The organism is Imperialibacter sp. (assembly GCF_048007035.1).
Classification (GTDB): domain Bacteria; phylum Bacteroidota; class Bacteroidia; order Cytophagales; family Cyclobacteriaceae; genus Imperialibacter.
This window is the reverse complement of record NZ_CP180355.1, coordinates 6,476,762-6,534,432: the sequence shown is the minus strand read 5'-3', so window position 1 is coordinate 6,534,432 and position 57,671 is coordinate 6,476,762. Positions and strand designations below refer to the sequence as shown.

The 57,671-nt window shown below is 47.5% G+C and carries 44 protein-coding genes (2 of these 44 running past the window's edge); 20 read left to right on the top strand and 24 right to left on the bottom strand.

What is annotated here, in order from left to right:
* From ACMVP2_RS27670 to ACMVP2_RS27645, 6 genes are all read right to left on the bottom strand, one after another.
* Positions 1 to 849 carry the 5' portion of a 2-hydroxyacid dehydrogenase gene (locus tag ACMVP2_RS27670; RefSeq protein WP_416866019.1) on the bottom strand. It extends 114 nt beyond the left edge of the window, so 849 of the gene's 963 nt are visible here — the first part of the coding sequence; it begins with the start codon at positions 847 to 849; the stop codon falls past the left edge of the window.
* Between the two features lie 4 nt (positions 850 to 853).
* Complete coding sequence (locus tag ACMVP2_RS27665; RefSeq protein ID WP_416866018.1) at positions 854 to 1,339, bottom strand: VOC family protein; 486 nt, start codon at positions 1,337 to 1,339, stop codon at positions 854 to 856.
* Positions 1,340 to 1,341: 2 nt separating this feature from the next.
* Positions 1,342 to 2,511, bottom strand: coding sequence for a mandelate racemase/muconate lactonizing enzyme family protein (locus ACMVP2_RS27660; protein ID WP_339792273.1), 1,170 nt, complete (start codon positions 2,509 to 2,511; stop codon positions 1,342 to 1,344).
* Between the two features lie 111 nt (positions 2,512 to 2,622).
* Positions 2,623 to 3,507 carry a sugar phosphate isomerase/epimerase gene (locus ACMVP2_RS27655; RefSeq protein WP_339792271.1) on the bottom strand — a complete coding sequence of 295 codons (885 nt, stop codon included), beginning with the start codon at positions 3,505 to 3,507 and terminating at the stop codon, positions 2,623 to 2,625.
* A 95-nt stretch (positions 3,508 to 3,602) separates the two neighbouring features.
* Positions 3,603 to 6,764, bottom strand: coding sequence for a PVC-type heme-binding CxxCH protein (locus ACMVP2_RS27650; RefSeq protein WP_416866017.1), 3,162 nt, complete (start codon positions 6,762 to 6,764; stop codon positions 3,603 to 3,605).
* A 285-nt stretch (positions 6,765 to 7,049) separates the two neighbouring features.
* The gene (locus tag ACMVP2_RS27645) at positions 7,050 to 7,304 is read right to left on the bottom strand and encodes a YtxH domain-containing protein (RefSeq protein WP_416866016.1); all 255 of its coding nucleotides are present in this window, start codon (positions 7,302 to 7,304) and stop codon (positions 7,050 to 7,052) included.
* A gap of 271 nt (positions 7,305 to 7,575) precedes the next feature.
* On the opposite strand from ACMVP2_RS27645, the gene ACMVP2_RS27640 reads away from it, so the two are divergent.
* The 3 genes from ACMVP2_RS27640 to arfB all read left to right on the top strand — a co-directional run bounded on the left by ACMVP2_RS27640 (position 7,576) and on the right by arfB (position 9,113).
* Positions 7,576 to 7,863, top strand: a complete 288-nt coding sequence (locus ACMVP2_RS27640) for an HPF/RaiA family ribosome-associated protein (protein ID WP_339792266.1) — start codon at positions 7,576 to 7,578, stop codon at positions 7,861 to 7,863.
* Positions 7,864 to 8,001: 138 nt separating this feature from the next.
* Entirely contained in the window at positions 8,002 to 8,691 is a 690-nt protein-coding gene (locus ACMVP2_RS27635) for a 3-keto-disaccharide hydrolase (protein WP_416866015.1), read from the top strand.
* 11 nt (positions 8,692 to 8,702) lie between these two features.
* Positions 8,703 to 9,113, top strand: a complete 411-nt coding sequence (gene arfB, locus ACMVP2_RS27630; RefSeq protein WP_416866014.1) for an alternative ribosome rescue aminoacyl-tRNA hydrolase ArfB — start codon at positions 8,703 to 8,705, stop codon at positions 9,111 to 9,113.
* A 31-nt stretch (positions 9,114 to 9,144) separates the two neighbouring features.
* On the opposite strand, the gene ACMVP2_RS27625 is transcribed toward arfB, so the two are convergent.
* The 5 genes from ACMVP2_RS27625 to ACMVP2_RS27605 all read right to left on the bottom strand — a co-directional run bounded on the left by ACMVP2_RS27625 (position 9,145) and on the right by ACMVP2_RS27605 (position 14,000).
* Entirely contained in the window at positions 9,145 to 9,354 is a 210-nt protein-coding gene (locus tag ACMVP2_RS27625) for a hypothetical protein (protein WP_416866013.1), read from the bottom strand.
* 86 nt (positions 9,355 to 9,440) lie between these two features.
* Positions 9,441 to 10,286, bottom strand: coding sequence for a fumarylacetoacetate hydrolase family protein (locus ACMVP2_RS27620; RefSeq protein ID WP_339792262.1), 846 nt, complete (start codon positions 10,284 to 10,286; stop codon positions 9,441 to 9,443).
* A 12-nt stretch (positions 10,287 to 10,298) separates the two neighbouring features.
* Positions 10,299 to 11,519: a DUF6786 family protein gene (locus ACMVP2_RS27615; protein ID WP_416866012.1), complete on the bottom strand. Its 1,221-nt coding sequence runs from the start codon at positions 11,517 to 11,519 to the stop codon at positions 10,299 to 10,301.
* A complete protein-coding gene (locus ACMVP2_RS27610; protein ID WP_416866011.1) occupies positions 11,516 to 13,090 on the bottom strand; it encodes an aldehyde dehydrogenase (NADP(+)) in 1,575 nt (524 codons plus the stop codon). Before ACMVP2_RS27610 ends, ACMVP2_RS27615 begins: the two co-directional genes overlap by 4 nt.
* A gap of 64 nt (positions 13,091 to 13,154) precedes the next feature.
* A complete protein-coding gene (locus tag ACMVP2_RS27605) occupies positions 13,155 to 14,000 on the bottom strand; it encodes a polysaccharide deacetylase family protein (RefSeq protein WP_416866010.1) in 846 nt (281 codons plus the stop codon).
* Between the two features lie 149 nt (positions 14,001 to 14,149).
* Between ACMVP2_RS27605 and ACMVP2_RS27600 the strand changes: the two genes are divergently transcribed.
* The 4 genes from ACMVP2_RS27600 (at position 14,150) to ACMVP2_RS27585 (ending at position 22,971) form a co-directional block, all read left to right on the top strand.
* On the top strand, positions 14,150 to 15,061 hold the full coding sequence (locus tag ACMVP2_RS27600) for a sugar phosphate isomerase/epimerase family protein (RefSeq protein WP_416866009.1): 912 nt from the start codon (positions 14,150 to 14,152) through the stop codon (positions 15,059 to 15,061).
* Positions 15,062 to 15,672: 611 nt separating this feature from the next.
* A complete protein-coding gene (locus tag ACMVP2_RS27595; RefSeq protein WP_416866008.1) occupies positions 15,673 to 17,196 on the top strand; it encodes a TolB family protein in 1,524 nt (507 codons plus the stop codon).
* Between the two features lie 342 nt (positions 17,197 to 17,538).
* Positions 17,539 to 21,783: a two-component regulator propeller domain-containing protein gene (locus ACMVP2_RS27590; RefSeq protein WP_416866007.1), complete on the top strand. Its 4,245-nt coding sequence runs from the start codon at positions 17,539 to 17,541 to the stop codon at positions 21,781 to 21,783.
* A gap of 171 nt (positions 21,784 to 21,954) precedes the next feature.
* Positions 21,955 to 22,971: an aldo/keto reductase gene (locus ACMVP2_RS27585; protein WP_339794023.1), complete on the top strand. Its 1,017-nt coding sequence runs from the start codon at positions 21,955 to 21,957 to the stop codon at positions 22,969 to 22,971.
* A gap of 75 nt (positions 22,972 to 23,046) precedes the next feature.
* On the opposite strand, the gene ACMVP2_RS27580 is transcribed toward ACMVP2_RS27585, so the two are convergent.
* The 3 genes from ACMVP2_RS27580 to sigZ form a co-directional block, all read right to left on the bottom strand.
* A complete protein-coding gene (locus ACMVP2_RS27580) occupies positions 23,047 to 24,021 on the bottom strand; it encodes a sugar phosphate isomerase/epimerase family protein (protein ID WP_416866006.1) in 975 nt (324 codons plus the stop codon).
* A 73-nt stretch (positions 24,022 to 24,094) separates the two neighbouring features.
* Positions 24,095 to 24,607: a hypothetical protein gene (locus ACMVP2_RS27575; protein ID WP_416866005.1), complete on the bottom strand. Its 513-nt coding sequence runs from the start codon at positions 24,605 to 24,607 to the stop codon at positions 24,095 to 24,097.
* 264 nt (positions 24,608 to 24,871) lie between these two features.
* Complete coding sequence (gene sigZ, locus ACMVP2_RS27570; protein ID WP_416866004.1) at positions 24,872 to 25,447, bottom strand: RNA polymerase sigma factor SigZ; 576 nt, start codon at positions 25,445 to 25,447, stop codon at positions 24,872 to 24,874.
* Positions 25,448 to 25,567: 120 nt separating this feature from the next.
* On the opposite strand from sigZ, the gene ACMVP2_RS27565 reads away from it, so the two are divergent.
* Positions 25,568 to 25,729 carry a hypothetical protein gene (locus ACMVP2_RS27565; protein WP_416866003.1) on the top strand — a complete coding sequence of 54 codons (162 nt, stop codon included), beginning with the start codon at positions 25,568 to 25,570 and terminating at the stop codon, positions 25,727 to 25,729.
* A gap of 457 nt (positions 25,730 to 26,186) precedes the next feature.
* On the opposite strand, the gene ACMVP2_RS27560 is transcribed toward ACMVP2_RS27565, so the two are convergent.
* Positions 26,187 to 28,649 carry an ABC transporter permease gene (locus tag ACMVP2_RS27560; protein ID WP_416866002.1) on the bottom strand — a complete coding sequence of 821 codons (2,463 nt, stop codon included), beginning with the start codon at positions 28,647 to 28,649 and terminating at the stop codon, positions 26,187 to 26,189.
* Between the two features lie 131 nt (positions 28,650 to 28,780).
* Here ACMVP2_RS27560 and ACMVP2_RS27555 point away from each other — a divergent pair, with 131 nt between their 5' ends.
* A complete protein-coding gene (locus ACMVP2_RS27555) occupies positions 28,781 to 29,305 on the top strand; it encodes a DinB family protein (RefSeq protein ID WP_416866001.1) in 525 nt (174 codons plus the stop codon).
* A 103-nt stretch (positions 29,306 to 29,408) separates the two neighbouring features.
* Positions 29,409 to 29,843 carry a YybH family protein gene (locus ACMVP2_RS27550; RefSeq protein ID WP_416866000.1) on the top strand — a complete coding sequence of 145 codons (435 nt, stop codon included), beginning with the start codon at positions 29,409 to 29,411 and terminating at the stop codon, positions 29,841 to 29,843.
* Positions 29,844 to 30,059: 216 nt separating this feature from the next.
* Here the strand turns inward: ACMVP2_RS27550 and ACMVP2_RS27545 are convergent, their stop codons facing one another.
* The 3 genes from ACMVP2_RS27545 to ACMVP2_RS27535 form a co-directional block, all read right to left on the bottom strand.
* Complete coding sequence (locus ACMVP2_RS27545) at positions 30,060 to 30,947, bottom strand: dienelactone hydrolase family protein (RefSeq protein ID WP_416865999.1); 888 nt, start codon at positions 30,945 to 30,947, stop codon at positions 30,060 to 30,062.
* A 271-nt stretch (positions 30,948 to 31,218) separates the two neighbouring features.
* Entirely contained in the window at positions 31,219 to 33,651 is a 2,433-nt protein-coding gene (locus ACMVP2_RS27540) for a TonB-dependent receptor domain-containing protein (RefSeq protein ID WP_416865998.1), read from the bottom strand.
* Between the two features lie 113 nt (positions 33,652 to 33,764).
* Positions 33,765 to 34,634, bottom strand: coding sequence for a dienelactone hydrolase family protein (locus ACMVP2_RS27535; protein WP_416865997.1), 870 nt, complete (start codon positions 34,632 to 34,634; stop codon positions 33,765 to 33,767).
* Between the two features lie 396 nt (positions 34,635 to 35,030).
* Here ACMVP2_RS27535 and ACMVP2_RS27530 point away from each other — a divergent pair, with 396 nt between their 5' ends.
* The 7 genes from ACMVP2_RS27530 (at position 35,031) to ACMVP2_RS27500 (ending at position 46,283) form a co-directional block, all read left to right on the top strand.
* Positions 35,031 to 37,868, top strand: a complete 2,838-nt coding sequence (locus tag ACMVP2_RS27530; RefSeq protein WP_416865996.1) for a PQQ-dependent sugar dehydrogenase — start codon at positions 35,031 to 35,033, stop codon at positions 37,866 to 37,868.
* 227 nt (positions 37,869 to 38,095) lie between these two features.
* Positions 38,096 to 39,565, top strand: coding sequence for a carboxylesterase/lipase family protein (locus ACMVP2_RS27525; RefSeq protein WP_416865995.1), 1,470 nt, complete (start codon positions 38,096 to 38,098; stop codon positions 39,563 to 39,565).
* A gap of 3 nt (positions 39,566 to 39,568) precedes the next feature.
* The gene (locus ACMVP2_RS27520) at positions 39,569 to 40,858 is read left to right on the top strand and encodes a CitMHS family transporter (RefSeq protein WP_416865994.1); all 1,290 of its coding nucleotides are present in this window, start codon (positions 39,569 to 39,571) and stop codon (positions 40,856 to 40,858) included.
* Positions 40,859 to 40,861: 3 nt separating this feature from the next.
* Positions 40,862 to 42,184 carry an acyclic terpene utilization AtuA family protein gene (locus ACMVP2_RS27515; protein ID WP_416865993.1) on the top strand — a complete coding sequence of 441 codons (1,323 nt, stop codon included), beginning with the start codon at positions 40,862 to 40,864 and terminating at the stop codon, positions 42,182 to 42,184.
* A complete protein-coding gene (locus tag ACMVP2_RS27510; protein ID WP_339794709.1) occupies positions 42,181 to 42,480 on the top strand; it encodes a hypothetical protein in 300 nt (99 codons plus the stop codon). The genes ACMVP2_RS27515 and ACMVP2_RS27510 overlap by 4 nt, the downstream gene beginning before the upstream one ends.
* A gap of 368 nt (positions 42,481 to 42,848) precedes the next feature.
* Positions 42,849 to 43,829 carry a hypothetical protein gene (locus ACMVP2_RS27505; protein ID WP_416865992.1) on the top strand — a complete coding sequence of 327 codons (981 nt, stop codon included), beginning with the start codon at positions 42,849 to 42,851 and terminating at the stop codon, positions 43,827 to 43,829.
* Between the two features lie 279 nt (positions 43,830 to 44,108).
* Entirely contained in the window at positions 44,109 to 46,283 is a 2,175-nt protein-coding gene (locus tag ACMVP2_RS27500) for a hypothetical protein (protein WP_416865991.1), read from the top strand.
* A gap of 275 nt (positions 46,284 to 46,558) precedes the next feature.
* On the opposite strand, the gene ACMVP2_RS27495 is transcribed toward ACMVP2_RS27500, so the two are convergent.
* On the bottom strand, positions 46,559 to 47,755 hold the full coding sequence (locus ACMVP2_RS27495) for a fibronectin type III domain-containing protein (RefSeq protein ID WP_416865990.1): 1,197 nt from the start codon (positions 47,753 to 47,755) through the stop codon (positions 46,559 to 46,561).
* A gap of 334 nt (positions 47,756 to 48,089) precedes the next feature.
* Here ACMVP2_RS27495 and ACMVP2_RS27490 point away from each other — a divergent pair, with 334 nt between their 5' ends.
* Positions 48,090 to 49,766 carry a carboxylesterase/lipase family protein gene (locus ACMVP2_RS27490; RefSeq protein ID WP_416865989.1) on the top strand — a complete coding sequence of 559 codons (1,677 nt, stop codon included), beginning with the start codon at positions 48,090 to 48,092 and terminating at the stop codon, positions 49,764 to 49,766.
* Between the two features lie 74 nt (positions 49,767 to 49,840).
* Here ACMVP2_RS27490 and ACMVP2_RS27485 read toward each other — a convergent pair whose 3' ends face one another.
* Both ACMVP2_RS27485 and ACMVP2_RS27480 read right to left on the bottom strand, forming a co-directional pair.
* Positions 49,841 to 52,720, bottom strand: a complete 2,880-nt coding sequence (locus tag ACMVP2_RS27485; RefSeq protein ID WP_416865988.1) for a calcium-translocating P-type ATPase, PMCA-type — start codon at positions 52,718 to 52,720, stop codon at positions 49,841 to 49,843.
* A 195-nt stretch (positions 52,721 to 52,915) separates the two neighbouring features.
* Positions 52,916 to 53,749, bottom strand: coding sequence for an aldo/keto reductase (locus ACMVP2_RS27480; RefSeq protein WP_416865987.1), 834 nt, complete (start codon positions 53,747 to 53,749; stop codon positions 52,916 to 52,918).
* A 365-nt stretch (positions 53,750 to 54,114) separates the two neighbouring features.
* On the opposite strand from ACMVP2_RS27480, the gene ACMVP2_RS27475 reads away from it, so the two are divergent.
* Positions 54,115 to 54,984, top strand: coding sequence for a DUF72 domain-containing protein (locus ACMVP2_RS27475; RefSeq protein WP_416865986.1), 870 nt, complete (start codon positions 54,115 to 54,117; stop codon positions 54,982 to 54,984).
* 403 nt (positions 54,985 to 55,387) lie between these two features.
* Here the strand turns inward: ACMVP2_RS27475 and ACMVP2_RS27470 are convergent, their stop codons facing one another.
* The 3 genes from ACMVP2_RS27470 to ACMVP2_RS27460 form a co-directional block, all read right to left on the bottom strand.
* Positions 55,388 to 55,795, bottom strand: coding sequence for a GNAT family N-acetyltransferase (locus ACMVP2_RS27470; RefSeq protein ID WP_416865985.1), 408 nt, complete (start codon positions 55,793 to 55,795; stop codon positions 55,388 to 55,390).
* 1 nt (position 55,796) lies between these two features.
* Positions 55,797 to 56,102: a hypothetical protein gene (locus ACMVP2_RS27465; protein WP_339792468.1), complete on the bottom strand. Its 306-nt coding sequence runs from the start codon at positions 56,100 to 56,102 to the stop codon at positions 55,797 to 55,799.
* A gap of 108 nt (positions 56,103 to 56,210) precedes the next feature.
* Positions 56,211 to 57,032: a DUF2911 domain-containing protein gene (locus ACMVP2_RS27460; RefSeq protein ID WP_416865984.1), complete on the bottom strand. Its 822-nt coding sequence runs from the start codon at positions 57,030 to 57,032 to the stop codon at positions 56,211 to 56,213.
* Between the two features lie 89 nt (positions 57,033 to 57,121).
* On the opposite strand from ACMVP2_RS27460, the gene ACMVP2_RS27455 reads away from it, so the two are divergent.
* Positions 57,122 to 57,671, top strand: partial view of a DNA-3-methyladenine glycosylase gene (locus ACMVP2_RS27455; protein ID WP_416865983.1) — the 5' portion only. It continues 53 nt past the right edge of the window; 550 of the gene's 603 nt are visible here — the first part of the coding sequence; its start codon is at positions 57,122 to 57,124; its stop codon lies off the right edge, out of view.

Genomic DNA, 57,671 nt, shown 5'->3' with positions numbered 1-57,671 from the left:
GCTGGTGAGGCTACCAACATGAGCTGTAATAAGCGTATTAGGTAGTGTGAGCAAAGGCTCATCTTTGGCCGGTGGTTCTTCTGCTAGCACGTCAGCAGCAAAGCCAGCAATAGTGCCGTTCTTTAGGGCCTCGTATAAGGCCTGCTGATCGATAATCGGCCCACGGGCTGTGTTGATCAGTAACGCACTTTTTTTCATCCTGCTAAAAGTTGCCCCATTGATAAGCTCCTTTGTCGCAGGCAAAAGAGGCACATGGAGGGTAATGACATCCGCTTCGCTGATTACCTCTTCAAATGATTTGAAGGTGTAGGGCACGTTAGGAGCTTCAGCTTGATCCCAGTAAATCACCTTCATGCCAAAAGCAGTGCCCATGGCAGCCACTTTCTTGCCGATATTGCCCAGGCCGAGGATGCCCAGGGTTTTGCCATAGATTTCGTCACCTTCAAACTGGTTGCGCCACGCCCAGTTGCCGGCTTTTACTTCCGCCACTGACCTGTAAAGGTTTCGTTGGAGCATCATCATCAGCGATAGGGTATGCTCGGCAATTGTTTGGGCGTTGGAGCCAGGTGCATTCACGATTTTGATGCCTTTGGAGGTGGCATAGGCGACGTCCAGATTATCGAGTCCCACACCACAGCGACCAGCCACCTGTAAGGTTGGGCAAGCATCCATCAAGGCTTGATTGACCTGACCTTTTCCCCGGGTGACAATGCCATCTACCTTTTTGTTATAGATACCCGATAAATCAAAACCAGGTTCGTAAGCTGCCAGGATATTGACGTCAGCTGCTTTTTCAAGAATCTCCAGGGCTTCATCGGCCACGGTTTCCAGTAGAAGGATATTGTACATGCGGTTACTTATGGTAAAGTGTGGCGTCTTTTGATTTATAGCCTCTGAAGTCGTTTCTGCCTGAGACATAAATACCTTCCTGGAACAACTCGTCCTCAAAAATTTTCGGATCAACGGCAAAGCCGGGAGGTGAAGAAAGCTCTACAAGGTTGCCCGATGGGTCACGAACAAACATCTGAATAGGGCCGTCGGGTAGCTGGCGCACTTTCCCCCAGGGAGAAGTATCAATTACGCCAAGCTCTTTCATGCGCCAGAAGATTTTGTTGATGTCGTCCACTTGCATACAAACGTGCCCTCTGAACGAATGCTCATCTTCCCATTCAGTGAGGTGAAGCTGCTGCGTGGCGTTGATTTTGAAAAAGGCGGTAGGGTAGTCGAACAAGAAAGCCGGAATGACTTCCAGCCCCAACTCTTCTTCGTAGAATTTACTGGTCTCTTCCAGGTTTTTCACGATCAGGGCTACGTGGTTAATTCCAATTGCTTTTGCCATAGTTATCGAACGGTTTGTTTAAACTCTTTTACAAAATTCCAGTTGGGAGTGAGGCCAAGGCCAGGGGCTGTTGGGGCCGCTATTTGGCCATCAATGGCCTCAATATTTTCTTCTACCAGGTCATACATCATTGGGTTGCCTCCAAGGGAGAACTCGATGATGGTTGCCGCAGGGGCTGCAAATGCCACATTTACACCAGCCATAAAGGAAAATGCTGATCCCCAGCAGTGAGGTGCCAGCTCAAGCTGATAGGTATTGGCCAAGTGAGCGGTTCTCATGGCCTCGGTAATGCCACCAATGATGGCAGAGTCGGGCTGCACTACATCCAGCGCTCTGAGGTCGATCAGGTCACGCACGTCAAACACGGTGTATTCGCTTTCTCCGGCGGCTATTGGAATGGCCGTGGAAGCTCTCACTTCAGCAGTTCCCACTTTGTTGTCCGGGCTGATGGGTTCTTCGAACCAGTAAAGATTGCAGTCTTCCACGCCCCGGCAGAACTGCTTGGCTTCAGGCACGCTAAAGGTGCCATGGGCGTCTGTCATCAGTTTGATGTTGTCGCCGAGTGCTTCTCTGGCGGCTTTTACCCGTTTGATACTTTCCTGCACGGTATCGTCCATAATCCCCACCCGCATTTTTACGCCTTTGAAGCCTTTTGCAGTATAGCTCAATAGTTGCTCACCAATTTTATCGGCACCTGCCCAACCACCGCTGGCGTAAGCAGGCATGCTGCCACGGCAGGCTCCGCCCAGCAGCTCAACAACTGGTACGCCCAGCATTTTACCCTTGATGTCCCACAAGGCGGTGTCCACACCGCTCATGGCCGAGACAGTCAGGCCACGCCGGCCAAGGATAGGGAATTTACGGCCTCTGTTGAGTGCATAATGGTCACGGGTACCGTTATAGATCATTTCCCACAGCCTGGAGATATTGCGCACGTCCTGTCCAACTAAGATAGGTTTCAGCTCATTTTCTACGCAGCTCACTATGGAGGCGCAGGAGCCCGACGAGCCCACGGCAGCTTTTGCTTCGCCGAAGCCTTGCAAACCGTTTTCTGTTGTGACAACCACGAGGGTCATGTCAAATTCAGTGAGCAGACCATAGTCTGAACGGTGCTGCTTTGCTGGTGGTATTGGGCAACGAAGCCAGAAGGCTTCAACGTTTTTTATTTTCATAGTTTTATTTCTCTTTTACTGGCCATTAAGCCGGGCTGTTTTTCAGCACCCCGTCTTTGTGAGTGCCAGGCAGTAGCTAACACATCTTGATTTTACAGTTATTGATCTTATTTAAATCAGAGGCCTTAGCGTCTCAATGGATTTTCTGGTGAGCATGGTGTAGAATTCGTCCGTGACGGCTGAGCTGCCATGGTCTTCCAGAAACTTCTTTTGCTCGGGGCTCAATCCTTTAGGAGACTCGTCAATGGAATTAGGGTAGGGGTTGGCCGGTGTCCTGTCGAGTGGTGAGCAAAACTCAACCGACAACACATCATCGTACCCAATTTCACCCAACGTTTTTACGATGCTCGCCCAATCCAGCTTGCCCATGCCAGGAGCCATTCGGTTGTTGTCGGCAACGTGGAATCCAATCAGTTTACCCTTGGCTCGTCTTATGGCGGGCAAAATCTCGTCTTCCTCAATGTTCATATGGAAGGTGTCGAGGCAAACCCCACACTTAGGGCCGACTTCTTTTGCCAGCGCCAGTGCCTGGTCGCCACGGTTGATGAAATAGGTCTCAAAACGGTTGATAGGCTCAATGCCAAGCAGAATGCCAACGCTTTCTGCATACTCATACACCTGCTTCATGCTATCAACGGCGTATTTCCAGTCTTCTGCGGGTTTGCCTTCGGGCAATATTTTCCCCACCGTAGACGGCACCACAGACACCATGTGGCCATCGAGCTCCGCCACCATTCTCACGACGTCTTTCACATACTGCACAGAGTCGGCCCGTTGCTTGTTGTCTTTAGCCAGCAGGTTGCGAAGCTCCAGCATCAGGGTAACGGAACCCCAGCAACTGATGCCTGCATCATCCAGCAGCCGTTTTACCTTTTTTGTGTCGTAAAGCTCGGGGCTTCCCTGAATTTCAAGGCTGTCGTAGCCCAGTTTGGCAATCCGGTTGACGGTTTCCTCAATGGTTTCTGCCCGCATCCAGTTGTGTATCGAAATCTTCATTGCAAGTCGGTATTGATTAAAAATGTATATCTAACAGTAGTTTCAGTAAAATTATAGTCAATTATGAAATATCCACCGGCTTTAGCCGAAATCAGTTACTTGTCATTTTCGTGTGGATGCTCTTTCAGTAATTCTTCAGGCGTGTAGAAACCAGTTTTTCCGCTTGAAGACTCACGCACTTCTTTTACTTTTTCAGGAGTAACGGCATCGGCCAAATTGCCAAATGAGCTTCGCACGTAGGTGAGCACAGCGGCTATTTCCTGGTCGTTCAGTAGCCCGCCGAACGGGGTCATTGGCACCTGACCCGGATAGTCTTTTCCGGCCACCGTTATCGGGCCATATAAGCCCTTCAAAGTAATTTTGATCAGCCGCTCCTCGCTGCCCTGCACCCATTCGTTACCCGACAATGGAGGAAATCCAGCAGCATCCAAACCTTTTCCGTCAGGCTGATGGCAGGTGTTGCAGTAGCCATCCCTCATGTAAATTTCCTTTCCGGCAAGGAACAACTGCTGTTCTTCCTTCGACAACATTGGCGGCACCAGCTCGTTGCCAGCCACTTCAGGCTTGTAGGGAACCATGTGATCCAATATGGCCTGGTACGGCTTTTCCATCCAATCATCCAGGGGTTTCTCGGCTGCAACTGCCAAAATCTCTTTGGCGGCATCGTCATCCAGCCACGAAGCGGCTACAATGGCTTCGATGCGAACCCTGCTGTTTTCGTCAGCGGCAGCCATTTTCAGCAAGCCAGCCTGCTCAGACACCTGGTGCCCAGTGTAACGAAGCACCCGAACGGTTGCCGTTCTTACTTTATAGTCATCAGCTTTGAGCAACGTTCTCAGTAGCTTGAGGTCGATGGCATTCATTCCCCACGATGCCCACAACCCCTCAAGCATGAATCGTTCGTAATTGGGATCTGCCTTATCCAACTCATTTGTCCATTTTTCGATGGCTGCCAGTACCTTGTCAGTTTCTCTTTCTCTCAACTCTCTTCTGCTTCTGTAGCGGGTGCGGTATTCAGGCAGCTTCAGGTTGTCAAGTAGCTCTTCAATGCTTGCTCCATCTACTTTCGCTGGTGTTACTAGTGGCCTGGAAGGGTAGGTGATGCGGTAAATTTTGCCATGCACATGGTCACGCAGGGGATCACGGGCATTGTGCTGCATGTGGCCTACAAGCACATTGTGCCAGTCGGCCAGGTAGAGGGAGCCATCTGGCGCAAATTCCATATCCACCGGGCGGAAATTAGGGTCGTCGCTCACCACAAGATCAAGTCTGTGTTTGGTCTTGAAACCTGTGCCGTCGTCGATTACCTGGTGCATTTTGGTGCCCAGAAAGCCAATGGTATTATTGATCAGCATGTCGCCTTGCACCTCGTCCGGGAAATGCCTGCTGTAAACAAATTCCAACCCTGATGTAGGGCGCACCCTGTGTTTTTCTTCGATAAGGTTTCTGGAGCCCGGATTGGCAAGTCCATATTTTGACTTGATCGAGCCAGGCATCATCCAGTTGACATCGGGGCCGGAAGTGTGAGCGAAGAAGTTCTGTCCCCACTCATCAAAAGCGATGCCCCATGGATTGGGAATCGAAAGCTGAGCAGTTCTTTCCAGGCGCTTTCTCTGCGGGTTGTAGCGATAGAAACCACCATTGGTCGCCCGCACAGTACCATAAGGTGTTTCTACGTTGGTATGCAAGAAAACACCTTCGCCCATGTAAATGGCTCCGGAAGGGTCGGCACTAAAGGCGCTGATGACGTGGTGAGTATCATGGTCGTCGAAGCCACTCAGGATAATCTCTGATTTGTCGGCTTTGTCGTCGCCATCTGTATCGGTATAAAGCTTCAGATTAGTACCCTGCGAAATATAGACACCTTCCGGGGCGAATTCGAAGCCAGCCGGAATATGAAGTTTGTCGGCAAACACAGTCTGCTTGTCAGCTTTAAAATCACCATCTGTGTCTTCGAGGATGATGAGCTTGTCGTCAGGCCTTGCGTCGCCAGGCTTGTAGTGCGGATAGGTGGGCATTACTGCCACCCAAAGCCTGCCTTTATTGTCAAACGCAATTTGTGAAGGATTGGCCAGCTCGGGAAAGTCTTCTTCGGAGGCAAACAGCTCAATTTTGTAGCCCGGTGCCATTTTGAAATGACTCATGAGCTCCTCGCCATACATATACCTCACATTGTCTGTGAGGGTGTAGTTCGTTTCAATCGGCGTTAGCTTTTGGGTTTTTGCGTCTACAGCCGCCAGGTCATATTTTTCACCTTTGACAGTCTTCCAAATAGCCGTATCCCTGATAGCAGTCATTTGGCGTACCTTGATGAGCTCCTCTGGATAATTTTCATTGCCGAACGGACGGTACCTTCTGCCAAACACATGGACGCCGTTGGGGATTTTGTAATCGTTGTGCCAAAACCAGTTTTTTTCAAGTACAGCTTCCTTTACTGAGGCTCTCAGGTCTTCGTTTTTTACTTCCTTTTTACCGAAGGTTTCATCTGCCAATAGCTTCGAGAATTTTTGATAGCCTTCATCATTGAGCTGTAGCCCATCAATCGTCAATTGTTCTTCAGCAAACCACTGTTGCGTAGGCCCAAAAGCGTCGACAAATAGCACCTGATATTGCAGGGCTACTTCCTTGATGGCGTTTGCATAGAGACTCAGGTTTCTGTTTTCCTGATCTCCGTTGGGGAGGTCATATTTGTCGGAAAGATCCTGAAAGGCAATTGGCGACACGAGAACCAGCTGAGGCGGGATCGAGTCGTTATATTTTTGGGAGAATGTGTGCTCTATGAAAGCAGAAAGCTCGGCCTTGAAATTATCCAGACCTTCGGGGCCTGCGTAGGATTCAGAAAAACCAAAGCAGGCAATGATGATATCCGTTTTGTGTCTGGCAAGCCATTCATCGGGGGTTTCAAAATGTCCTTCGCTGCCGGAGTTTTGCGCCAAATCAGTTTGGAATTTCTCAGCACCGGGAAATGCCCATGGAGAGACACGGCCGGAGTGAGGTCGGAACCCGGGTGTGTCGCCACCGTCGCACATGTTTCTGATGTACAACTCTGAGTCGGGGTACCTGAGCTGCATTTCTGTTTCAAAGTATCCGTAGTTCATCATTCGGGAGCAGAGGTTGTTCCCAATAAGGCTGATATGTGCTCCTTGTGAAATCTTGAGATAAGGCTTCTCGGGCTGGCAGCCAAAACTAAACAGCAGGACAAACGACAGAGGTGCGATGATAGCTTTCAGGAATGCTATTGCCGGCTTGTAGGTCATAGTTTAAGAGTATAGTATGCAATGAAATCGTCAAATACCCAGCGAGGGTATGTCCGGCTAAATTAACCGAATTTACTAAAGCACATTACTTTTCAGCCAACTTATTGAGGGCAATTTACAGGAGGGGCATTTTGGCGTGAAAGGCTGCTGAAGTTCATAAAGCCTGGTAGCAGAGGAAATCAAAAAAAGGGACATCAGATCAACCAATCGTGGCTAACCTAACGCCCCTCTTTTTTTCAAACGGCCCCTTTGCTTAGGAATAATTTGAAACCTCGGATGCGTCTCCTAGTTGACGTTTTCATGCTCCAGTGGTGCAGAGCTGTTGACCAGCTTGCCTTTACCAAGTTTGGCGTTGACCGAATCCATTAGCTCATTGAATTTTCGTTCAATTTTGTGATTGAGTGTCCCTGCCAAATCTTCGCCTTTATCAACAATGATTTTCCTTGTCTTTTCGCCTTTTTCCGGAGCAAAAAGCAACCCTAAAGCAGCACCGGCAGCCATCCCGGCTACCACGCCCAATAATGCTTTTCCTGTTGTCATAGCCTTCGTCATTTAGTTACCCAACTAAGGTACTACACGACTACTTCAAAGGCACTGACTTCGGTCAGCAGGGAGAGATGAGCTTTGTCGTGCCGGAGAGAGGCAAGTAGCCGGAAGAATTTTTGTACCCAAAAATTAATTCCGAAAACCAGGTGACAATAATCATCAGTCTCGTTAAATCGTGTCATATTTGAACCGGGAAGCCTCTGATATCTTAGCTTGTGAACGGAGAGATAAAGGCTCCGGAAATGTCCCTTAAAATAGTTATACTATGAAAACGATCATTGAAACCCCTAATTTTAACGCAAAAGACTCACTGACAGATTTTGTGAAGTTGCATGTCGAAAAGCTTGAAACCCTTAGCGATCAGATCGTTGAAAGCCGGGTGTTTCTTAAACTTGACAAGTTTGATAACAAGGAAAATAAGGTTTGCGAAATCAAGGTTTCTTTACCTGGAAATGATCTTTTTGCCTCTAAGCACGCCGATTCATTCGAAGAAGCAGTGGCTCAGTGTGTAGATGCGCTCAAACATCAGCTGAAACGCTGGAAACATGCATAAGAAGCATTTCTAATAGTTAGGACGTAAAAAAAGCAGGGTTGAGGAAGCCTTGCTTTTATTTTTTGCCCAAAAAATGGCTTTCCTTTTATATTTTTGAATGTGCCTGAAATGGGGCTACTTTGAAAAAAAAATGCAAGCATGAAGCAAACCTTAATCCTGTTAGCCCTTGTTTTCTTTTTAGCGTGTTCCAAAAAAGAGAATGAACCTGTTAGCCTTTTCAACGGCACGGACTTTACTGGCTGGCATATCGATGTGCCGGCCATGGACAACAACGACACGGTGCCCAGCCCGTTCATTGTTAGAAACGGCATGCTGGTGAGCCTCGCAGCACCGCAGGGACATATTATCACTGATAAGGTTTATTCCAACTACCGGTTGGAAGTGCAGTACCGATTTGCAGGCGAGCCAGGCAATTGCGGAGTGATTTTGCATGCTTCTACGCCACGCCTGCTCTACGATATGTTCCCAAAATCGATCGAAGCGCAGCTGATGCATGAAAATGCCGGCGACTTCTGGTGCATCAGAGAGGACATTAAGGTAGACGATATGGAGGCAAGGAGGGGAGACCCAGCCAAGTGGGGTACTTCGGAAGGCATGCTGCGCCGCATAGTTAATTTGACCGACGGCTCAGAAAATGCGGTGGGTGAATGGAACAAAATGGTCGTTGAATGCCTTGACAGAGAAATCAAAGTGTGGGTGAATGATGACCTGGTGAACCATGGCTACGACTGCACGGCAAATGAAGGCCAGATTGCGTTACAGGCCGAAGGCTCAGAGGTAGAGTTCCGAAAAGTGACACTTCAGCCCATTGAAAAGCTAAGCGAGTAATCTATAGTGCAATGAGTTACCCTATTTCTCCGGCTATATCAGATATTTTTTCGGAACTGGTTTTCTCTGCCACTACTGGTGGCGGCCCGGGTGGTCAGCATGTGAACAAGGTGAGCACGAAGGTAACCCTGCGGTGGAGCATCCAGGAGTCGGCAATAATCAGCGACGAACAAAAGGCCATTCTTCTTAGCAAGCTGGCCAACAAGCTAACAAAGGAAGGTGAACTATTGCTTAGCTCGCATGAGAGTCGCTCCCAACTGAAAAACAAAGAGGAGGTAATAAGGAAACTTTCTTCGCTGATACAGCAGGTGTTTGAGCGGAAGAAGGCCCGTAAGCCAACAAAACCCGGTAAGGCGGCGGTGCAGAGGCGCATCGATGCCAAGAAAAAGCTAAGTGAGAAGAAGAAGTGGAGGAGGGAGTAAGGAGTAGGTTATTTTTTAGAGGGTTGACGGTCTATTTCACCTTCTTTTCAAGCGCAGAAAGACGCTTTTCATGATCTGCATACTTTTCAGCCGAAAAGGCCATGTATTCAGTTATGTCTTCGTGAAATTCCTTAAAAGAATCCTGAAGCCCTCTCATGCCCTCATGTAAATAGGAAATTTTAGCTTCCATAGTATTGAGGCTTCTATTGATTTTTCTCTCAAAATCTTCATGTCTGCTCATGTTCCAATTTACTTTTTGTTTGTGAAATAATTCTATCTCAAAGAGAAAAGTTTCATCTTAAGATGAGCAGACTTAAGTTGTGGTTATCAAATCACCCCAACCACATTTTCCAGCGTCCCAATGCCATCAATGCTGATGCTCACCATATCTTTCGGCTCCAGCGTAAACTCATTCGGAGGGATAATGCCCGTGCCAGTCATCAGGTAGGCCCCCTGATTAAAGTGGCAAGCCCTGTATAGGTATTCTACCAACTCGTCAAACTTGCGCTTCATTCTGTTGAGCTGAATTTCTTCGTGAAAAACCTCATTGCCATTTCTTTTGATAGAAATCACAATATTGGTGTCCAGCGAAATAGGCTCTTTAGGCACATAAAGACAAGGCCCAAGTGCGCAGGCTTTTTCGTACGACTTGGCTTGAGGTAAATAAAGTGGATTTTCACCTTCGATGCTGCGGCTGCTCATGTCGTTGCCAACGGTGTAGCCCTGAATTTCGCCCTTGGAATTGATAAACAGCGTGAGCTCAGGCTCCGGCACATTCCATGTGGAATCCTTTCTGATGTACACTTCTCCTCCATGCCCAACTACCCTGTGAGCCAACGCCTTGAAAAAGAGTTCCGGCCGGTCGGCATCGTATACTTTCTGATAGAAATCAGATCCACCACCAGTTTTACTTTCTTCCATTCTGGCATCTCTGCTTCTAAGGTAGGTAACCCCGGAGGCCCACACCTCCTGACTGCCAATGGGAGCGCTCAGGCCATCCTTGAGCCAGTCTTTTTTTATGCCTGAGTCAAGTGGTTTGGCAGATTTAACCAGTTTCACCAAATGATCATGGAGCTTGCTGTGATTTACAGCATGGTCCCAGCTATCGGAGATTTGGTAAGATTGGCCTTCGTATTCAGCAATTATTCGATTGGAGGTTTTATAAAGTTTCATAGGGTTGTTTTCTTATTTTTTAATTTTAGTTAAGTCAACGCCCAAAAGGCGTTTAGATAGTTGATTGAGGCTTTCGAATTCTCCTTCGAAGTGGCAGGTCAGTTGCTTGTGTTCTTGTGCCTCGCCTGGCATCAGTTCTTTGGCTGGAGCCGAAGATTCAATTTCGTAAAAAGGCCCCATTTGAGAGCCATCTGCCATTGGGCCATCATTGTAAGAGTTTACGACGTCGCCACTAAAGGGCTCGTCCTGCAATTCCCATTTAGAGTTCACATAGTCACCTTTTGGCTCGACGGGAAACTTGATGATGGTTAGAATATTCTTTGCAAAGTCGAAACTGGCAGCTATTGGCTTGGCAATGGCGGGCGACAACCCAAGTTTACTCCGGTAAAGACCGTCGCACTGGAAATAGATCACGCTGTCCGTTACCGTTAGCCTTTCCGCCGGTATTTCTCCGAAATAGTCATCAGTGATATAGAGTTTGGCGCCATCAGTTGGCCTGAAAGGAATAATCACCATTGTTTCAGGTGATGGTGTCATCATGCCCAGCAGCCAGATGGATAGCAGACCTGAGCCCTTTGTCCATTGTTCAGTTCCTCTGTTGACAATACGATTGGTTGTTTCATAGCCAACCCACTTCAGGCTTTCTTCCCAGGTGACCCCCAGGCTGGTGGCAAGCGCCTCTTTGGATAACAACCGAACACTTCGCTCGATGGCCAGGTCAAATACGGTTCCGCTATAGTTGGTGACGCTCGCTTCAATTCCGAAGATTACTTCACCTTTCGCCGCCGAAACAACAGGGTAGGCCACCGTGTCAATAATAGCGGGCACCTGCCAGTTGCCGATTTCGAAGGAATCTCCATCTTTAAAGTACACCGAGAACTGACCACCTTCCGGCCCCAGCCAAAAACGTTCTTCACCACCGACAGGATTGAACTGCTCTTTCCAGTCGGCTGCTTCAATCAGGTCGTAGTTGAGCCAGCCATAACTGTTACCAGAAGCGCCTGTGGCAGTGCTGGTCATTACCCGACCCTGATAGTCAGCAGAAAGCAGTACCCTGGCTTGGCCGTCTGATGAAATTAGTTCATAAACGGAAGACGTGTTGGCCTTCAGGAAAGCAGAATCATAAGCATAGGTACCCTTAGCTGGCATCGCTTTTTCCTTGTTTTCATTAGTTGTTTGGCTGCACCCCGCCAGGGCCCAGAGACCGAAGAGGCAGGGAAGGAGCTTTTTCATAGCGCTTTATCGGTAAACTGCCCGTTTACCTTTCTTGTGATGGACAATGGATTTGCATCCTGCAGCGCTTCAGGTAGCAGTGCCTGATGATAGCCCTGATAGCACACTGCTCTTGTGAAACGATAAATGGCGTTGGTGCCTACTGAAGTAGACCTGCTGTCGGTGGTAGCCGGGTAGGGGCCACCATGCACCATGGCATAGGTTACTTCCACACCTGTGGGAGGTGCGTTAAAGATTACCCTGCCAGCCTTACCTTCAAGGGTGCCTATCAGCTCCGAATGCCCCTTCATGTCTTTTTCTGTGCCCCAAACACTGGCAGTGAGCTGTCCGTGAAGGATATCAGCCACTTGCTGCATTTGTGCTTCGCTGTCAGCCACCACATGTAATGAACTCGGGCCAAAAACTTCTTCCTGAAGTGCAAGGTTGTTGATAAAAGCACTTGCTTCTACCTGAAACATGTGCGGGATAGCAGCTACACCTTCTTTTGCCGTTAAGTCGCCGACGAGCTGGGTAACGCCCCGTAGCGAAGCCATTTTGCCGATGTTGCTGCAGTAGCCACTAAATACCTTTTCTGTGAGCATATTGTCGGCAGAGGCGGCCTCAAGGGCTGTTTTGAAGGCTTCAGTAAATTGCTCCTGTGCCTTCGACTTTACGGCGACAATCACACCAGGGTTGGTGCAGAATTGCCCGGCACCCATGAGGTTAGAGCCAGCCAGCTTCTGCCCAAGTGCAGTGGCATCTTTTTCCAATATTTCTGGTAATACAAATACAGGATTCACACTGCCCATTTCGGCATAAACCGGGATTGGTTCGTTTCGTTTGGCGGCAGCATTGAAGAGGGCTCTGCCTCCGCCAAGCGAACCGGTAAATCCTACGGCCTTTATCGCCGGATGAGAGACCAGGTGAACGCTTGCCTCATAACCTTCGCCTTGCACCAGGGAGAAAACACCCTCGGGCATGCCTGTGTCGTTCCCTGCTTGTATGATGAGAGAGGCTACCAACTCGGACGTAGCCGGGTGACCCGGATGTGCTTTGCACACAACTGGGCAACCGGCAGCAAGCGCAGATGCGGTGTCGCCGCCAGCGGTGGAAAATGCAAACGGAAAATTGCTGGCACCAAACACGGCCACCGGACCAAGTGGCCTTTGCATTTGGCGCACGTCAGGTTTAGGCAGTGGCTGGCGGTCAGGGATGGCCGGATCGATCATGGCATTGACCCACGAGCCTTCTCTAAGAAGAGACGCAAATAGCTTCAACTGGCCTGTAGTACGCCCTGTTTCGCCCATGAGCCTTCCCTCGGGCAGTCGTGACTCCGTCATGGCGATGGCTACTAATTCGCCCTTGTTTTCGTCGATTAGCTGAGCGATGCGCTCAAGGAAAATAGCTCTTTCTACGCCTGATGTATTTTTGTAGTTGCCAAAAGCCTTATGGGCAATGTTTACAGCCTGATCGACTTCTCCGACTGTTGCTTCGTGGAATGCGATGCCTGAGTGCCCGCCGTGTCCCTTGAAGCTTTGAGGATTGATACCTGATAGTTTATTTCCGATTAAATTCTTTCCTGTTAACTGCATGAATAAATGATGGTGTCTTTCGTAATTAAAATTAATTAAAACTATTGCGGGATTCCATTCAGCACTATTTCACAAGGTCTTTGTAGCTAATAAGCTGAATGCCCTTTTTCTTTATTAGCGCTTTGATTTCTTCGTCTATCCACAGGTCAGTTACACCCTGACGGTCTTCGGCCACATTCTCATAACCAATGTGTGAAATTGCCCTCAGCTCCGGCGTGTCGATGCCTGGATGCTCCACAAACATATAAGTTTTTCCCTTTTCCAGCTTGTTGAGCATTTTGCTGAAGCTTTCTTTCTTTTCCGCTAGCGTGCCATGTGCTCCCTCGTACCTGGCGCCCTGCACGCCCAATTTCTGCGTATCAATATCGATATCATATTCTATAGCCAGCTTTTTGGTAATGGCGGCCGCTTCATCGTTCAGGTTTGTGCAGCCCATATGGCCCGAGACGTGACTGAGCCTGGGAATCATTTTTTTTGCAAGTTCTATCTGTGCTCTCCACTCTTTTTCAATGTCATCGAGGCTGAATTCGTTTTCAAGCACTGCTTGCCCCGGATAGTTTTTATTCGGCCATATCATTGGGAAGAAGTATCCGTCCTTGTCCCGAAGGCTTGGCGCATCAGTCAGTGGCTGCCACTTCACATTGTCCCACTCGCTGGTGAGCACCAGGTGAATGCCAACGTCAATACCGGGGTTTTCCGCCAGCATCTTGACAGCTTCAGGAAACCAGGGCGACGGAACAATTACTTCGATTGATGTTTCTATGCCTTCCTTAAAGGTCTTAATTAGTGCTACATTGCCACTATGAGAGAATCCCATGTCGTCTCCACGAACGATTAAACGTTGTGCTGAAAGGTGGATGCTACCGGTGAAAAGAAGAAAAGATAAGGCTAGTTGAAATAGTCTGACCATGCTCAGTTTTTGTAGGTTTAGAAATATGTAATGCTAAGATAACGCATTAATGAGGTGTAAAATAATGGAAGTTTATTAATTTAGAGAATGCGCTGACGCACAAAAGTGGGAACAGCTCATTGAAGAATACCCCAGCCATGATAAATAGCATGAAAAGAAGACAGCTTTTGAAGGGTGCCCTAGGCCTATCTGCGTTATCGGCAGTGAATTTTGCCTCAACGCCAACGCTTGTGGCACAGCATATTGCAGGCAGGTCTGCAAAAGCGTCTCAGTTGAAAATCAGCCTCAATGCGTTTTCCTTCAATGCGCCACTTACCGATGGCAGTATGGACGTGCACGATATGCTGGAGTACTGTTCAGAAGTTGGTTTTGCGGCTGTGGATATTACTGCTTACTATTTCAAAGGATACCCCAATGTGCCGCCGGATGACTACCTGTTTGAGATCAAGAGGCACGCTTTTCGGTTGGGGCTGGACATAAGCGGCACCGGTGTTCGCAACGATTTTACGCTGGCCGATCCCGAAAAAAGAAAGGAGGAAGTAAAGCTGGTTAAGAATTGGATTGAAGCGGCCGCTAAACTTGGGGCTCCTGTGATCAGGATTTTTGCCGGTGCCAAAGTGCCCGACGGGTATTCATGGAACAACGTGGCCGCCTGGATGGTGAAAGATATTCAGGAATGTATTGATCATGGCAAGAAGTTTGGCGTAACAGTGGCCATTCAAAACCACAACGACTTTATCAAAACTGCAGAGCACGTTACAAAGATAATGGAGATGGTTGACTCTGAATGGTTTGGACTTATTCTGGACACGGGCAGTTACCGGGTAGGGGACCCTTACGAGGAAATTGAGAAGACCATTCCTTATGCAGTCAATTGGCAGATTAAGGAATTGATTTTTGTAGAGGGCGAGGAAGTAGAGACGGACTTAAAAAAGCTGATAGATATCATCAGAGCATCGGACTATAAGGGTTACTTGCCCATAGAAACGCTGGGTGCCGGCGACCCAAAGCAAAAGGTAAAAGCGTTATACGACAAGCTGAACAGGGTTTTGTCGAGCTAAGGACGAGGCTTTGCCGCCAATTCACCTGATAATACAGGGTGAATACATTACAACGGACTTCCACCTAATTGACCACATTCACCAAAGAGGGAATATTTTCCAGAGACATCAAAGTTGTAGACGTTGAGCGCAGCTACGTCAAACTGGAGCTAGGGTCTGGTAAATACACTTTTGCTTCCCAAATGCCGTAATTTGCTGGCACCAGCCGCAAAAAAGAAAAAGGGGCGGGTAATCCCCACCCTCTTTCCATGTATTTATACTCGTTTATGGTTCTTGTTTGTTTACTCCCACGAAAGACGAAAGGGAAGCACTTTCATTTTTAAAAGGTGACATATTTTTTTGGAGCAAAAAAGCTTAACTTGGATTAGAGCTTTTTACCACGTGGGAAAGTTACAAATAGCTTTGCCCAGATTTTCATGTCGCTGGTTCTCTTCCAAATCCGATTCCAACAAATTAAAATGCCTAGTGACATTGTTACATCAGTCATCGAATGGTTGGCCGAAATGTATCCACCTTTACCGTGATAGTCCAAAAGCGTCCTCGACCGCAGATGCCGCTTCCTTGGCTACTCCAGGTCTGCCTGGGTAATTAAACTATAAAAAAAACGCACCATGAAAATTAAACTACTTGCATTAAGCTTTTTGCTAACAATTGGCATAACAAACGCCCAAAATCCTGTCGGAATATTTTCTGACCACGGGGATGTAGGCAACCCAAAAAATAAAGGGGGCGCTGCTTACAACGAACAAACGCAAACCTATTCCATCAAAGGTGCGGGGTACAACATCTGGTTTGAAAGGGACGAATTTCACTTTGCTCACCAAAAGCTAAAAGGTGATTTTATCCTGACGGCCAATTTTGGTTTCAATGGCGCAGGCGTCGATCCACACCGCAAAATTGGTTGGATGGTGAGGGAGTCGTTGGACGAGAAGGCAGCCCACGTTAGTGCCACCCTTCATGGCGACGGGCTAACGGTGCTACAGTGGAGGGAATTGAGGGGAGCCTTTATGCGTGATCCGGAAGACGAGATTTTTTCTCCAAAAAGTAACTACACAATAATCCAACTTGAGCGCTCTGGCAAGGAACTGATCATGAGAGCCGCACATTTTGGCGAGCCACTTCAGCTGATTGGCTCTCACGTCATGCCATATATGCCAGATGAGGTATTTGCGGGCATTTTCGTGGGTTCGCATAACCCTGAAGTAATTGAAGAGGGCATTGCCTGGAATGTGAGGATCGACAAGCCAGTGGCCGACAACTACAATCCAGGGCAAGACGGATGGCTTGGCTGCCGCATGGAAACGATGACCATCGCAGATGGAAAAAGAACAGTTGTTTACGAAAAGGATGGTCGCTTTGAGGCGCCAAATTGGATGCCTAACGGTAAGGAGCTGCTGTTCAACATGGATGGGTCAATATATACCATGCCCATTGCTGGTGGAGAGCCGAAGAAGCTGAATACAGGTGATTTGAAAAGAAATAACAATGACCACGGCATCTCCTTTGATGGCAAGCTGCTTGCAGTAAGCAGCCACAGGGATGGACTTCCTGGTGGAGGCTCCACGGTTTATGTGCTGCCGCTGGAAGGAGGAACACCCGAACTGATAACGGAAGGAACCCCTTCTTACTTTCATGGCTGGGCTCCGAACAACAAAGAGTTGGTTTATGTAGCTCAGAGAAACGGGGGGAATATCTACAATGTCTATAAGGCCAATATCAAAACGAAAGTGGAGACTCAGTTGACGAAATTCACTTCGGGACACGTAGATGGTTGCGAGTACTCACCTGACGGAAAGTATGTTTACTACAACGGCTCCCAGTCGGGCACCATGCAGCTGTGGCGAATGAAGCCTGACGGCACAGGAAACGAGCAGTTGACCTTTGATGAGAATAATGACTGGTTCCCACACGTGTCGCCTGATGGCAAGTGGATACTTTACATTTCTTTTCCACCCACCATTCCTGTCAACTCACACCCTTCATACAAAAGAGTTACTTTAAAGATTATGCCAGCTGCTGGTGGTGAATCTAAGGTATTGGCCTACTTATATGGTGGGCAGGGGACTATTAATACGCCTTCGTGGTCGCCTGATAGTAAATCAGTGGCTTTCGTGAGCAACTCCGGCAAGAAATAAGCTGAGTGGCTTCGGTGAGACGATAAACTCACCAGCTACAATGCGCTGTTAGTAAGTTTGGTAAATATAAAAATGTAGTTAACAAAAGTGCCCGGTTAGTTTCCGGGCATTTTTGCTTCTCTACATTGATACATAATATACTCAATACAAAGTAAACTATAGTATCGCCCAAACCTGCCGACACTTCTTTCAAAAGACCACTGTATTTGTAACCTTCTGAAAAAAGCACTTTGAGAGATGCTATTATTGGGAGATATTATAAATGTTTTAAAAAAGGTGCCCTTATGGGTCTGGATTTTTCCTGATCTTTACAGAGGGGCGGATTTTTCAATAGCGATAGCAATGTGGAAGAGCATGGGGTGGATAAGGTATTTCGTTTTGATTGGGCTGTGTCAGGTTGTAGCCGATTTGGCTATAGCGCAGAATAACTCTGCGCTGACTAGCAATATTAAGTTTGAGCAACTCACTGACGGCCTTTCGGAGAAGTCAGTAACGAGCATCATCCAGGACCAGCATGGCTTCTTGTGGTTTGGCACACGAAACGGACTGAATCAGTATGATGGGATTGAATTTAAGGTATATGAGTATATTCATGGAGACAGCACTTCGTTAAGCAGTAGCTTTATCACCAGCCTGGCAGAAGATAAAGAAGGCAATATTTGGGTGGGGACAACCGATGCCGGACTAAACCGCTACAACAGAAAGTCGGACAACTTCACCCGTTTCCAATCCAAGCCTAATGATCCCGAAAGCCTGTCCGATAATTGGGTGACGGATCTGTGTATCGACAGCCGGGGCAACGTTTGGGTTGGTACCGAAGGGGGTGGATTGAATGTGGTGTATGTGGGTTCAAAAGTTTTCAAGCATTTCACAAATGATGTAAAAGACCCCCTCAGCCTGGCCAACAATCACGTGAGGTCGATTTGCGAAGATAGCTACGGCAATATATGGGTGGCGACCTATGGTGGCGGACTTGACAGGTTTGACACTGGCGGGCAAAGATTTATCCATCACCGTCACGAGCCTGGCAATGCAAAGAGCCTTTCCAGCAACTACCTGAACTTTTTTTTGAAAGACAGTGACGGTCAAATTTGGATGGGTACACGAGAGGGCCTGAACCGTCTAGTGCCGAAAGATAATGGTGTAGAGTTTCAAAGGGTGATGCCTAACATTGTAGATCCAACAGGCCTGGTGCACAATATTGTGCTTAGCATCAGCGAAGACAACTACAACCGGCTTTGGCTTGGTATGGAAAACGGTGGGTTGTCGATCTATGACAGGCAAACCGGGCAGTTTTCCAATTTTTGGCCCGACCCACTTGACCCGACGAGTGTGGGCGCCAACTCCATTTGGGTTGTGTACAAAGACAATATTGGCACCATGTGGCTGGCAGCCCGCAACAGAGGTTTGAATAAATGGGATCAGTATCAGACCAAGTTCATTCATCATATTCTGCCGCCATCCGGGGGGCATGCCCTGGCCAATAATGACATCATCTGTTTTGTAGAAGACAAGGAAGGCAACTTGTGGATAGGTACCGACGGCGGAGGTCTGAACTATTTCAACAGGAAAACCAATGAGGTGAAAAGCTATGTTCACGATATCAATGACCCCAAAAGTATAGGGAGCAATTCCGTCATTTCTTTGGAGATCGATAGCTATGGAGACCTTTGGGCGGGCACATGGGAGGGGGGACTTAATAAGTTTGATAAAAGGACCGGCACCTTCCATCGATTTGTAAATGACCCTGAGGACAAGACATCCATAGGTTCCAATTATGTATTTTCGATTTTTGAAGACAGCAGGAAGCGACTGTGGGCGGGTACTTTCTATGAAGGGCTGGACCTGTTTGATAGGAAAATGGGCACATTTTCGCACTACGAAGTAAACCCTGACGACCCCGAATCTTTGAGTCACAACAGGGTGTTTACCATGTTTGAAGACAGTCGGAATAATATTTGGATTGGTACTGAAGGTGGAGGCCTCCTGCAAATGACTTTTGGCACTGATGGAGAGCCTGTGTTTAAAACCTATATCAAAGACCCCAAGGACTCCACCAGCTTAAGCAGCAATGTGGTTAATGCCATTTACGAGGACAGCAAAGGCACGCTGTGGGTTAGCACCTGGGCAGGGCTCAACAAATTTGACTACAGAAAAGGCACGTTCGAAACGTTTCGCAAAAATGATGGACTTGCCGACAATGTAGTCAATGGCATTCTGGAAGATGACCGGGGCATGTTTTGGGTCAGCACCAACCAGGGAATCAGTGAATTCGACCCTGAAAGAAGGAGCTTCAAAAACTATAGCACCGCAGACGGGCTACAGGAGCAGGAGTTTGTAAGGGGCGCCTATTTGAAAAGCCAGTCCGGTGAATTCTTTTTCGGTGGGGTAAATGGCTTTAATTCATTTTATCCGGGAGAAGTAAAGGAGAATCCACACATACCGCCCGTGTACATCACCAACTTTTGGATATACAATGAAGAAGTGAGACCGGGCGCAAAAGGCTCAGTTTTGGCACAAAACATCATCGATACAAAGGAAATTACGCTGACCTATCACCAAAACGAATTTAGCTTTGAGTTTGCGGCGCTTAACTATTCTCAGGCTTTTAAAAACAGCTATTCTTATATGCTGGAAGGGTATGACGAGCACTGGCACGAGGCTGGTAATCAACGTACCGCCAGCTACACCAAGGTGCCTCACGGCGACTATGTTTTTAGGGTAAAGGCCTCCAACAATGACGGCCTTTGGAATGAAGAAGGTGCCTCGTTGCGAATAATAGTAACGCCCCCGTGGTGGGCCACCTGGTGGGCTTACGCTATCTACATAAGTATCGTGATAGGTCTGCTTCTCTGGTATAGGCAAGTACTTATCTACAGAGAAAGGCTCAAAAGTGACTTGAGACTTGAGCACATGGAGCTTACCAAAATGCAAGAAATGGATGCTATGAAATCCAACTTTTTTGCCAACATATCGCACGAATTCAGAACCCCACTCACATTAATGCTAAGCCCATTAAAATCAATGTACTCGGGGGCCTTTCGTGGTGATGTGCGAAAACAGTACGGGGTCATGATCCGGAGCGGAGAAAGGTTGCTAAGATTAATTAATCAGCTGCTCGACCTGTCAAAGCTGGGAAGTGGCAGCATGAAGCTGGAAGCCAGCCGAACCGATGTTGTCGAGTTTTTGAAGCCAATTGCAGCGTCTTTTTCATCCTACGCCACCCAAAAAAAGCTGTCCTATTCCTACAACCATCCGAACGCTCCTCTGGAAGCATATATCGATCATGATAAAGTTGAAAAGATTGTAACGAATCTGCTGTCCAACGCCTTCAAATTTACCAGTGAGGGTGAAATTTCGCTCAATGTGAGCCGGATTTCGATGGAAATGACTGACAGTGAAGCAGGCGGGGAGTTTGTGCAAATCGCCGTCAGGGACTGTGGCGTCGGAATTCCCAGGGAACATCTGCAGTCAGTTTTTGACAGGTTCTATCAAGCCGATGTTGACCATCACGGCGACCAGGAGGGGACTGGCATAGGCCTTTCGCTTACCAAGGAGCTGGTGGAACTGCACAGGGGCAGGATATCAGTAAAAAGTACGCTTGGTGAGGGCTCGTGCTTCAAGGTGCTCATCCCAATGGGCAAAGCGCATTTGCAGGACAATGAAATTGTGGAGCCGGAAAAAGTTGGAGCCGTGAGCATCGGTCATGTGGTGGAAGAGTTGGAAGAAAGAGACAAGCAAAGCACTGGTGAGGCTGCTATTGTGAAGACCGACCCCAAGGAAGGCAAACCGCTGGTGCTGATAGTGGAGGACAATGCAGACTTGCGCACCTACATGAAAGAAAGCCTGGAGCACAGCTATGAGATTATTGACGCTCCAAATGGCAAAATTGGGCTGGAGAAATGTATTGAGCTGGTGCCAGACCTTATCATTTCTGACATCATGATGCCTTTGATGGATGGAGTGGAAATGTGTCATTTGGTAAAAACCGACAGTCGGATAAGTCATGTGCCAGTGATACTGCTCACAGCCAAGGCTGATTTGGAGGATAAACTCACTGGCCTGGAAACAGGGGCCGACGACTATATCACCAAGCCTTTCGATTCTAGGTTTTTGGAGGTAAGGGTGCGCAACCTGATCAAAACGAGGGAGTTGATGAGGGAGCGATTCATGGGCAACCGGAAGCTGGTGCTGGAACCTAAAGAGATCACCATTACTCCTCTGGATGAGGTTTTCATGAAAAAGGTGTTGAAAACCATCGAAGACAATATTGGCGATTCGGAATTCAGGGTGGAGGACCTCGGTAGAGAGGTGGCCATGAGCCGGATGCACTTCTACCGAAAGGTGAAGGCGCTAACCGGCCAAACAGCGGTTGAGTTCATCCGAACCATAAGACTCAAAAGGGCCGCTCAAATGCTGAAGCAAAACCAGCTGACTGTTTCTGAAATTACTTATGCAGTTGGCTTCAATGACCTGCAATACTTCAGAAACAGGTTCAAAAAGTACTTTGGTGTTAGCCCTTCGGAGTACGCCAGCCAGTTTGCTGGCGACAAGTCTGAGGTTGATAGCGAGGTTCGTGACTCTTGATCTACTCAACGACTGGCGAAGTCTGTCGGGGGACAGACCATGGAATACGAACATTATTGATGAAGGGCTACAACTTTTCGGCAGGGCAGTTTACCTTTATCCGACGGTTCTAAATAGGAAGAAATGTTGTGGCCTCGGGCCATGTTAAAAATGTAAACACACTAGATACATATGGAAATACATGACAAATCAGGATTGACCACTTACTTACCCAGCGATGCCCGATACAAGAGCATGAAGTACCGCCGTTCGGGCAGAAGTGGCATTCTTCTGCCTGAAATATCGTTGGGTCTATGGCACAATTTCGGCCACAAGGACAATCTGCTCAACGCTCAGCTGCTACTTCGCAAAGCGTTCGATATGGGCATCATTCATTTTGACCTCGCAAACAACTACGGCCCTCCGTTTGGATCTGCTGAGACCAACTTTGGCCGTATGTACAATGACGATTTCAAGCCCTACCGCCACGAACTGTTCATTTCCAGCAAGGCTGGCTACGACATGTGGCCTGGCCCTTACGGTAACTTTGGCTCACGTAAATACCTGGTCAATAGCCTTGACCAGAGTCTTAAGCGGATGAACCTCGACTATGTTGATCTGTTCTACCACCACAGGCCGGATCCACATACGCCGCTGGAGGAGACAATGGGAGCACTTGATTTCATTGTCCGGTCGGGAAGGGCTTTGTACGTGGGTATTTCCAACTACCCTGCGGCGGAGGCCAAAAAAGCCATCGCTATTCTAAAAGACCTGGGCACGCCGTGTTTGATCCACCAGGCCCGCTATTCGATGCTTGACCGTTGGGTGGAAGATGGCTTGCTGGACGTGCTGACCGAAGGTGGAGTTGGCTGTATTGCCTTTAGCCCACTGGAGCAGGGCATGCTGAGCAATAAGTACCTCAACGGTATTCCAGCCGATTCAAGGGCAGGGCAGGGCATGACCTACCTGGAAAAGGAAACGGTGGAGAAAAACCTCCCCAAGATCAAAGAACTGAACAAGATAGCTGTTGAAAGAGGCCAATCGCTGTCGCAAATGGCGATAGCCTGGTTGTTGCATAACAAAGCAGTGACATCTGTACTTGTTGGCGTTAGCAAAATTGAACAGCTGGTAGACAATGCCAAGACTTTGGAGAACACTTCGTTTTCTGATGAAGAAGTAAAGAAGGTTAAAGCCATTTTGACGGCTTAAAACCTAAGAAGCCACTCCCCAACGAGTGCTGGGAAGTGGCTTCTATTCTTCGAATGGCAATAAAACTGGCTTATATCAGAGCCCCTGGGCAATTGCCTTTACTTTCGCCAGGCCCGTTTTACACACTTCCAGCGCATCCTGCGCCCAGTATTCCTTGTTGAACACTTCTAAAGACAGAATCAGCGGCCTCTTTGGCGACTGAAATGCCTGAAGTATTTTTTTGGTGGGTGCCAACCCGTCTCCAGGATATATCCTGTCTGCGTCTTTCACAACATCCCTCGGAATGTTGGTGTAGTCATTCACATGCAGCACCTGAACTGAAAGTGGATTCGCTATTTGCAGGGTTTCGTAGCTGGAACCGCCTTTGTAGAGGTGGAAGATGTCCAGATTGATGCAGGCGGATGCGTGGCCCGACTCCGTGGCTACAAACAATGCCTGGCTGAGCTTGTGAAGATTTTTGGAATGCCCCCATATCTCCAGCTGTGGTACAACGCCGGTCTGATCGCCCATCTCAAGAATAGTGCGGTACCGTTCGGCCGCCTTGTAAAGGTCAAGCCCTGGTTCTGCTGTGGCACCTGATGGTGGTGCTGCAATACGCTTGCAGCCCAGCTGTGCCAGCATATCCATTTCTTTCTTCAGCTGTTCCAGTCCTTTGTTTCGGGTAGCTTCGTCATCCACTATCCATTGAGCAAAGCCAATGGTGTTTTCAACACTGATACCAAGGTCTTTGATGATTTTGGCCGCTTCTTTGATCGTTCCGCCACCATCGAGGTACTTTTGCAGGGTAGGAATCCATATTTCTACAGCCCGGAAGCCCCCTTTGGACGCTTTTTCGAGTTCCTTGACAAAACCAAGATTATGCCCCATGATCGTGGCCATGTTGAGGCAGGGAATGAAGTCGCCTGCGGCACTCTTCAGTATGCCGGTGGCGCTGTCTTCAATGAGAGATGTAGTGGGGCTGCTAAATCCAAAGGACGGCAATGCCATGAGGCCGGCGGTGCCACCAAGGTATTTAAGTGCACTACGGCGAGAGTAAGTAGGTGTTTTCATAAAGCTAATTTAAAAGAATTGAGCTAGTAACTGAACACCACTTATCCAATTATCGACAGCAGCGTGGCTACACCTAGTTGCACTTGCTCTCTACCACCTCCGTGCCTTTGCAAGTCCATTGATCGCCGTAAATCGACTCGTAGCAAATTTCGTATTCAAAATTAACCTTCCCAACGGCGCTGTAAAGTTTTTCGGACCATTCGCTGTCCTTTACGTCGAAGGCCAGCATCGATTCCCCTGGGGGAAGTACCCTGTTTTGAATGGGAGAAGTCACATGCGGAAAATAGTCGGTGCCGATTAATTGGACAAACATTGAGTCGAGATTCGCCAATTCCTTATTATTGATTCTGATACTCACCGACTTTATGATAGCGGGGCCGATGCCATTGTTTTTCACTTCAAGCTTGTATCCGGTCTCCTCATTGAATTTCGCCAACCATTCGAGGTAGGGCCATGCGGATGCATGTTGCTGCGTTTGCATGATTCTCGCCTGGTATACGTACACAGAAACTGTAATGATGTTGATAGCTATGGCTATCACACCAACAATAAGTCCCTTGTCTGCACGTCTTTTTTTTGAAGCCATAAGTAAATATCCGCTAAAGAATGGAATTTCAACGTAACATAAAAGCGTTGGTCAGTATGCGATTTTTCACGAGCGGCTGTGAAAAAAGCTATGTGATGATAGTACAACAGCGTGACTATTGTCCGAAACCAAAAAAAGGAGACCTTCCGGCCTCCTTCATTTTCGAAATGCTGTCTTTTCAGATTAGCAGCATCCTGTAGAGCTACCGCCTCCGCAGCAACCTCCACCACAACAATCGTCTCCCATAATAATATATGTTTTGGTTTACATAGAAGAGACGAGGGCATGGGGAGAAGGACGCTCCTTACAACGACAATTTTTTTGAGGGATCATGTCCAGGATGTTTCCATACTTGTCGGCTGGAATAGCGCAGCATTCCAAAAACAAGTCTTTCAGGTGAAGCCTGGCTCTCTGCACCCTCGATTTGGCGGCTGTGTAACTAATGCCCTCCTGCTCAGCAAACTGTTTTTGCGGCATTCCCTCAATGTCTACTTTCTTAATGGCTTCTTTGTGCTGCGGAGAAAGATTGTGAATAAAAGGTGACATGCATTGGGCAAACGTGGTATTGAAGGGATTCTCCTCATGCTGCAATACGAGGTCGTCAGGCAGCTCGGTAAATTGCTTTTTTGTTCTGAAATGATCCAGCACCGTGTTTCGTGTAATTTGCCACACCCAACTCACCAGTTTTCCCTCATCTTTCAGTGTATGCCGCCTGGTGTGGATTTTTACAAAGACATCCTGCAACACATCGTCACTTGCCATTTCGTCTTTCAGCGAGTGCCTGATAAATGCTTGTAGCTCTTTATGAAAGGATGTCCAGATGAATTCGGTCGTGTGCATATGTCCCCTTTAATTCTAATAGACGAGCTTGGAGCGAAAAGATGCAAAATTTATTAGATTATTTTCTTTAGTCAGCGTCTTTTTTAGGGATGCCTCGTCTCCAAACAAAAATACAACACCATGAAGCACATTTATTTACAGATAACAGGCGGTACCGTCTTTCTGATATTGACTATTGCAGCTGCTGCATTGGTGGGCCAGCCACTCACTGAAACAGGGAATGCATTGTATAAACAAAGGCAACCCGACCCGGTACGGGGTCACTACAAAAGCATTTCATAATTTGATGCGCAGCCGTTAGAGGGGAGTGGAAACAGACAGGATAAAATATCTGCCGACAGAAAACAAGCTCCAGCGAGTAGAGAGCGAAAAACTGATTATCTCACTGAAAATGAGGTTTTTTTAAATCGAAGCATATCCTGTGATCGCACCCTAATTCAAAGGTGTTTTTATTAAATATGTGCTGGATAGGGCCGATGAAAGTGGAGGGATTGGGCTGCATCTCCCGGGTCATTCACACGCATCAAGACTACTGGGGAGACTGCTAGTAGACAAACCGTTCGAATTGGCGGGGTTCGGCAAAGCCAAAGAAGAATGGGCCAGGGTAAGGATTTTTTGGTGCCTTAGTGTATGCAAATGGCAGTTTGGCAAAGCCGAGAGGCGATTGGAGTATTTATGGCATTCTGAAAAAGTTTTCGGATAAAAAAATGCCGAGGCAACTTCAGGCTGTCCATCGTGGTCACTCAAAGCGTAAACTATTAACCGGGTTTTTTCGGGCTACTCTTATTGCATGAGATGCAATGGTGAGCAGCGAAATAGTTAATGCGAGAATCCCGGCAATGACAAATGCCGACAAAGGAAAGCTCGTGTGATAAGCATAAATCTTCAGCCAGGTATTCATCACGACCCAGGCAATAGGTGAGGCAAAGACGATGGCAATGGATATAAGGATCAAAAACTCACGAGACAGCATCATCACAATGCTTGTGACCGAGGCGCCGACTACTTTTCGAATGCCAATCTCTTTAGTACGAAGCTGGGTGGAGAAAGTAGAAAGACCAAATAGACCAATGCAAGAAACAAAAATCGATATAACAGTAGCGGCTCCAATAATCTGGGCGGTTTCAAATTCCCGGTCGTAGTAACTGAAGACTTCTCTTTCAAGCAAGCTGTAGCGGAAGTTCATTTCTGGGTATTGTTCCTGCCAAATGTCGGTTAGTTGTCGAATGATGTCGTCATATTCATCGCTGCTATTAATGTCAGAAACCTTGATGCTTATTGTCCTCGAGTTGCGATTAGAAGGAATAAAGAAAACGGGATTTATGGGGTCCTTAAGTGGCCGGCTGTGAAAGTCGGCTACTATGCCGACAATCGGGCCTTCTTTTCGCCCTCCGCCAACGCCAACGCCAAGGTCACATGCCACATGCTTACCAAGTGCATCATCCGGGTTATCAAAGCCCAGTGCCAGGATGGCCGATTCGTTAAGTAGGAATTCTGTAAGGGAATCTCGGTTTTTTACCTCAAAATTTCGGCCGGCTGTCATTTTGATTTCAAACAATTCAATATAGTTCTCGTCGCCGGACAGTAATTCTGCCTGAACGGAACTCTTTTGATCGACCGTGGTCAGAATTACACTTCGATGATCTTTTTCCAGCGGAGGACCCATATTGCGGCTCACCATTTTTACCGCAGTACTTTCCTTGAGCTTATTGTATATTTCCTCAACCTCTGGAGGATTTCCGACTCCAGGGATGTTAAAGTTGACGATGTTGTGTTGATTGACGCCAGGGTCTTCGGTAAGCAAAAATACAATTTGTTTGTTGATTACGAGAGAGCAATTAATCAGCACGATAGATATGGTGAACTGGATCACAATCAGCACCTTTCCAAAAGAAATCTTTTTTGACCTGGTAGGCACTTTATGCTTACCCAAACTTACAAGTGGGGAACTGCTTGTGGCCACCAGCGCAGGATAAAAACCGGCAAGCAGTGAGATAATTAGGGTCATACCCAACAAGCCAAGACTGGTCAAAGGAGTGAGAAGGTGTAGCCCAATTTTTTTAGGAACAAAACTGGCAATTAATGCCAGGCCCGGTTCTACCAGCAGTAGCGCCAGAGCAACCGCCAAACTGGTGAGAAGAAATGTTTCCAAAAGAGACTGAAAGATCAGGGCGCTGCGTCGGCTCCCGAGTACCCGCCTGATGCCAACTTCCTTTGTGCCGCTGAAAGATTGTGCAGTGGAAAGATTAATGTAATTGATCACCGCTAGCCCAAGAATAAACAGAGCAATGGCATTGAGCGTGTACAGCACTGGTAAGCGAGCCTTGCCGGAGTACATGTCTCTGTAGGTCTCGTCGAAGTGAATACCAGTCAATGGTTGCAACCTGACACTACTAATGTTTGCTTCTGGGTGTTGATCCATCAGAGTGGTTAGACGGTGTTCAATAGAAGTGACGCTAGCCGCCTTTTTCAATTTCACAAACGTTTGACTGAACCGATTTGGCAACTGCCAGCTATTGAAATGGATTCTTCTTCCAAGATTGGTTTTGTTCAGTGTTTCGAAGGAAATGAAATCGTTAAAAATGAAATCTGTATTCTGTTCCCAGTCTTTTACGACGCCAACGACTGTGGTTCGCAAAGAATCATTGTAAACAACTTCTCGCCCTATTATTTTACTGGCCGGTATACCTCCAAAATACCTACGTGCTTTGCTTTCTGTCAGTACTAATTGAAAAGGTTTTAGCAGGGCACTGTCCTTTTCGCCAGCCAGCCATTCGTACTGGAAGATGGCGAAGTAGCTGGGTTGTGCCAAAATAATGTCCGATATGTCTTCATTAATGTCTGGCAACTCGGATACGATCAATTCCTGCTCTTCGAATGGGATAGCCACCTTGCCGTAGAATGAGATAAACGTGGCGACGCTTTCTACGCTATCAAATTCGTTTCTGATGATGTCGGTGACGGGATAAGGGATGTGGGCCACAGGCTGAACTTGCGCTGATGGCATTTGAAGAGAGCTTACCACCCTGAAGATGCTGTTTCTGTCCTCATGAAAAGTATCGTAGCTAAGCTCGGCCAGAATGATGAGGTAGGTAAGCAGACAGGCGGTTACGCCAATCACCAAGCCGAACAAGTTAATGCCAGTGGTTACTTTGTCTTTGCGTATGTGCCGCCAGGCGATAATCAGGTTTCTTCCAAGCATTAGTTAAAGGCAAATATTCTCTGGGCTTCTGCTCAAGATAGGTTAAAATTCCAGTAATTTGAGATAAAAGAAAGCGCCGAATTGGTGAAACGAAAACTCCCAGGCACATTTTGTACAAAATACGCTGGAAAATGAAATTTGATCTTGAAAAAGCGATTGAAGTACTGGAACGCACACCAGGAGTGCTCAATACTTTGTTGGACGGCCTCACTGCCGATTGGACTTCTACTAATGAAGGAGGGGAGAGCTGGAGTGCCTACGATGTGGTTGGGCACCTGATTCATGGGGAGAAAACGGACTGGATTCCCAGGGCAGACATTGTTCTTTCGCCTGAGGCAGATAAGCATTTCCAACCATTTGACCGTTTCGCTCAAATGGTAGAAAGCGGGAAGAAGACACTTCAACAGCTTTTGCAGGAGTTCAGCAACCTGCGTAAGAGCAATATTGAGCGGCTTCGTGCTATGGACATTAGCGACGAGGACCTGGCGAAAACAGGCATTCATCCGGCTTTTGGGGAGGTGACACTGGCGCAACTGCTGGCCACCTGGGTCGCTCACGATTTGAACCATATTGGCCAGATAGTGCGAGTGATGGCCAAACAATACAAAACCGAAGTGGGGCCGTGGGTGGAGTACCTGAGAGTCATGCAATCGTAGTCGTCGGCTGCGCTGCAAGACTTTGTACCCGCAGCTTTGCAGGGGAAGGGTTTTACAGTTAAATGCTTAAATTGACTTTACTTAACTTACTAAATAGAAGACAATGAAAGCTCACTTGCTATCCGTGCTGTGTCTGTTTCTGTTTCAACTTGCCTTTGGGCAGGCAACTGAAAATAACAAGGCAATCACCAAGCTCATCGATCAATACTCTGAGGCCAGGGAAACCAAAGACACTGTGCTGCTGAAGAACATCCTCACCGAGGACATTGATCAGCTAGTGTCTAACGGAGAGTGGCGGATTGGTATTCGGGTGGCTATTGATGGCATGATGCGCAGCTCCAGCAGCAACCCTGGTTCCCGCACGCTTACCATTGACAAAATCCGATACCTGGGCTCAGCAAGTGCTATTGCCGACTGTCGCTATGAAATAAAGAATCCTGATGGTTCAGAGCGGAAAATGTGGAGCACATTTGTGGTAGTGAAGCAAAAAGGCAAATGGCGGATTTCAGCTATTCGGAATATGCTGCCAGCTGGGTAAGGTCGTTGGCTGGGTACTGCCGAAGCTCCCATACTGGCGTCATGTTGAAGCGACTTCAGACCTTCTTTTCGGATGGGGCTGCCGCCGCCATCCTGTTGGTATTTCGCCCCTTCAGGGCTTGCAAGTAGGGGCTTTCAGGGCCGTTAGTGACTTCGGCACGAACTACTATATCTCGTGGTCATCTTCCGACTACGATCTTCTGTCTTCCGTCTTCCCTCACCCCAACTTCTTCTTAAAAAACTCCACGGTCCTTCCCCAGGCAAGCACTGCGGCCTCCTTGTCATATCTTGGCGTTGAGTCGTTTTGGAAGCCGTGGTTCACATCAGGGTATATGTATACCTGGTAGTCCACTTTGTTAGCTTTCAGAGCCGTTTCGTAAGCAGGCCAGCCTTCATTGACCCGGGTATCTAAACCTGCATATTGTATAAGCATAGACGCTTGGATCTGTGCCGTTTCCTCCGCAGTTGGCTGCCCACCATAGAAGGGAACAGAAGCTTTCAGCCCCGGAATTTTCACCGCCATCATGTTCGAAATCCAGCCACCGAAGCAAAAGCCTACCACGCCGATTTTTCCATTGCACTCGGGATGCCCTTTCAGGTAATCATAAGCGGCGATAAAGTCTTCCAGCATTTCATCACGGTCTCTTTTGCGCTGTAGTTCTCTGCCATCATCGTCGTTGCCAGGGTAGCCACCAAGCGGAAACAATGCATCAGGAGATATGGAAATAAAGCCTTCCAGTGCAGCTCTGCGACCCACGTCGGCAATGTGAGGATTGAGGCCCCTGTTTTCATGCACTACCACAATGCCAGGCAGCTTGCCCTTGGCCTTTACTGGCCTGGAAAGCTGCCCACTCATTTTACCGGCGCCTTTGGGAGAGTCATAACCTACGGTTTCAGTCTTCAGCCTTGGGTCATCGACAGGCACCTGCAGAGTTTGCTGGTACTTGGGCATCAAAAAGTTGAGCATGGCAGGTACTGTGAGGCCGCCCACGGCATAGAAGGAGATTTTCTCGACAAACTCCCTGCGGTCAATCTTGTTGTGTACATAGTAGTCGTACAAGTCAAATACTTCCTGCTTGATGTCTTCTTTTTTGATTTCGTCCATGACTGTAGTTGTAGGTGAATGATAGGCAATATAAGGTTTATTGGGCTTTGATCACAGAGGGTTTTGATGACGGATTGCTCGTGAGTGAAGACACTCTCCAGAACTTCTACAATATGCGGCTGTGGAAAGTACGAAAACTACAAAAGTTTGCTGCCCTTGATGTGCAATGAAGGGATCCAGCCGCTGTACTAACAGCGGACGGCTGATGGGAATCGAAACTTTTGTAGTTTCTAGCGCAGGTTAACGATAACGATTTGAAGCTTTTTAGGTATTACCCCTCATCAATCACATACTTACTCCTGGCCGACTTCGATTGCCTGATGCGGTAGTTTAGCGTGAGGTTGATTTGCCTTCTACGGAACTGGCTGCTGCCCTCTGTAAAGAAATTGGGGCCCTCGGTGGTGTAGCGGCTTACCCGGCTGTTGAACACGTCCATGATGTTGAGGTTGAGCGTGCCATTACCTTTCAGCACTTCCTTGGCAAACGACAGGTCGATGTAGGCCAACGCCTTCCGTGTGCCCTGCGTGGTTTTCTGTGGTGCCTCAAAGTTGCCTCTTAGCTGAATGTCCAGGTTGTTGGGCAGGCTAAAGCGGGAGGTTTGGCGGGCAAACCAGCTGTAGGTAGTGGGCTTGTAGGTATCGATGATGTTGGTACCATCAATTTCAGCATGGAAAAAGTTGAAGTTGAAGTCGAGCTTCCACCACTCGTACGGGTTATAGTCGCTGGTAAACTCAAGGCCGAACGACTTTTGACCGATGAGGTTTTGTGGCAGCGTGCGGGCATTACCCTCGTCGTCAACCACCCTGATGCGGTCGATGGTTTCCTTGGACTCCCGGTAGTAAAATGAGGAAGTGAGGGAGCCTTTTTCAAAGTATTTCAGGTGTCCAATTTCATAGGCGTCGGTGTATTCAGGATTCAGATCCGGGTTACCACTAAAGAAGTTTCTGCCATCGGCCAGCGTAACAAAAGGGCTCAGGTCATTATAAAAAGGTCGTCTGATTCTGCGGCTGTAGCTCAACTGAAATGAGTTTTGATTAGCAACGGCATAAGTAAGGTGAGCGCTCGGGAAGAAATTCAGGTAGTCTCGTGGGTTTTGTTCATTGGTTTCCACCAGCCTTGTTCTCACATCAGTATACTCTACCCTGAGGCCGGCCTGGTAGGTGAACTTATTGCTCTTGTTACCGAGAATGGCGTAGGCTGCCTGGATATTCTCATCGTACAAAAAGATGTTTTTCAAATCGGGGTCGACTGTTTCGACACCAGCCTCGTCCACGTTGGTCACCACATAGTTGTTTTCCATGTTCCGGAGGCTGCTCCTAAGCCCAGTTTCGAACTTACCTTCCTTGCCAATAGGCTTGGTGTAGTCAAGCTGAAGCAGGTATTGCTTTTCAAACTCATCGTTCAGCGCATGTTGTTTCTGGTTTGAGCCATCTATGGCAACGTTATTCTCGTCGTAAGATCGTTGCGTAAAAATTTGATCCGACCTTTCCCAGTAGTCGATGTATTTTAGGGTTGTGAGTAGTTTATGACCTTTCTCTTCGAATGACTTTTCCCAGGTAAGCGTGGTTTCTGAATTGGGTTCGGCCTCGTTTTCATTTTGCCGGCGAGCCGTGTAGCCAAGGTAGTTGTTGTCGTCGTTTAGATAATCCCTATAGGTAAGGTCAGTGATCCGGTTGCCATCGCTGCGTGTAAACAGATACGACGCCGTAAGAATGCTTTTTTCACTAAAGAAAAAGTCGAGACCGCCTTGAATATTATTATTGAATCCCTTCAGGTGGCCGTCTCTGTCCTGTCTTGAAATAAAGGTGGTGTCGCTTGAATAGACCTCCTGATAGAGAGAAGCCACATTTGGCTGCTTGCGCCAGGCTATGCCATAGTTGACAAACCAGTTGATCTTTTTGTGGCGGTAGTTAAGGTTGGCAGCACCTCCAAAGTTGTAAGGATAGCCCGTGATGCCCTGAAAGGAGCCGTTGAAGCCCTGGTTGCGGTCTTTCTTCAACACGATGTTGATAATACCGGCCATGCCTTCCGCCTGGTACCTGGCCGAGGGGTTGGTAATGATCTCCACTTTGTCGACCATGCTGGCCTGCATTTGCTGCAACCCGCTGGCCCCTTTGAGGCTCACAAGACCTGAAGGTTTGCCATCAATCAGTATCATCACATTGTCGCTACCACGCAGCTTTACGTTGCCCTCAGGGTCGACGGCAATAGAGGGAATATTGGTAAGCAGGTCGGAGGCAGTGCCACCGGCATTGGCCAGGTCTTGCCCCACGTTAAAGATCTTTTTGTCGAGCGAAAGCTCCATGGTACTTTTCTCAGCCCTTACTTCCACTTCTTCCAGCGTGCTGGACGAAGCACTGAGCTGCACGGTGCCGATGTCGGTATTAGATGATGCCTGGAAACTCCCGGTGCGATGTGCTTCGTAGCCCATGAACTCCACCAAAGCATAGTAGCTGCCTACCGGCACCTCTACAGTAAAATTTCCTTTGTCGTCAGTAACATTTCCTCCTATGAACTGATCGTCCTGTGCAAATATCCGGATAGATGCAAAACTCATGGCCTCGCCCGACTGGCTGTCGACCACCTTTCCTTTAACATTCACCTTTTTACCTCCCTGGGCAAAGAGCCCGTGCGTGGTTACAATGAAAAAAAGAACAAAAGTGAAGAATGAGCGAAGATGCAATAATGAAAAATTGTAATTCATGAGTTGGAAACAGTAGTCGGGGGTGTGTAGTAATGATTATTAAAGGGCAATTTTCTACCAAAAAAAACGAGTAAAGTCCAGTCCTGAGACCGAAGTTCGGGCCTGGTCTTGATCTATATTTTGAATCTTTCTTTGAGGTAACTAATGGCTTTTGCATAGGCCTGTTTCGACGATTCTGCATCGTACTTCGGATTGCTCGGGTTGGCAAAACCATGAACGCCCGGGTATATTTTATACATCAGTGTTTTGTTGGCAGCCTTCATATTGGCAGCAAACTCTTCAACCACTTCTTTGGAAATTCTTTCTTCAGTAGCAAAAACACCCAGCACATCTCCGCTGAGCTGCTTCAGCTTTTCTACATCTCTCACCGGCATGCCATAGTACATAACGGTGCCAACGGTTTGCTTGCCTCCCAGCAGCCCTGATCTGAGCGACCAGCCGCCACCAAAGCACCAGCCAACATTGGCAATTTTAGCTTTTGGGCCGGCATAGGCAATGCCTCCTTTGATGATGGCTTCCAGGCGACCTTCCTGAGCACCTTGCACCAGCTTACCTGCTTCGGCGGGCACATCGGTCACCTTGCCGTCATAAAGGTCAAGCGCAAGCACATTTACCTCTCCGTTCAGGTCGTTGTAAAAGGTGTCCGATTGTCTGCGGATATAGTCGTTCAAGCCCCACCACTCCTGATAAACGAACAGCCATTTGTCCGATTTCTTTTTGGCTTTCACTATGTATCCGGTTGCATCTGTACCATCTGCTGCTTTGAAAGTTACTTTCTCTCCCATGGCGTCGTACTGAAGGGGGAGCGGGGCAGGATGGAGAGCAATAAAAGCCGGATCGGTAGCGAAGGAGGCCATGCTATCGTCTGATGGAGCAACGTAGCACAACGTGATTTGTGTTTCTTTCTTTGTTTCAACTAGTGCAAACAGGTAGCTGATAAAGCTAACTATTGCGATGCTGGTACCAAGTAAAAGCTTTACCATGGGGCAACTGTTTAAGTAGATTGGAATTCTGCCATCGTCAAACCACCAGTGGCGGATGCCGGATTCAAGGCAGTTAACATAAAGATCGGATTTGAAATCGTTGTTTAAGCCAAGTTTTACACGAACTGTTGTAAAAAGTTGTCACCACTCAGACGGTCGTAAAAAGTTATTGTGATGTTTTGACACAAAGAATTACTTTCGCCGATACCAAGTCGACGTTAAAATCCGATAGTTTATCCTGATATTATGCCGGATTTTCTATTCTTCGTAGAATTTCATTTCCCTTTTAATGACCTTACAGTTGCAATGTTCTGTCGGCTGCTGTCAAATGCATAGGAAAGCAAGCGTTTATACAGCCGGTAGCACAGCTTTTGAACAACAATTATACTCGTTTACATGGTACTTACTTTAAAAACTACCGGCAGGTCAGTGTTGACCTATGCCGCATCGATTTGCCTGCTTGTGCAATCTTGCAAGCAACCTGAGACGCAAACCTCCAACGAACCACCTGAAGACAATCGCTTTACCAAAGTGGTGCTGACAGAAGGCATGGATGAACCGATGGAAATGACCTTCCTTCCCAATAGCCGTGTGCTGTTTGTGGAGAGAAAAGGAGGAGTAAAAATACTGGATGAAAACACCGGCGAAGTAACGCTGGTGGCTACCATTCCTGTGAATACCAAGTATACTAACAAGGAAGGTAGAGTAAGGGAGGCTGAAGAAGGCCTGATGGGTGTCATTGCTCACCCCAACTACAAAGAAAATTCGTGGATTTACATGTACTATGCTGACCCTGACACGCCGAAACACGTGCTGGCTCGCTGGGAGCTTCGAGGCGACTCACTTTATGCATCAACCAAAAAAGTGGTACTGGAAGTGCCGACGCAGAGAGAAGAATGCTGCCATACCGGCGGTGGGATGGTATTCGACAAAGAAGGTAATCTCTTTTTGACTGTTGGAAATAATACGGTGAACCCGAGAACAGGGTCTTCTAACCTTGACGAACGCCCTGGCATGGAAAGCGCTGATGACCAGCGTGCGCCGGGTAATACCAATGACCTGAGAGGCAAAATCCTTCGTATCCATCCTGAAGCCGATGGTAGTTACACAATTCCTGAAGGCAACCTTTTCCCCGAGGGCACAGAGAAAACGAGGCCAGAGATTTACACCATGGGCCACAGAAACCCCTGGCGACCAACTTTGGACAGCAAAACGGGATATCTGTATTGGGGCGAAGTTGGTCCGGATGCATCTGTTGATTCTGTTTGGGGACCAAAAGGCTATGACGAGTTCAATCAGGCCAAAGGTCCGGGCTTTTTTGGCTGGCCGTATTTTATTGCTAACAACAGGCCGTATAATCGCCATGATTTGGCTACCGACACTTACGGAGAGGCTTTTGATGTGAACCATCCTGTAAACGAGTCGGTAAACAATACCGGATTGAAAGAATTGCCTACGCCTGTGGTACCAGCCTTCATCTATTATCCTTATGGCCCGTCGTATACTTTCCCTTTGGTGGGAACGGCAGGGCGAAGTGCCACAGGAGGCCCCGTTTTTCGCAAGGCAGATTTTGCCGGAGCACCAAGGCCCTTCCCATCTTATTTCGAAGGCAAGTGGTTGATTGTGGAGTTCATGCGTGGCTGGATCATGTCAGTAACCATGGATGAAAATGGCGACTACCAATCCATGGAGCGATTCCTGCCCAACGAAAGCTTCGTAAGTGCTATAGACATGGACTTCGGCCCAAGCGGCGACCTTTATGTGCTCGAATATGGCAGCGCATGGTTCAGAGGCAACTCCAATTCCAGAATTGTGAAAATCGAATACAATGCAGGCAACAGGAAGCCGATTGTGGCTGCCTCTATTGACAAAACCGCAGGCGCTGTACCTTTTACAGCTCAGCTGTCATCGGAAGGCACAACAGACTATGACGAGTACGATCAGGGGAAATTGACCTATGAGTGGAAGGTGGTATCAGACGGCGGCGTCAACAAAACGCTTACTGAAGCCAACCCGTCGTTCAATTTTGAGCAGGCAGGTACTTATCAGGTGAGTCTGACGGTGACAGATACCAAAGGCGAGAAGAACAGGGCCTCTATGGAAGTGGTGGCAGGCAATGAACCACCGACGGTATCCATCGATTTTCAGGTACCCAACCGGAGTTTCTATTTCGGTGAGAAATCGCTCACTTATGCTGTCAGTGTGAGTGACAAGGAAGATGGAAGCAGCGCCGATGGCACTATCAAGCCCAACGAAGTAGCCATTACTTTCGACTATGTGCCCTCTGGCTACGATCCCATTGAAATTGCTTCCAAGCAAAGAGGAGCGGAGTCGATGGCTGCTTTGAACATTGGCCGAAACCTGATTGAGACCGGCGATTGTAAGTCGTGTCACCAGTACGAGCAGGCATCGATAGGCCCTGCTTACAACGCAGTAGCTGCTAAGTATCCCAAAACTGACGCCAATATTAATATGCTGGTAGGCAAAATAATCAATGGAGGTAGCGGCGTGTGGGGCGAGCATGCCATGAGTGCTCACCCGCAATTGAGCCAGGCTGATGCCAAAAGAATGGTGATGTTCATTCTCAATATGCTGGAGACAAAGCCTACAGTGGAATCGCTTCCCCTGGCTGGTACAGTAACTCCTAAAGTGCCCGAAGGCGAAGACGGACAGGGTGGATACCTGCTGAGAGCTTCTTATGCAGATAAGGGTGCTGGCGCTGTTGGGCCACTTTCCGGCGATGATTTTGTGGCACTGAGAAACCCTTCATTGGACCCTCAACAATCAGAAATCAGGAAAGGCGTGAATTTACTGACCACTCCGGGCACTACTTTCAACATGGTGGGTAGCGGTTCTTACATAGGCTATAAGGCCATCGACCTCACTGGCATCAAGCAAATAGATTTGTTTGTGCAGGCTTCCCCCAGGGTAAGTGCGGCAGGTGGCTATGTCGAAGTACATGTTGATTCACCAACAGGTGCGTTGTTAGGTACTACTAACACCGTAGGTCAGAAAAATGTTGGGTTTGGCAGACCTGCCGAGGGCGAAGATATCGTCACTTGGAGAAGAAAGAGAAATTCACAGGCCCAGGCTAAAATTCAGCCGACAGAGGGAATACACGACGTGTACTTTGTTTTCAAAAGCGACACGGCTACACCCGATCAGGTTTTGGTGCAAATTGCTGAAATCTTGTTCCTGAATGAAGAGAAAGCACCCTTAGAGGCGGGGATGTAAATCGTTCCGTTAAGATGCTAAATAGAAAACCTCAGACAGACCGGTCTGAGGTTTTTTTATGTCATCTATCAATATGTTTTATTGACGCATTGAAATTGACTTCGTTTCTGGTAAATTGATAGCTGAACCTGCTTATCACTATCCAACTACCTATGAAAACTGCTATCCTCTTACTTTGGTCTTTACTGCTTTGTCTTCACCCAACCCTGGGACAAAATGCTGTCTCTTTGGTCCAGATCAAGTCAGGAAAGGTGTCGGGAGCCACCACAGTCGATGGAAAGATCACCAGCTTCAAAGGCATCCCTTTTGCCGCACCACCAGTTGGAGAGTTGCGCTGGAAGGTGCCTCAGCCGGTTCAGCCCTGGCAGGGGATAAAGGAATGTACAGCATTTGGGCCAAGTCCAATGCAAGGCAAACCTGCACCTTTTAGCATGTGGAGCCAGGAATTCCTTATACCCGAAGAACCGATCAGTGAAGACTGCCTTTACCTCAATGTCTGGACTGGAGCAAAGTCACCCAAAGAAAAGCTCCCAGTACTGGTTTGGATTTACGGCGGCGGTTTTAGCAGCGGCGGTAGTGGCGTGCCTATTTACGACGGAGAAGCCATGGCTCGCAAAGGGATTGTTTTTGTAAGTATCAACTATCGGGTAGGTGTGTTTGGGTTTCTTGCCCACCCTGAGCTGACGAAAGAGTCGCCAAATAACGCTTCCGGTAATTACGGACTTCTGGATCAGGTAGCAGCGCTGACATGGGTGAAAGAAAACATAGCGGGCTTTGGAGGCGATCCCTCGAATGTGACCATAGCAGGACAATCGGCCGGATCCATGAGCGTCAATTGCATGGTGGCGACTCCTCTGGCAAAGGGGCTGTTCAACAAGGCAATTGCCGAAAGCGGAGCCAATTTTGGCAGAAATCAACAGGCACTGGCGCAGGCAGAAGAGGCAGGCTTAGCTTTTGCGAAAGCTGTAGGTGCTACTGGCTTGGCAGACCTGAGAAAACTGTCCCCGCAAGAGCTCATGAAGACACAACTCGGAATCAGAGGCCCGATCATAGATGGCTTTGTACTTCCTCAGCACATTGCCGATATTTTCGCCGAGGGCAGAGAAAACCCCGTTGATTTGCTCACCGGCTGGAACCAGGACGAAGGCTTGCTTTTTGGGCCTGTAAAAAATGCAGCTGACTTCGAAACGCAGATCAAACAACAGCACGGAAGCAATGCCGGAAAAGTACTGACCTACTACCCGGCGTCCGACGACGCTGAGGCCGCCCAATCACAACTTGATCTGTCACGTGACATGATCTTTGGACTCCAAAATTATGCATGGGCCAATGTGCAGGCGAAACAGGGAAAAACTAATGTGTATGTGTACCGGTTCACCCGAAAGGTGCCAGGCACAGGTGAGTATGCCAAATATGGCGCATTTCATACCGGAGAGGTGCCTTATGCCTACGACAACCTGGAGTTTGTGGATCGTCCATGGGAAGCTGTAGACCGGGAACTGGAAGCCACGATGTCTACCTACTGGGCTAATTTCGTCAAAACGGGAAATCCAAACGCTAAGGGCTTGCCCAAATGGCCCATTTACAAGCCGGACGCCAAACAAGTAATGCTCTTAGGAACTAAAGTTGAAGCAAAGCCGATCGCCGACGGCGAAGCGTTGGATACTATGACGGCCATTTTATCTGCGAATAAATAGCTTATGCTGGCGTTCCTCGGACTTTTGACCATAGTGCTTTTGCTTGTTTTGGTAATGAGCAAAAAACTGTCTCCTGTAGTGGCACTCATCATTGTGCCCATTGCCACAGCGCTAATCGGCGGGTTCACAACGGAGATCGTCACCTATATTACCGACGGAGTGAAAACCATTTCTACCACGGCGGTGATGTTCATCTTTGCTATTTTGTTTTTCGGCATCCTGATGGATGCCGGCACTTTTGAGCCTGTTATCAAGCGCCTATTGAAAGCCGCTGGTAACGACCCGGCACGGATTACTGTCGTTACAGCCATTCTCGCCATGATCGTCCACCTCGATGGCTCCGGTGCGGTCACCTTCCTCGTTACAGTGCCGGCTATGCTACCTCTTTATGACGCCATGGGAATGAGAAGAACTACACTGGCGACAGTGGTTGCCCTGGCAGCTGGCACCATGAATATTTTACCCTGGGGAGGGCCGACTATCAGGGCTGCGTCAGCGCTGGAAGTGCCGGTGACCGAGCTGTTCAATCCCATTTTAATTCCGGTCATTTGCGGGTTGCTGGCTGTACTGGGAATTGCCTGGTATCTGGGAAAAAAGGAGAGAAGCCGGGTGAATGAGCAAGGACAAATCAGTGATTCCACTATTGCTAGCGAAAAAGATATTAGCCTCCATCGACCAAAATTAATTTGGCTGAATACGGCGTTGATCGTTATTTCTATTACTGCACTCATTGCTGCCCTCGCACCGCCACACGTTATTTTCATGATCGCCTTTGTCATAGCCATCACGGTGAATTACCCAAACCTTAAGGAGCAAAGAGAGAGGATTGATGCACATGCAAAAGCAGCTTTGCTAATGGCTAGCATTTTGTTTGCTGCCGGATGCTTTACCGGCATTCTGAAAGGCTCGGGCATGATAGAAGCCATGGCGGCTACGGCTGTTAATTATATTCCGTCGGGTATTGGTAATCATCTGGCCTTGATGACGGGAGTGGTGAGCATGCCGGCCAGTTTACTGTTCGATCCGGATTCATTCTATTTCGGTGTACTGCCGCTGCTGGGAACCACTGCTGAGCATTTCAATGGCGAGGCCATAGAAGTAGCAAGAGCAGCTATTATGGGACAAATGACCACGGGCTTTCCTGTAAGCCCGCTAACAGGAGCCACCTTTCTGCTGATAGGCCTTACAGGGGTGGACTTAGGCGATCATCAGCGGAAAACCATTCCTTGGGCTTTTTTAGTCACAATGATTATGCTGACGATGTCTGTGCTCATTGGAGCCATAAGTTTCTAACCCATGAAGAAAAAAATAAGAATCGGGGGTGGGGCAGGTTTTTCTGGCGACAGGTTGGAACCAGCGGTGGTGTTGGCAGAAAAAGGCGACCTCGACTACCTGGTATTGGAATGCCTGGCCGAGCGAACAATTGCCCTGGCCCAGAAGCGAAAGCAAGCCGATCCGTCCAAAGGATATGACCCACTGCTTGAGCGCAGGATAACGTTGCTGCTACCACATTTGGTGAAACACAAAGTAAGGCTGGTCACAAATATGGGCGCAGCTAATTCCCTGGCTGCAGCTGCCAAAGTGCTGGAGATAGCCAAAAAGCTCCATTTGTCTGTGAAGGTGGCAGCGGTAACTGGCGACGACGTTTTTGGGCAAATAGATCCGAATCAACAGGCCCTGGAGACTGCGAGGCCACTTAAGGAATCGGGACAGCTCCTTTCTGCCAATGCTTACATCGGCATAGACGCCATTCTTCCAGCCTTGGAATCGGGTGCCGATATTATCATTACCGGTAGAGTGGCGGATCCGTCGCTGTTTCTGGCACCTATGGTACATGCATTTGGCTGGAAAACGGACGATTATGACCTATTAGGAAAAGGAACCGTGATTGGACACCTGCTTGAATGCGCCGGACAAATTACCGGAGGATATTTCATGGATCCGGGTAAAAAGGAAGTGCCCGATCCGGCCAACCTGGGCTTCCCATTTGCTGATGTCGATGCTGATGGTTCAGCCACGATCAGCAAAGTCGGGGGTACGGGCGGCGTTGTTAATCTAATGACGGCCAAAGAACAGCTCCTCTACGAAGTGGTGAACCCTCATGAATACTACACGCCTGATGTGATTGCAGACTTTACCAGTGTGAGGCTAAAGGAAATTGGCAAGGACATGGTGCATGTTTCTGGCGGCGGTGGCAAGGCGAGGCCTTCTACTTTTAAGGTGAGTGTGGGATACCAGGCATTTTGGCTTGGCGAGGGAGAAATTTCGTACGCAGGCACCAATGCTATTCAAAAGGCTAAGCTCGCAGGGCAAATGATTGAAGAGCGGCTGAAAGACAGAATGGATGATTTGAGGGTAGACCTTGTCGGGGTAAATGCTATTTTCAGAGGGACTTTTGATCAACAAATTGAGTCGGCTGAAGTGAGATTGAGAGTAGCTGGCAGAGCACAGAAAATGGAAGTGGCTGCGCTGGTGGGTGAGGAGGTTGAAGCCTTGTACACCAATGGCCCTGCAGGTGGTGGTGGCGCCAGAAAATACGTCAATGAGATTGTGGGCATTGTGTCGGTTTTATTGGACAGAGGCTTGGTTGTTCCACAAGTAACTGTCAAAGAGATATGAAATTATACGACATAGCGCACAGCCGGGCAGGCGACAAAGGAAACACTTCCACGCTTTCCCTGATACCCTACGATGAGGCGGACTATCCGATGCTTTGCGAGCAAGTGACAGTGGAAGCTGTGAGCAAACATATGAAGGGCATTGTAGCAGGTGAAATCAGACGATACGAGATGCACAATGTTTGCGCACTGTTGTTTGTGTGTGACAAGGCGTTACTCAGTGGCGTCACCACCTCTCTCGCCCTCGACACGCATGGGAAAAGTTTGAGCAGTGCTTTGCTGGAAATGGAGGTTTAGGGGAGCTTAGGTGTAAAATGAACCTGGCAATAACAAGATATTACTTTATATTGATTGAAGGATTTTATTTGGCAAATAAAGACGATTGCTACGTAAGAGATGCTGAAGAAGTAAAATACATATTTTCAGTATTAGACTGGCAATTCTTCAGTGACTTTTACGACCCGTTGATAGATTCATGAGTAAAGTATTATTGTACATACTATCAATAGTTGTCAGCTTCTCCTTAAATAACGTGAAGGCAAATAGCTTGTGTGTAGATTTTTTGTCGGAAAAGATTTGTGTGAATTATGATACCACGCTCTTGATTTCCCAAATTGTTCAAGCTGACAAAGACGGTACGAAACAGTTTTATACACGACTAAATCGTGCGAATTTCATTAGTTTCCAAAAAAAGCCTTACGGATATCCGCAATCGGATTTGTCTGAACGATTGGTTTTTCTATCAGTTTTTAGTGGTTTTTACTGATGAACTATTTCCAAATGCTGACGATAACTTTAAGACAGCCTTTATATGGTTTACATTAATGAAATTTGGGTACGACTCGAGACTGTCTTTTGAAAATGGAAGGATTTATTTGGCGGTTCGGTCAGAAAGTAAAAGCTATCCCGGTTACAGTAAAAAAAAGAACTTTTATTCTTATTTGACCTTTCCAAACTCTGGTTACAACATAGAAGAATTTTTTATCCATGGTAAATCAGCTAAGGATTTTGACTTCAGCCTATTTCAATATCCTTGTCATGAAACAACTCGTGAAATTCGGAAGAATATTGATTTTAAAATCACCACGAGTGAGGGACATTCAGTTGCAACGGCTAACGTCATAATAGATTTAGATATCCTTGACCACTTAAGACAATTTCCGGCATTAGAATTTAGATACCTTGTAAACTCAAAGCTCCCTGTCGAAACACACGAATCATTTTTTAAGTCGTTAAATAGTTTAATTGAAGGGAAATCTGAATCAGAGATCATCCAGCTGCTTTTATCATTTGTGCAAACTTCAACTGAGTATAGTGATGATTTACAGAATCCCTCTCTTCATCGGGAAAAATGGTATACACCCTTCGAATCTCTTTACTATGAAAAATCGGATTGTGAGGACCGCACAGTACTACTTTATTATTTGGTGCGTGAAATTTTGGATATTCCAATTATTCTCATTGAATACCCGTCTAAAGATCATGTAAATGTTGGTATTGCTCTGACAAACCTTAAGACTGGTTTATTTTACAAAGGCAATTACTTCAAGGTATTTGAAACGACTTCAAATTTTGGTCAGGATGGAACCAGCCAAATCTATCGATTTTCAGAATTTCAAATACAAGCAGAGTATTTTCCTAAGTAAAATGTAGCGCCAACGAAGCATGATTATGGTAGAAGCCAAATGTCTCCGTCATTCCTGACGAAGCATAGCGGAGATCAGGAATCTCAATTTTCGTGGCGAGACCCTAATACAGGCTACTCAGAAGCATGTGCGATCCGGCAGGACGCTTGCGAGATAAGAGCTTTTGATCAGTTCAAGTGCCTTGTGGGGGAATGAACATTCAAAACCAATAATCCATTCCAAACTCTTTGCCCTTAATAACCAGCTGGTTATCTTTAGTAAGTGCCAAACTACTTACTCATGAACCAGCTCAAAATCTCGCTCGCAGGCAAGAAGTCTGCTTACAGCATCATTGCCATCCTATTCTTCCTTTCAGGAATTTACACTGCCTGCCAGTCGGATAAAGCAACGACTGGCGTCGATGCCGATGATATCGGTGGGATTGTTACAGGCCCCGGCGGCCCGGAAGCCGGAGTATGGGTGATAGCAGAGACATTCGATCTGCCCACCAGATTCGCCAAAATCGTCGTGACCGATGATCAGGGACGCTACCTGCTGCCCGATCTGCCCGACGCTACCTATTCCATTTGGGTGAGGGGCTATGGGCTTATTGATTCACCGAAGAAAGAGGGGAAGCCCGGTTCGTCAATTGACTTAGAGGCAGTTGCTGCGCCCGATGCCAAAGCCGCCGCTGCCTATTACCCGGGTGGCTATTGGTTTTCTTTGCTTCATGTGCCGGACAAGCAAAGCTTTCCGGGGACAGGTGTCAACGGTAACGGCATATCAGAAAGCGTACTCACACAAGCCCAGTACTTGTCAAGGATAAAGTCGGGCACCTGCCTGGCATGCCACCAGCTCGGCAGCAAGGGCACCAGGGAGATTCGTCCGACACTTGGGACGTTTAGTTCATCTAAGGACGCCTGGGCACGCCGAATCAGGTCCGGCCAGGCGGGATCGAGTATGGTGTCGGGTATACATCAGATTGGAGCTGAGGGAACGCTCAGCATGTTTGCCGACTGGACAGACCGTATTGCGGCAGGAGAGGTGCCTGAAGCACCCTCTCGGCCACAGGGGATTGAGAGAAATGTGGTGATCAGCCAATGGGATTGGGCGGACCCCAAGGCTTATATGCACGACTTGGTATCGACTGATCGCCGGGATCCGACAATCAACCCCAACGGAAAACTCTACGGAGCCACCGAATTGAGCACCGACTATTTGCCCGTGCTCGATCCCATGACCAGCACAACGGGGCAGGTACCGCTTACGGTAAGGGATCCGGAAACAAAGTCTGTTTCCGGCGAAGTGCTGGAGCCGTCAGTCTACTGGGGTGATGAAGCCATTTGGGACAGCAAAACCAATGTGCACAACCCCATGATGGACGAACTTGGAAAAGTTTGGATAACGGCCAATGTCGGTCTACCGGAGAATCCTGATTTCTGCAAAGCAGGGTCGGATCATCCCTCTGCCAAGTTATTTCCTGCAGATCGCTCTTATCGCCACCTTGGCTTATATGACCCGGATACCAAGAATTATACTACGATACGGACTTGCTTCAGCACTCACCATTTGATGTTTGCCGAAGATGCCAACAATACGCTGTGGACCAGCGGAGGAGGACAGGTAATAGGGTGGCTGAATACAAAGAAGTATCGTGAGACCGGAGATGAGCAAGCCTCTCAGGGCTGGACTGCCCTTATTCTTGACACCAATGGCAATGGCAAACGGGATGACTATGTGGAGCCGGATCAACCCGTTGACCCCAAAAAAGACAAACGCATTACCAAAGGGCTTTATGCCGTATCGCCAGCTCCCGACGGATCGGTATGGGGCTCTTCGCTTGGCTACCCTGGGGCAGTGGTTCGCCTCGATCCGGGCACCAACCCACCCGAAACAGCATTGGTGGAATACTATGAGCTACCTCTTAAAGAGTCGGGAGAGCCTGTTGAAGGCTTTTCTCCCCGTGGTATGGATGTGGACAGAAACGGCGTGGCCTGGGTAGCCCTGGCCAGTGGGCATTTGGCCAGCTTTGACCGCCGCAAATGTAAGGCGCCGCTCAACGGCCCGGATGCCACAGGCCAGCATTGTGCCGAGGGTTGGACGTTCTATCCTGAACCTTTGCCGCAGTTTAAAAACCTGGATGCACCAGGAAGCGCCGAAGCCAGTTATTATACCTGGGTAGATCAATTCAACACACTTGGGCTGGGAGAAAATGTGCCCATCAATACGGGCAATGAATCGGAGGCCTTGTTAGCGCTGAAAGATGGTGAGTTTGTGCGCCTGAGAGTGCCTTATCCATTGGGCTTTTTTACCAAATGGATGGATGGCAGAATCGACGACCCCGAAGCTGGGTGGAAAGGAAGAGGAGTGTGGGCTACCATCAGCACCCGAACGCCTTTTCACATGGAAGGCGGAAAGGGCACCACAAGCAAGGTGTTCAAGTTTCAGATGAGACCTGATCCTTTGGCTAAGTAGAATATTCACTATAAAATATGGCTCCAATGCGTTAGATAATCTTTACTTTCATGTTTTAATGATGGCCGATTCACTATCCAAAGTGGTTCTAAAAAGGGTTGTCTGTTAATATTCCGAATTTGTAGATAGAGAATGTTTTTGTCAGCTAGCAAAGTATGAGTTCACGAACCCTTGGTTCAACTTCAAACTAAAAACTTTGTTCGATCGGAAGCGAAACTGCAAAGCTCCTTCTGCTTGAATTCAATAATCTATTGACTACCTTATGACAAGGATTTTCAAAACTTCACCACCCGTTTTATACCTTCTGAATTTTCTGTCTTGTATTTTAAAAAATAGATACCTTTTTCCAATCCCTCAATACAGATTGGTGCCTCCAATAAACTCGTGCCCTCAATGAAAACTTTCCCAGCCTGATTCATAATTAAATAGAATACCTTTGTGCCATGGGTTTCAATTGAGGACTTTAAACGAATTTCTGAACTTGTCGGGTTTGGAAAAACCGACATGCTAACGTCAGGAACGTCACTAATTTGATCAAGAAGAAAGGCGCCTGAAGCAGGTAATGTTGTGAACTGCAATTCGTCTGAGAAAGGTGACTCTGGGCCGTGGAAATTCTTTGCCTTGGCGGTATATGTCGTATTAGGTGTTAAAGAGGTTACAGCTAAAACCTTCCGACTTCCATACGAGTAATTTTCCATATATTTTGGATATCCATCGACCAGACTTCCGTTTAGATAGAGGTAAAGTTTAGTTTGCGATACTTCACATGATGGAAGGTTGACGAATATTGTGCACGACGTGGATGTTTGAGTTCCATATAAAACCCAAGGTGTGGATGGAGTTTGCAATGCAATGTACACGGATTGCCAATAAGAAGCGCTGCTCTGAACACCCTTAAAAACTGCAGCTACTCGAAACTTATAGAGATATTGGCTTGTATTAGAGCAAGTAAGAGAGCTGACAAGTTGACTTGTTGAAGTCGTGTTATATGTTCCCACTATATTGTTGTTGTAGTCAGCCACCTGTACTTTGTAATAATCAACGCATGATGTGGAGGCAGTCCAATTGGCTACAAATGACGTAGAAGTTATGTTCGAACTATAGAGGTTAGTCGGCACGAGTGGCGTTGATAGGCAAGTTTTAAATGCGTATTGAGGAGAAGCTATGGAATAGCTCCCCGAATTGTACCACGCCACTACTTGGACACTATAGTTTGTGTTCGGCCCTAAACCGGAAATATTTTGAGAAGTAGCGGTGCCACTCCACACATTGTAAGTTGTAGAACCAGGAGAGACAATGACTTGAAAATACCCTGGCGTTGGGGACCCATAGTGTGTCCAGTTCACCGTCGCTGTGGTTGCGGTAATGTTAGAAATGGAAGTTATCATTGCCTGCTGGGCCCACGTATTCTGATAGACTATAAGAGAAATAGTAAAAAATGTAGCTAATGATTTTGCTGTATAATTCTTCATGGGACCTATATCTTGATTATATGTAGTTATTGGAGGAATAAATTTATATATAATTTTTTTTTACAAAGTAGTAGTGAATTTTTTACAGATAGACATAAGAAAAAAAAGTATTCATATATAATATATAAATTTCTCAGTTCAGGCTTGGTCAGTTTATATGCTATTCATTTTATTGCACATGCGAGTTCGATATCTATAGAGCTCCTAATATCATATGCCAGCTAGCTGAGCATATATCCGTTAAAAAAATATCTAAATATGATAAATTGAGCAATCGAAGGGTTTCAGTATCTATTATTGACTGAAATCCATACTTATTTAAACTATACCCACCATGAACACCAAAAGAAGAGATTTTATCCAAAAAATGGGCTTGGGCACCGCCGGAATAGGCATGGCAGCTACCATGCCGCTCGCATCTTGTGATGCTAATGCTAACAAGTCCACGGCTGATGAAATCGATGATGATGAGCAGTTCCTGTTCATTGGAGACGACATCGCCGTGGCAAATACCACCTCGGGAAAAGTGAGGGGTTATATACTCAACGGCGTCTATACTTACCTGGGTGTACCCTATGGAGCAGACACCTCAGGAAAAAACAGGTTCATGCCACCTCAAAAACCCGAGCCATGGACCGACGTGAAGCCAACCATTTGGTGGGGAAACACGGCTCCACAAATCATGGATGATCGCTATGCCAATGTGCACTACTCGTTCGCTGACCACTGGAACTACGACGACGTCAGCGAGGACTGTTTGCGCCTCAATGTATGGACACCTGCCACTGACGGCAAAAAGCGCCCTGTGATGGTGTGGTTGCATGGTGGGGGTTTTACCAACGGCAATGCCATTGAGCAGGACGGCTATCACGGCGAAAACTTTAGTAAAAAAGGAGATGCTGTTTTTGTTTCGATCAATCACCGATTGGGGCCAATTGGCTTTACTGACTTTTCTGGCGTAGGAGGAGAGAAGTATGCTTCATCTGGGAATGTTGGAATGCTTGACATCATTGCTTCGCTGGAGTGGGTACGTGATAATATTGCTAATTTTGGAGGAGACCCAGGCAATGTCACTGTCATGGGGCAGTCGGGCGGGGGTGCCAAAGTCACCGGAGTAATGGCCATGCCGGCAGCCCAGCAGCTGGTGCACAAAGGTGTGGCGCTTAGCGGATCGATGCTCAAAGGCGTCGACCAGAGCTACTCTCAGAAGTTGGGTGAATATGTGATGAAAGAAGCAGGGCTTACACCAGCTACCCTCGATAAAATACAGGACATTCCCTGGAGGGAATACCTCGATATAGCTTACAGAGCCATTGACAAAGCGAGAAAGGACAACTTGAACTCAGGTAGTGGCAGAGGCGGCTTCGGGCCAGTGGCCGACGGTGTACATGTACCAGCGGAGGAGTTTTTTAGTGACCCTAACGGCACAGGAGCCAATATGCCATTGATGGTATGTACTACTTTCCATGAACGCTCGCCTACACGCACCAGTGCAGAGCTTGAGGCGATTGATTTTGCCGGAGTGGTAGAAAAACTCAGGCCACAGTTTGGTGACGATGCCGAAAAAGTAATGGATGCCTATAAGACCAACTTTCCAAATGCCAAGCCGGCCGAAGTTTGGGCCATGGCTGTTTCTAACCGCAAAAGTGCTATCTCCACCTCCAATGCCAAGTCAGGCCAGAAGGCCCCGGTGTACCTGGCCTGGTTTGGTTGGGAGCCTAAGCTGTATGATGGCCGCATGAAAGCCTTCCATTGTATCGATATCTGTTTCTGGTATGCCAACACCGACAGGATGTACACCCACACCGGTGGAGGCAGCCGTCCAAGGAAGCTTTCAGAGAAGATGTCGGCTTCGTTGCTTTCGTTTATGCGCACTGGCGATCCTAATGCGGGCGCCTTACCGACCTGGGCTGCCTATACCAAGGAAAACGGCGAGACCATGGTGCTCAACGACGCCTGTGAATTGAAAAATGATCCGGACAGAGCTGCCAGAGAGGCACTGCCAGCCTGAGAAACGGTCTAAATAAAGAGGTCGCTCTGTGATGTTGCACAGAGCGACCTCTTTATTTATCAAGTAGGGGCTACCTATTTTTTCAACGCCCTCGATATTTCTCCTATCCAAAGTACCGGCGAGGTCGCAGCAATGATGATTCCCCAGTCTTTCAGTGATATAGGAACTGTCCTGAAAACTTCTCCACCAAACTCGACAATCATAAACTGGCCCACTACTATCAGAATGCCAACGATGATAAAGCCTACCCCCTTATCCAGTTCGTGGAAGGCGGACTTGCCAGTTGCGTACGCCTTAGCGTTGAACAGGTTCCAGAATTGCAGCATCACAAACACTGTAAAGAAAACAGACAAGTGGTAGGCGCTGATTTCACCATCAGTTTTGGTAAAGTAGAAAAGCATCCCTACAAGTAGCACGACAAACGAGAACCCGACAAACAAAATGTTTTTGCTCATGACAGGTGTAATGATAAAGTCGTTCGGATGCCGGGGCTTACTCTTCATTACATTGTGATCTGGTGGGAGAGAGGCTAAAGCGGCTGCTGCAAAGGTGTCCATGATCAGGTTCACCCAAAGCATTTGTGTGACAGTGAGAGGCAGCTCAAAGCCCATAAGCGAGCCAAGAAAGACTATCGATAGCGCCGCCACGTTGATAGTAAGCTGAAACAAGATAAAGCGCTGGATGTTCTGGTAGAGTGATCGCCCCCACATAACTGCTGTGGCAATGCTATTGAACGAATCGTCCAGCAGGGTAATATCGCTGGCCTCCTTGGCGACTGAGGTGCCAGAGCCCATGGAAAGCCCTACGTGAGCATAGTTCAGTGCCGGGGCATCGTTGGTGCCGTCGCCAGTAACAGCCACCACTGAGCCCGTTTGTTGTAATAACTGCACCAGCCTTTGCTTGTCGGAAGGTCTTGCACGACACATGATCTTCAGCCCCTGTACTCTCTTAAGCGCTTCTTCGTCACTAAGGGCAGCAAATTCTACTCCTGTGATTATCTGTAAATCACTGTCCTCATCCTTCCAAACGCCAATCTGCTTGCCAATCTCCTTGGCGGTGCCAGGTGTGTCCCCAGTAACAATTTTTACATCAATGCCTGCATCGTGGCAATCCTTTACAGCACTTGGCACTTCCTCCCGCACCGGATCAGAGATGGCCACAATACCGAGAAATGTTAAGTCGAAGTCAGCCAGGTCTTTGATGCTGGCTGGTGTTTCATCTTCTATTATTTTGTAAGCAAAGCCGAGTGTTCGCATTGCCTTGCCCTGATACTCAGTAAGCTTATTATCTACATCGCTCTTCACTTCTTTGATGAGCCTTGGCGTAGCATCGGAGGCTACATCTTTGCATTTGGACATCACAATTTCCGGAGCCCCTTTCACATACAACACCTTTTTTCCAAGAGTAGGCGACTCAACGAGCGTAGCCATGTACTTGCGTTCTGTAGAAAACGTCAGTTGTTCGATGACTTCAGCCTTTTCTCTTAGCTCAAGGTAGTCGATATCATTTTTGTGCAACCAGAAAAGCAGCGCTGCTTCTGTGGGGTTGCCAAGAGACTTGCTCTTGACAGGGTTAGAGTGGTCAAGATGGGCGGTTGTGTTGGCAGAAATACTTTCCTTAATCAGATTGGCTGCATCGCTATTTTCCCTTGGTTGCTGGTCTTTTAAACCAAAGAAATCAGTTTGATAAATGGTCATCTGATTTTGGGTGAGCGTACCTGTTTTATCTGTGCAAATAACGGTGGTCGCCCCCATAGTCTCGGTGGCGTGCATTTTCCGCACAAGGTTGTTGGTTTTCAGCATGCGCCGCATGCTCATGGCAAGGCTTAGCGTAACGCTCATAGGAAGGCCCTCAGGTACTGCCACCACAATAAGCGTAACCGCCACCATGAAATGCTGTAGAATGATTTTTGCCAGGTCTATCGAGGCCCAGGACTCGGCACTGGTTATATCTAATCCGGCAGCGAAGCCGACACCGAGCAAAACGGCAAAAGTCACGACGCCATAGGATAGCCATCGGAACCAGCTTCCGTTTTCAACACTGTCAGGCACTTCTTTGTCGTAGCCCATTAGCTGAATGCCATCGTACACAATAGGTAGCCAAACCTTCACCAGTACCACCATTATCGCAATAATGACGATTCCTGCGGATCCCAGCTGCACCAAAGGGACCTCAGTGGCTCCGAAAAACATGTCCTTGGCGAAAAGAACAGAAAAGGTAAGCACCGCCAGAATAAACCCAACCACACCAATGAGCTTGGCCAGTCGATCCAGCTGTTTGTTCAAAGGAGTGTCTTCCTTCGTCATTTCGGTGGCTTTCTTGGCTACCTGGCCAAATTCTGTGGCGTCTCCTACTTTTTTAACCTCCACCGTGGCGTGCCCGTCAATTACTTTTGTGCCCCTCATCACCCAATTGGATGGATAAGTGGAGTCGGAGTGAAAGTGAGCTGGATTGGTTGTTTTGTCTATGAGTGGCTCGCCGGTAAGCGTCGACTCATCTATTTGCAGCGAAACGGCCTCAAGCAACTCTCCATCGGCGGGGACTTCCTCTCCGGTTTCGAGCAGGATGATATCGCCAACGACAACGTCAGTCTTGGCCACCTCACCTATTTTACCATTTCTAATGACCTTGATCAGCTCCTGATCGTTGACCTTGTTGAGGATATCAAACTTTTTGTTGGCGTCCATTTCGAACCAAAAAGCGACTCCCGTAGCCAGAAATATTGCACAGAAAATGCCTATCGTTTCAGCATAGTCATTATGAACAACGGATATAATGAGGGATAGGAAGGCGGCAATGAGGAGTATTCTGATGATGGGATCCTCAAACTTCTCCAAAAAAAGCTTCCACAGCGGATCCCTTTCAGGCGGAGTCAGTAAGTTATTGCCGTACTTTTTCCTGCTTTCCTGAACTTGTTCGTCCGTCAGGCCGACGAAATGCTTCTTGTTCTCCATAGTATAACATTACAAATGTCAGTGCTTCCGGTTCTTGCAGCAAACTATGGTATAATGTTCAAAGGGTAGTCTACACTTAGCAAATTTGGGCATATTTTTTCAAATCGCCATTATTGGAATTTACAAGAGTTCTTTGTAAAAGAATATTTTCCAACGGAAAAATACACCCTGGCGAGATGATCATTAAGGGATAGTTCAGAAGCTGAAATTGTCAGGATCGGCGCCAACTCGCTGATGCTTATCTAGTTGGTCGATTGCAGCCATGTCCTCAGGGGTTATTGTGAAATCAAAAATGTTTGCGTTCTCTTTGATCCTCAATGGGGTCACACTTTTTGGGATGGTAGTTACGTCTTTTTGAAGATTCCACCTCAAAACTACCTGAGCAACCGATTTTCCGTATTTGCTGGCTAATTGCTGAAGGGCTTCAATTTTAAACACTCCGCCTTGCATCAGCGGGCTCCAGGCCTCCACCTGAATTTTTTTCTCGGCGCAGAAATCCAGGAGGTTCTGCTGAACCAGGCGGGGGTGAAATTCTATTTGGTTGACAGCGGGCACCGTTGACGAGCTGTTCATCAAATCTTCAAGGTGATGTTGTAGAAAATTGCTGACACCAATAGAGCGTATGTAGCCTTCGTTTAGCAGCCTTTCAAGTGCTCTCCAGGTGTCTTTGTATTTTTCCTTCACCGGCCAGTGTATCAGATAGAGATCAACATAATCAAGCCCCAGTCGCTTTATCGAATGGTCAAACGCTCTCAGCGTTGGCTCATAACCCTGTTCACTGTTCCACACCTTCGTGGTGACAAAAATGTCTTTTCTGGGGACGCCTGATGCTCTTACAGCATCGCCAACGCCACGCTCATTTCCATAGAGCGCAGCAGTGTCTATGAGTCGATAGCCATTTTCTATAGCGTGATGTATAGCATCAATTACCTCTTTCCCATCTTTGGTTTTGAAAACACCCAACCCAAAGTAGGGCATTTGAATGCCGTTGTTCAGCTTTACAGTGCCTTTTATATCTGTGATTGTCATCTACGTCTGTTGGAGTTTCATTTAGCGTGGCGATAACCAAATTGTCTTAAAAGTTACCAAAGAAGGGGTTATTATGCTGATGAAGTGGGTCGAACTGCTTTGCCTTGCGTCTTTCAGACCTGAAAAACCCACAGACAAACTGCCTGTGGGTTTTGATTAACAAATGAAATATATGGACTTGAATGTAAGAGGATATTGCACTATCAATCGTCCTGTACAAGTATCGGCAATTCTCCTTGCTACAACTATCGATTTGAAGCGGACTGTTGTGATGTTGTAGTAAGCTGTATAATCAATTGACTGAAATACTTCCTTTGAAAATGAAGAGTTGCGTATATTGGATGCCCAATTAAACGCTCAAATAAATGAAATTCGGTTCCGTTCCTGACCCCGGTATTATTGACTTTACAATTCCCTCTGATCATCCTGATACTGCTAAAGTGCTCTCCAAAGGAAACGCAAGTTTTGAGGCCTTTGTAGGTTGTGCGAAGTGGAACAAGACTGATTTGAAAAACTTCTATCCAAAGGGTACAAAAGACGAGCTGAGCTATTACAGCACACAGTTTAACAGTATAGAGCTTAATGCCACTTTTTATAACTCTCCAAAAAAGGACCAGGTGCTGAAATGGAAGGAGAAAACGCCAGAGGGCTTTAAGTTCTTCCCTAAGCTTACGAACTCTATCAGCCATTTTAAGCGGCTCATCGACACCAAGCAGGTAGTGGATGAGTATTGCGACGCCATTAGTGGGCTCGAGGAAAAGCTTGGGATGGTGTTTTTGCAAATGCACGACAACTTCAAACCAAAGGACTTTGACAGAGTCATCAAATTCATCGATGAATTCCCCAAGGTGATTCCGCTGGCTATTGAGGTGCGCAACGAAGACTGGTTTACCGACCCCGCCTCGGCTGAAAAGTTCTATCAACTCCTGGAAGACAAGGGAGTGGCCAATGTGCTGGTGGACACCGCAGGAAGGAGAGATATGATGCATATGCGACTAACTACCCCTCATGCATTTGTTCGTTATGTGGGAGCCAATCACCCGACAGACTACCCACGCCTCGACGACTGGTTGGTGCGGATAAAGGCATGGAAGGAGCAGGGGTTGGAGAAGCTATACTTCTTTATTCACCAAAACATTGAATTGGAGTCGCCACTGCTGTCGGCTTATTTTATCAAAAAGATGAATGAGCAGCTGGGGACAAACCTGATGGTGCCTAAAACATTGAACGGCTAGCTCGTATGTTCGCCATTGCAAATTACAAGAAGTAAAAATAGCTTATTTTTCCAGGCCTGCCTGGCGTAAAAAGGAGCTGAAAGCACCTTTAGGCAAATCATTTTTGCTGTAATCAGGCATGCTCTATATGGAGCGTGTATTCAAGAAAATTATCCGACGGGATTGGTGTGCCATCAGCCTCCAGCGACTCAATGAATAGTTCTATTGCTTCTCGGGCATTTTTTTTGCTTCATCGAGGGTTTCACCATAAGTAATACAGCCTTCAAGGCTTGGGACAAGTACCGTAAACCCACCCTCCGGTTCCTCTCTCAATAAAATTCGATAATTAAGCACCTTCATTGTATTTCGCTTTACCTTCTCAATATAGCATCAATAAATTAAAAAAGAGATTGAGTCAGGCGTCTTACACAAGCACTTTCTCCATCACCACAAACTCGATGCCTCCCTTCATATAAGTAGCATCTGTTTTCAGAAGTCCGAACCTTTCGTAGTACCCGGCTTTCTCCGTTCTGGCATTGCACCACACGGATGATACATGCAGGCCTTCAGTTTCCTTCAAAAGGTAGTTAAGCAGAAAAGTGCCGTAGCCCTTACCCTGGTGTTCAACTTCGGTAGCGAACTTCCTGAACTGCGCTTTGCCATCTTTGAGAAAGAGTGAAACAATGGATACCAGCTCATCGTCAATAAAAAGCCCATAATGGATGCCTTCGTGGTCTTCATCCACCTTCACAAAGTCAAACGGCTGGTCGGGCCACATTACTCTGTGCCGGACTGGCCAGGTATCTTCGGCTTTGATCTTTCTTATTTCCAACTCAGCAATTGTCTTTGTGGGTATTCAGACACACATTGGCGTAGCCATCATAGATATGGTAAGACGGCCCGGGCTTTCCATAAAGAGTGACGATCTTGTCCAACCGAACCTTATGGCCTTTGGACGTGAGCAGGAATTCACCTTCAGGTGTTTCGACGATATCCAAAATTTTGCCTTCAGCACTTTCCATTTCCGGTTCAGTAGTGAAGTAGTAAATCACGCCATCTTTTTCCTGCTTTTTTACTTCTTCCATCACCTCTCTGAAATCCCAGGGAACAGGCAAATAGCTGTCTTTAATCAGTGCCATAGTGTTTCATTTGATAATAAGAAAGCAGTCTTTGAAGACTAAAAGTTCGTTTGCCAATGATTTTAAGGTCGCAAAGACATCATTTGACACCCTTGCGACCTTTTTCAATTATTTCTTAGCCTGCCATTCGGCAATCGACTTATCGTTTAGTCTTGGGTAGTCAGCATTGCCAGCGGCTTTCGATTTCTCAGTACTGACTTGCGCCGATGCAATAGCCTCTTTGTATTTGCCCAGGCCAGCAAGGATAAGTGCTTTGGTTCTGTGCTGCCAGAAGAAACCGTCATTTACGGCAATGGCCTTATTCACCCACTCCAAAGCCTTGTTCAGGTCTCTGCCAGTGTTGAGGTAGTAACTAGCCGCCTGGTAATAAGAGTTGGCCAAACTGGCCTCGGGGTTTTTAGCGAAGCTTTCTATTTGTGCCATCACCTGCTCATCGGTCTTAAACGCCATCGGGATAGAGATCAGTGTCTTTTCCCAAAGTATTTGGAGGTCGGCTGAAGTCTCGGTGATCTTCTCAAACTGGATGCCCAGCGTTTCGACGTGAATAGGATAGGCAACGGGCATTATTTTAAGAGTCGCTACTTTCTGGTCGTTTTGTGAGAAGGTAACTGTCCATTCTGTTTTGCCGGGCACCGATGAAATGACATAGCTGCCCGCTGCTAACTCCTGTTCCCTGATCATTACTGGCTTGTCGAAAGTAAGAGTCGTAGGCGAGTTGGCACCCGTTCTCCACTCAACGCCATAAGGCAGTAAGTCACCAAAGATCGTTCTGCCTCTGGCGCTAGGTCTCGAATACTCCAGCGACAGGTTTGTTAGGCCTATTTGTTGGGTGATGCTGCAAGACGGACTCGCCGCCGGCGTACTGATTTGCGCATGGGATGACAGCCCGGCAAAAATCAAAGCTACTGCAAGTGCAAAAATATTTCTCATATTTTGATGAAGGTTTGTTTGAACGTTGTTTTGTATTGTTCAGCCGAAGTTATGGATTAATATTCAGCACGTAAACACCCAGGATCGAAATGGCAGCGAAACCGCTATCAAAAGACTTTTATGTGGTAAATGATGTAGTGCATGTAGCAAAAAACTTACTAGGGAAAGTACTGTGCACTTTTTTTGACGGAGAATTGACGGCCGGAGTGATCGTTGAAACAGAAGCGTATAGTGGTGAGGGCGATATGGCGTGCCATGCATGCCGGTTTGGAAAGACGAGCCGCACCGAAGTGATGTTCCAGGAAGGTGGCGTGGCCTACGTTTACCTGTGCTATGGCATCCACCACATGGTTAATGTGGTAACTAATGTGGAGGGTAAGGCCGACGCAGTGCTGATCAGGGCACTGGAGCCGCTCGAAGGTGGGCATACAATGATGGAGCGACGAAGAAAGAGCTCCCTCAAAAGGATATCGGCAGGACCCGGAACGGTAGGCGAGGCCCTTGGCATTAAAGTAGCCAACACAGGGGAGTCGCTTTCAGGGCCTGCCATCTGGCTGGAAGAAAGAGGAATCGCCGTGGCTGAGAAAGAAATAGCGGCCAAGACGAGAATAGGAGTGGATTACGCCGGGGAAGATGCAC

Bases quoted from the DNA above. Each gene is read 5' to 3' on its own strand.
- arfB (WP_416866014.1), top strand. From the start codon at position 8,703: ATGAGTTACCCTATTTCTCCGGCTATATCAGATATTTTTTCGGAACTG.
- ACMVP2_RS27500 (WP_416865991.1), top strand. From the start codon at position 44,109: ATGAACCAGCTCAAAATCTCGCTCGCAGGCAAGAAGTCTGCTTACAGC.
- ACMVP2_RS27565 (WP_416866003.1), top strand. From the start codon at position 25,568: ATGAAGCACATTTATTTACAGATAACAGGCGGTACCGTCTTTCTGATA.
- ACMVP2_RS27475 (WP_416865986.1), top strand. From the start codon at position 54,115: ATGAAATTCGGTTCCGTTCCTGACCCCGGTATTATTGACTTTACAATT.
- sigZ (WP_416866004.1), bottom strand. From the start codon at position 25,447: ATGCACACGACCGAATTCATCTGGACATCCTTTCATAAAGAGCTACAA.
- ACMVP2_RS27520 (WP_416865994.1), top strand. From the start codon at position 39,569: ATGCTGGCGTTCCTCGGACTTTTGACCATAGTGCTTTTGCTTGTTTTG.
- ACMVP2_RS27560 (WP_416866002.1), bottom strand. From the start codon at position 28,649: ATGCTTGGAAGAAACCTGATTATCGCCTGGCGGCACATACGCAAAGAC.
- ACMVP2_RS27590 (WP_416866007.1), top strand. From the start codon at position 17,539: ATGTGGAAGAGCATGGGGTGGATAAGGTATTTCGTTTTGATTGGGCTG.
- ACMVP2_RS27655 (WP_339792271.1), bottom strand. From the start codon at position 3,507: ATGAAGATTTCGATACACAACTGGATGCGGGCAGAAACCATTGAGGAA.
- ACMVP2_RS27530 (WP_416865996.1), top strand. From the start codon at position 35,031: ATGGTACTTACTTTAAAAACTACCGGCAGGTCAGTGTTGACCTATGCC.
- ACMVP2_RS27645 (WP_416866016.1), bottom strand. From the start codon at position 7,304: ATGACAACAGGAAAAGCATTATTGGGCGTGGTAGCCGGGATGGCTGCC.
- ACMVP2_RS27545 (WP_416865999.1), bottom strand. From the start codon at position 30,947: ATGGACGAAATCAAAAAAGAAGACATCAAGCAGGAAGTATTTGACTTG.
- ACMVP2_RS27510 (WP_339794709.1), top strand. From the start codon at position 42,181: ATGAAATTATACGACATAGCGCACAGCCGGGCAGGCGACAAAGGAAAC.
- ACMVP2_RS27580 (WP_416866006.1), bottom strand. From the start codon at position 24,021: ATGAAAACACCTACTTACTCTCGCCGTAGTGCACTTAAATACCTTGGT.
- ACMVP2_RS27460 (WP_416865984.1), bottom strand. From the start codon at position 57,032: ATGAGAAATATTTTTGCACTTGCAGTAGCTTTGATTTTTGCCGGGCTG.
- ACMVP2_RS27485 (WP_416865988.1), bottom strand. From the start codon at position 52,720: ATGGAGAACAAGAAGCATTTCGTCGGCCTGACGGACGAACAAGTTCAG.
- ACMVP2_RS27535 (WP_416865997.1), bottom strand. From the start codon at position 34,634: ATGGTAAAGCTTTTACTTGGTACCAGCATCGCAATAGTTAGCTTTATC.
- ACMVP2_RS27600 (WP_416866009.1), top strand. From the start codon at position 14,150: ATGAAAAGAAGACAGCTTTTGAAGGGTGCCCTAGGCCTATCTGCGTTA.
- ACMVP2_RS27550 (WP_416866000.1), top strand. From the start codon at position 29,409: ATGAAAGCTCACTTGCTATCCGTGCTGTGTCTGTTTCTGTTTCAACTT.
- ACMVP2_RS27635 (WP_416866015.1), top strand. From the start codon at position 8,002: ATGAAGCAAACCTTAATCCTGTTAGCCCTTGTTTTCTTTTTAGCGTGT.
- ACMVP2_RS27650 (WP_416866017.1), bottom strand. From the start codon at position 6,764: ATGACCTACAAGCCGGCAATAGCATTCCTGAAAGCTATCATCGCACCT.
- ACMVP2_RS27585 (WP_339794023.1), top strand. From the start codon at position 21,955: ATGGAAATACATGACAAATCAGGATTGACCACTTACTTACCCAGCGAT.
- ACMVP2_RS27605 (WP_416866010.1), bottom strand. From the start codon at position 14,000: ATGGTCAGACTATTTCAACTAGCCTTATCTTTTCTTCTTTTCACCGGT.
- ACMVP2_RS27480 (WP_416865987.1), bottom strand. From the start codon at position 53,749: ATGACAATCACAGATATAAAAGGCACTGTAAAGCTGAACAACGGCATT.
- ACMVP2_RS27620 (WP_339792262.1), bottom strand. From the start codon at position 10,286: ATGAAACTTTATAAAACCTCCAATCGAATAATTGCTGAATACGAAGGC.
- ACMVP2_RS27555 (WP_416866001.1), top strand. From the start codon at position 28,781: ATGAAATTTGATCTTGAAAAAGCGATTGAAGTACTGGAACGCACACCA.
- ACMVP2_RS27490 (WP_416865989.1), top strand. From the start codon at position 48,090: ATGAACACCAAAAGAAGAGATTTTATCCAAAAAATGGGCTTGGGCACC.
- ACMVP2_RS27610 (WP_416866011.1), bottom strand. From the start codon at position 13,090: ATGCAGTTAACAGGAAAGAATTTAATCGGAAATAAACTATCAGGTATC.
- ACMVP2_RS27615 (WP_416866012.1), bottom strand. From the start codon at position 11,519: ATGAAAAAGCTCCTTCCCTGCCTCTTCGGTCTCTGGGCCCTGGCGGGG.
- ACMVP2_RS27465 (WP_339792468.1), bottom strand. From the start codon at position 56,102: ATGGCACTGATTAAAGACAGCTATTTGCCTGTTCCCTGGGATTTCAGA.
- ACMVP2_RS27540 (WP_416865998.1), bottom strand. From the start codon at position 33,651: ATGAATTACAATTTTTCATTATTGCATCTTCGCTCATTCTTCACTTTT.
- ACMVP2_RS27515 (WP_416865993.1), top strand. From the start codon at position 40,862: ATGAAGAAAAAAATAAGAATCGGGGGTGGGGCAGGTTTTTCTGGCGAC.
- ACMVP2_RS27640 (WP_339792266.1), top strand. From the start codon at position 7,576: ATGAAAACGATCATTGAAACCCCTAATTTTAACGCAAAAGACTCACTG.
- ACMVP2_RS27665 (WP_416866018.1), bottom strand. From the start codon at position 1,339: ATGGCAAAAGCAATTGGAATTAACCACGTAGCCCTGATCGTGAAAAAC.
- ACMVP2_RS27625 (WP_416866013.1), bottom strand. From the start codon at position 9,354: ATGAGCAGACATGAAGATTTTGAGAGAAAAATCAATAGAAGCCTCAAT.
- ACMVP2_RS27660 (WP_339792273.1), bottom strand. From the start codon at position 2,511: ATGAAAATAAAAAACGTTGAAGCCTTCTGGCTTCGTTGCCCAATACCA.
- ACMVP2_RS27575 (WP_416866005.1), bottom strand. From the start codon at position 24,607: ATGGCTTCAAAAAAAAGACGTGCAGACAAGGGACTTATTGTTGGTGTG.
- ACMVP2_RS27595 (WP_416866008.1), top strand. From the start codon at position 15,673: ATGAAAATTAAACTACTTGCATTAAGCTTTTTGCTAACAATTGGCATA.
- ACMVP2_RS27495 (WP_416865990.1), bottom strand. From the start codon at position 47,755: ATGAAGAATTATACAGCAAAATCATTAGCTACATTTTTTACTATTTCT.